Below are 56,392 nucleotides of genomic sequence, written 5' to 3' on the forward strand. Positions count from 1 at the left end.
TTGGCTCAAGAGCCTCGGCAAACATGACCGCAAACGTGCGGGCATGGTCCGGCGCGTCGTCCAGTCCCGCACGACCAGCGACTGAATCGCTTGGCAGCCCTGCCTATGCGCCCTAGATTACCCGTCATGTCCAATGCACCCCGCCTCATCGACCCGTTTGCCCGTGCGATTACCTATCTTCGGGTGTCTGTGACGGATCGTTGCGATTTCCGCTGTGTCTATTGCATGGCGGAGCACATGACCTTCCTGCCGAAAAAGGAATTGCTGACCCTCGAAGAGTTGGACCGCATGTGTTCCACCTTCATCGGACTCGGCGTCGAGAAACTGCGGATCACCGGCGGCGAACCCCTCGTGCGGCGCGGGATCATGACGTTCTTTGACGCCATGTCGCGACACCTCGACAGCGGCGCTCTGAAGGAGCTGACGGTCACCACCAACGGCTCGCAACTCGACCGTTTTGCCTCCGATCTCTATGCCGCCGGCGTGCGCCGGATCAATGTCTCGCTCGACACCCTGGATGCGGCAAAATTCCAACGTGTGACGCGCTGGGGCCGGCTCGAGCAAGTGTTGAGCGGCATTGACGCTGCGCGCAATGCCGGCCTGCGGGTCAAGATCAACACGGTCGCCCTCAAGGGCTTCAACGAGGACGAGTTGTTCGCCCTGACGGAGTGGTGCGCCCGCGAGGATATGGACCTGACCTTCATCGAGGTCATGCCGATGGGCGACCTGGGCAATGAGGACCGCGTCGGGCAATATTGGTCGCTCGACGATCTGCGCGCCGATCTGGCGACCCGCTACACGCTCACCGATCTGGCCGAGCGCACTGGAGGCCCGGCGCGCTATGTGCGGCTCAACGAGACCGGACAGAAGATCGGCTTCATCACGCCGCTGACCCATAATTTCTGCGAAAGCTGCAACCGCGTGCGGATGACCTGCACCGGCGATCTGTTCATGTGTTTAGGGCAGGAAGACAACGCCTCGCTGCGAGACATCATGCGCGCTCATCCCGAGGACGACGCGCCGCTGATCCGCGCCATCGAGGCCGCGATTGCCCGCAAACCCGAAGGCCATGATTTCGACTATTCGCGGCAAAAGCCCGACGGTCAGGTGTCGCGACATATGTCGCACACGGGCGGGTAAGGCGCGCCCTCTCAGGCCGGATTTAAGGGGCTCTGCCCCCTCGCCTGCGGCTCACCCCCGGGATATTTTCAGACAAAAGACACGAAAGGCGCCCCCAACCGGGAGCGCCTGTTTCCTTTGCTGATCCAAATACTCAGATCACGCCGCAGGCAGACGGCTTTCCACCATTTCCGCGTACCACGAGCAACCCGCAGGCAGCGCCTCGTCGTTGAACATGTATTTCGGATGGTGCACCGGCGCGCCCGGACCGTTGCCGACGATGATATAGGCGCCCGGACGTTCCTCGAGCATATAGGCAAAATCCTCACCGCCCATCACCAGCGGATATTCCTCACAGCCGCCCGCCACCTTGGTCGCCGCCTCGATGGCATATTCGGTTTCCCGATCGTGGTTCACCATGACCGGATAACCGAGGTGATAATCGACCACCACATCCGCCCCGTAAGTGGCACCGACACCTGCACAAATCTCTTTCAGACGATCCTCCGCCTGCTTGCGCACTTCACCGTCCAGTGTCCGCACCGTGCCTTTCAGCATAACCTGCGCGGGCAGAACGTTATGCGCCTTGGACGACGACTCGACGGTGCAGACGGAGACCACCACCTGTTTCGTCGGGTCCACATTGCGCGAGGCGATGGTCTGGAGCGCAATCACCAGATGCGCCGCCGTCACCGTGCTGTCCACTGTCTCATGCGGTTTCGCGGCATGCCCGCCCTTGCCCTTCACATAGATCTCGAACTCGTCGGCGGCGGCAAAGAACGGCCCCGGACGGATCGCGAAGGTCCCCGCTGGCAGGTTCGGCCAGTTGTGCATGCCATAAACCTCGTCGATGCCGAACCGCTCCATCAACCCCTCTTCGCACATCACCCGACCACCGCCGCCACCCTCTTCGGCCGGCTGGAAAATCACCACGGCGGTGCCGTCGAAATTCCGGGTTTCACAAAGGTATTTTGCCGCGCCCAAAAGCATCGCCGTGTGCCCGTCATGACCGCAGGCATGCATCACACCCGGGGTTTTCGACGCATATTCGGCCCCGGTCTCCTCGAGGATCGGCAGCGCATCCATATCGGCCCGCAGACCCACGGTTCGGCCTTTGCTGTCCGACTTTCCCTTGATCACGCCGACGACGCCGGTTTGCGCCATGCCTTCGACCACCTCGTCACAGCCGAATTCGCGCAGCAGGTCCGCCACTTTCTTCGAGGTGCGCGGCAGATCGAATTGCAGTTCGGGATTCTCGTGGATGTCTCGTCGCCATGCGGTGATTTCGGGCAGTAATTCGGCGAGGCGGTTCTTGATCGGCATGTCGGTCTCCGGCGGAGTGGGATGAGGGTGGTCGTCATAAGCACCAGATCTCTGGCTCTCGTCACCCGACGCCTTGGACGCAAACGAGGCAAGGTGCGTTTTGGCACACCCCCCTGATCGCGCCCCATATCGCGGGGCTGGCCCCAAGCGTGATCGCGCTTTGCACAGAGGTCAAGCAGATGTGCCTTACAATTTATCCATTGGTAAAAAAACTTGCACATTCGGGCACCTTGCCCCTTGCGCCCTCGAAAAGAGGTGATACCGTTTTGATCGTACCGACTTCGGACAAACCGGGGCGGAAATATAATAACAAATAAAACCAACAGCTTGGGGGTCACCGCATGGCCGATGGGGCCACACCCGTACTCAATGTCCGGGACCTGAAGACCGTTTTCAAAACGCGGTCAGGGTCCGTTCATGCCGTCAATTCCGTTTCCTTTTCGCTCAACCCCGGTGAATTATTGGGCGTTGTCGGCGAATCCGGCTCCGGCAAGTCCGTGACCATGATGTCGCTGATCGGCCTGATCCCCTCGCCCCCCGCTGAGGTCTCAGGGGGAGGCATAGATTTTGGCGGCATCGACCTTTTGCAAGCCTCCGAGACCGAGCTGCGCGCCATTCGCGGCGCGCGCATCGGCTTTGTGTTTCAGGACCCGATGACCTCGCTCAATCCGGTGTTCACGGTCGGCTACCAGATCATGGAACCGCTGCGCAAACATATGAACATGTCCAAGGCGCAGGCCCGGGTTCGGGCCAAGGAGCTTCTGGAACTGGTCGGCATTCCGGACGCCGAGCGCCGCCTGAGCGATTACCCGCACCAGTTTTCCGGTGGCATGCGGCAACGGGTGATGATCGCCATCGCGCTGGCCTGTGACCCGGAAGTGCTGATCGCGGACGAACCGACCACGGCGCTCGACGTGACCATTCAGGCGCAAATTCTTGAGCTGATGCATGAGCTGCGCGCCAAGCTCGGCATGGCGGTGATCTGGATCACCCACGATCTGGGCGTGATCGCCGGGATCGCCGACCGGGTTCTGGTGATGTATGGCGGGCAGATCGTCGAACACGCCCCCGTGCGCGAGCTGTTCAGACATCCGCGCCATCCTTACACTCGTGCGCTCCTGAAAACCGTGCCCTCGGTGCGCGGCGAGCGAGCGGAGCGGCTTGAGGTGATCGAGGGCCAACCGCCGATCCTGCGCGCGGAACCGTCGAGCTGTTCCTTTGCCGCGCGCTGCCCCTTTGCCTTCGAACGCTGTCTTGCGGAAAATCCGCCGCGCTTTGACATCAGCCCCGGCCATGACGCCGCCTGCTTCTACGATTTCGAGAGCGGCGCGCCACGGGCCTCCGTGCAGGCCACCTCCGTCACCGAGGGAGTGATCCATGCTGGATGACACAAAATCGGACAAGATTCTGGTCGAGGTCCGGGATCTGAAAATGCATTTCCCGATCCATGCCGGCGTGTTGAAAAAGCGCGTGGGCGAGGTCAAGGCTGTCGATGGCATCGGCTTCGACATTTACGAGGGCGAGACGCTCGGGCTTGTGGGCGAGAGCGGCTGTGGCAAATCCACCGCCGGGCGCGCGATCCTGCGGCTCTACGACATCACCGAAGGGTCGATCAAAATCGACGGCCATGAGATCGGCGCAACGCCGCAGCCCGAGTTGCGCAAGATGCGCCCGACCATGCAGATGGTGTTTCAGGACCCGCAGGCCTCGCTCAATCCGCGCATGTCGGTGGCGGCGATCATCGGCGAGCCTCTGGACGAACACACCAAACTCGGCAAGGCAGAGAAGCGCGAAAAGGTGCTGTCCCTGATGGATGCCGTGGGGCTGAACCGCGATTTCGCCAACCGCTATCCGCATGAATTCTCCGGCGGTCAGCGCCAGAGGATCGGCATCGCCCGGGCGCTGGCGCTCAATCCGAAATTCATCGTCTGCGACGAACCGATCGCGGCACTCGATGTGTCGATTCAGGCGCAGGTGGTGAACCTGCTGGAGGATTTGCAGGAAGAATTCGGCCTGACCTACCTGTTCATCTCCCACGACCTGTCGATGGTGCGCCATATCGCGGACCGTGTGGCCGTCATGTATCTCGGGCGGATCGTCGAACTGGCCAGCCGCGAGACGCTGTTCGCCGATCCGAAACATCCCTATACGCAGGCGCTTCTGTCCGCCGTGCCCGAGCCCGATCCCTGGCTTGAGGAAAAGGTGGAGCGCATTCTGCTTGAGGGCGACGTTCCTTCGCCGTCGAACCCGCCGAAGGGCTGCAATTTCTGCACCCGCTGCCCGCAGGTCATGGAGATCTGCCGCGAGATCGACCCGCTGGGTCAGGAGATCGCCCCCGGTCATCAGGTGGCCTGCCACCTGTACAAGGACACCGAAGAGAGCGCCGCCTAAGGCGCCGGTTTCGAGGCCAAGAGCATCCAACAAGGAGAGGTTACAATGAAGATCAAGACTGCCCTGAAGGGCACCGTTCTGGGGGCCGTCACCGGGCTCGCCATGGCCCCGGCCGCGTTCGCGGAACGTGGCGCCGACGGCCATGTGAACATCATCTACTGGCAAGCGCCCTCGACCATGAACCCCTATCTGTCGGGCGGCACTAAGGAGCTCGAAGTCGGTTCCCTCGTGCTCGAACCGCTGGCGCGTTACGATGCCGAGGGCAATATGGTGCCCTTCCTCGCCGAAACCGTGCCGACCGTGGAAAACGGTGGTGTCTCCGAGGATCTGATGAATGTCACCTGGAAACTCAAGCCCGGCCTGCTCTGGTCCGATGGCAAGCCTCTGACCTCCGAGGATGTGCGCTTTACCTGGGAATACTGCACCTCCGAGGGCGGTGGCTGTTCCCAGTCCGAGAAATACAATGATGTCGCCGACGTGGAAATCGTCGACGATCTGACCGTGATCGTGCATTTCAGCGTGCCCAAGCCCTTCCCCTACGGGCCCTTCGTCGGCAACCAGGCCCCGATCATCCAGAAGGCGCAATTCGCCGACTGTACCGGTGAAGCCATGGCGTCCTGCACCGATCAGAACTTTGCGCCGATCGGCACCGGCCCCTTCGTGGTGGACGAATTCAAGACCAACGACGTGGTTTCCATGTCCGCCAACCCGAACTACCGCGACCCGAACAAACCGGCCTTCGCGACCGCGACCGTCAAGGGCGGCGGCGATGCGGCGGCGGCGGGTCGTTCCGTGCTCGAGACCGGCGAATTCGATTACGCCTGGAACCTGCAACTCTCCCCCGAAGTGCTGGCCGATATGGAAAGCAAGGGCAAGGGCAAGCTCGTCTCCGCCTTCGGCACCCTCGTCGAGCGCATCATGGTGAACTACACCGATCCCGATCCGGCACTCGGTGACGAGCGCGCCACCGCGGCGCATCCGCACCCGATCCTGTCGGACAAAGCCGTGCGTCAGGCGCTGTCCATGGCGATCGACCGCGAGCTTCTGGTGGAAATCGGCTACGGTGCGGCGGGCAAGGTGACCTGCAACGTGCTGCCGGCCCCCGCGATCTACGCCTCCACCGCCAATGACGCCTGCATGGTGCAGGACATCGAAGGCGCGAAGGCACTGCTCGAAGCCGATGGCTGGATCATGGGCTCCGACGGCATCCGCGAGAAGGACGGCAAGAAACTGTCGCTGCTGTTCCAAAGCTCGACCAACGCCGTGCGTCAGGATTTCCAGGCGATCATCAAGCAATGGTGGAACGAGATCGGCGTCGAAGTCGAACTGCGCAACATCGACAGCTCCGTGTTCTTCGGTGGCGACGCGGGTTCCCCGGACACCTTCCAGAAGTTCTTTGCGGACGTGGAAATGTACGCCAACAACTTCGACGGCACCGACCCGGAAGCCTATATGGCCAACTGGGAATGCAAACAGGCGCCGCGCCCGGAAACCCAATGGCAGGGCAACAACATGCCGCGCTATTGCACCGAGGAATATGACGCCCTCGTGGCCGAAATGGCCAAGACCGGCGATCTGACCAAACGTGCCGAGCTGGCGAAAGCCATGAACGACATGCTGATGCAGGACTATGCGGTCATCCCGCTGGTCTATCGCGGTCGTGTCTCCGCCGCCTCCAATACGTTGGGCGGGGTCGAAATCAACGCATGGGATTCCGAACTCTGGAATGCCGCCGACTGGTATCGCATCAAAGAGTGATCTCTCTTCGGGCGCCCCTCCCCGCGTGGCGGGGCGCCCTTCTTTCCGACACGACAAAGACCTGAACCGAGGCGTCGCCCATGCTCCACTACACGATCCGTCGTTTACTTCTCGCCATCCCGACGCTTCTGTTCATCTCTCTGGTGATCTTCCTGCTCTTGGATCTCGCCCCCGGCGATCCGATGGCCTCCATCCCCCTCACCGTGCCGCCTGAGGTCAAGGAGCGCATGCGCGAGGCGCTGGGGCTTGGCGAACCGGTGCATATCCGCTTCCTGAACTGGCTCTACCAGTTCTTCATCGTCGAGCCGCAGGTCGCCTGGGACCACATCTTCGGCACGGATTTTTCCGAGGGCAAACAGCGCATCATCTCCTTCCAGTCCCGCTCGCCTGTGATGACGGTCGTGGCCGAACGCATGCCGCAGACGCTTTGGGTCGTGGGCCTCTCCTATGTCTTCGCCACGCTCATCGCCGTGCCGATCGGGATCGTCTCCGCCTATCGGCAATATTCCTGGTTCGACCAGCTCGGCACCTTCGTGTCGATGATCGGCTTCTCCATCCCCACCTTCTTCTCCGGTGTGCTTCTGATCGTGATCTTCTCCGTCACGCTGGGCTGGTTCCCCTCGATCTACGACACCACCCACAAGGTCACCGACTGGCCCTCTTTCCTCTTCCAGATCAAACAGATGGCCATGCCGGTCTTCGTCCTGACGCTCTATAATGCCGCGCAGGTCAGCCGCTTCATGCGCGCCTCCATGCTCGACAACCTCAATCAGGATTACGTCCGCACCGCCCGCGCCAAGGGCATGTCAGAGAAAGTCGTCGTCCTGCTGCATGTGCTGCGCAATTCGATGATCCCGGTGGTCACCGTGATCGCGCTCGGCGTGCCGTCCATCTTCGGCGGTGCGATCATCACCGAGCAGGTGTTTCAGGTGAACGGCCTCGGCCAGATGCTGATCACCGCGATCTACGCCTCCGACGCGCCGATGGTCCAGACCCTGACCTTCATCTTCGCCGTGCTCATCGTTCTCTTCAACCTCATCGCGGACATCCTCTACGGCATTCTCGATCCGCGCATCCGCTACGATTAAGGGAGGTTGATCATGACCGACGCAACCGTGACCACCACCGTGAAACCCAAAGCCCCCCGCAATCAGTGGTGGGACGTCTGGGACCAGTTCAAGACCCACAAGGGCGCCATGGCGGGGCTGATCTTCTTCGTCTTCATCGTCGCCGCCGTCTATCTCGGTCCGCTCGTCTGGACCGTCGACCCGACCTATATTGACTTCCGCGCCCGCAATCAGGGGCCCTCTCTGGCGCATCCTTTCGGCGCCGACCAGCTCGGGCGTGACATCCTCTCCCGGATGCTGGCGGGCGGACAGGTGTCGATCTCCGTCGGCCTCACCGCCATGATCCTGTCGCTCGTGCTCGGCACCTTCGTCGGTGTTCTGGCGGGCTACTGGAAGCGGCTCGACGGCCTTTTGATGCGTCTCACCGACCTGTTCCTCGCCCTGCCTCTGCTGCCACTTCTGATGGTGATCATCATGCTGTTCCGCGATCCGCTGCGGGCGCTACTTGGGCTTGAGGCCGGGATTTTCGCGCTGATCGTCTTCGTCATCGGCATCACAAGCTGGATGCAGACAGCCCGGATCGTGCGCGGCGACGTACTGGCGCTCAAGGAACGCGAATACGTTCTGGCCGCCCGCTCCATCGGCACGCCCTCGCGCCGCGTGGTGCTGCGGCACATCCTGCCGAACATCATGTCGCCGATCATGGTTTCGGCCACTTTGGGCATCGCCAACGCGATCATCACGGAGAGCGCGCTGTCCTTTCTGGGTCTCGGCTTCCCTCCGGATTACCCGACATGGGGTCGCCTGCTGTTCGATGCGAAAGACATGATCCAGCAATACCCCGAACGCGTCATCTGGCCGGGTCTGGCGATCTCGCTCACCGTTCTTGCCGTGAATTACATCGGCGACGGGCTACGCGACGCCTTGGACCCGCGCATTCGCGGTCGGTAATCAACACCGATAGGCCACACCGCAAAATAAAAACAACAAACGCGCCGCTCCCCCGGCGCGTTTTCCTTTGTTTGCCCATCCTGCACCTCTCCCCCGACAGAGTTCCATACGCGCGCCTTATCGAAGAACATTATTCTACCAAAAGGCCCGACCGCCACTCATCCAAGGATTGCATGCCGCCTCATTTCCCGCCTATGCGGAACGAAATTCCACTTCTCAGAAAGAAGCGACATGTATGAGTCCCTCGGACTTGACCTCTCCCCGCGTCTGGCCTCGGTGATCCTTGGCCTTGTGATCGGTGTGCTGTTCGGCGCACTGGCCGAGGTCTCGCGCTTCTGTTTCCGCCGCGCCGTCGCCGGTCCGCGCTCTGAGCGTGGCGCCGCCGCAGGCGTCTGGCTTGCCGCCCTCGCGACCGCCGTGATCGGCACCCAAATCGCCGTGGCCAAGGGGCTGATCTCCTTTGCCGATCACCGCTTCCTCGCCCCCGATCTGCCCTGGCTTGCCGTCCTCACCGGCGGTCTGATGTTCGGCGCGGGCATGGTCCTGACTCGCGGCTGTGTCTCCCGCCTTACCGTGCTTTCCGGCTCCGGCAACCTCCGCGCGGCGCTCGTGCTCGTGGTCTTCGCCGTGGTGGCCCATGCGACGCTCAAAGGCGTTCTGGCCCCTCTCCGCACCGCGTTCGGCAGCGTCACGCTATCCCTTGGCAACGCCGCCCTCCCCGGCCCGGCCCTCCTCTGGACGGCCCTGATCGCCGGCACCGCCGCCCTCGTCGCATGGAAATACGCCGCCTCCGGGCGCGATCTGATCCTCGGCGCGCTGATCGGCCTTCTGGTCCCTGCCGCATGGGTCGGCACCGGCTTTGTCCTGTTCGACGAATTTGACCCGATCGCGATGGAAAGCCTGTCCTTCACCTCGCCCGCGGCCGAGACCCTGTTCTGGTCCGTCGCTGCCTCTTCCATTCCCGCAGGGTTTGGCACCGGCCTCATCGGCGGTGTCATTCTGGGGGCTCTCATCTCGTCGCGGTTGTCTGACCGCTTCCGCTGGCAGAGTTTCGAGAGCCCCCGTCAAACCGGGCGTTACATGGCAGGTGCCGCGCTCATGGGCGTGGGCGGTGTGCTCGCGGGCGGTTGCACCGTCGGCGCAGGTCTTGCCGGTGTACCGAGCCTGTCGCTGGCCGCAACGCTGGCCCTCGTGTCCATCGCTCTGGGCGGCACGCTCGCCACCTGGCTCATCCGAGATGATGCTTCTTTATCCGCCGCAGGCCAAGCCAGACCGCGAGGACAACCAGCGGAGTGAGCAGCGCCAGCGCCAACCCCTTGGACAGCCCCAGCGGTTCGAGCACCGGATAGATCAGATAGCCCGCAAGGCTCACCGCATAATAGCTGATCGCCACCACCGACAGCCCTTCCACCGTCTCTTGCAGCCGAAGTTGCAGGTCCGCACGCTTATCCATGCTTTCCAAAAGCTTCTGGTTCTGCGCCTGACGGCTCACATCCACCTTGGTTCTGAGCAGGTTTGCCGCCCGCGCCGTGCGTTCGGCAAGATTCTCAAGCTGCGTCTTCGCCGCCGCAACCGTGCGCATCGCCGGATCGTACCGCCGCATCATGAATTCGCTGAACAATTGACGCGCCTGGAAGCGGCTCTCGCGCAGCACTTCAATCCGCTGTGTCACGATCGCCTCATAGGCGCCGGTCGCGCCAAACCGGAAATTGCTGCGCGTCACGATGCCCTCGATCCGGGTCGACAGCCCGAGAATATCCTCAAGCATCTCCTCGGCGGGCACATCGCCCTTGGAGGTCAGTGTCGCCATCAACTCCGCAAGTTCCTTTTCAATGTCCGCCAGTTCACGCACCACCTTGCGCGCCTGCACAAGGCCCAGCATCGACATCGCCTTGTAGGTCTCGATCTCGCAAAGCCGCTGAAGCACCCGGCCAATCCGGCGCTGCCCGCAATCGGCGCAAGGGAAGATCGCAAAGCGCATATGCCCCGCCTCGTCGATGCGGAAATCCCCCGCAACCACCATCGCCCCGTCAAGGACGCGGGCGACGGCCAGGCTTTCGCGCTCGAACCACGCGTTGACCCGCTCGACAATGGCCTGATCCTCTTCCACCGTTTCGACCCGGATCAACGCCGAGGTGATCCGCTGCCCCGGCGCGGCATCGAGCCAGTCTTCCGGGAAAAGATCGAAGGTGTTCTTGTCAAAGGCCCGCTCCGCCACCCCTTCGGCGAAAATCGTGTAGGTCACGAATTCCGTGTGGCTTTCCCATTTCAGACGATATTTGCCCAGCGGCCCGATGTAATGCGTCGCCCCCGGCGCCGGATGCGCCGCCCCGTAGCGATCCAGAAGCGCCAGCAAATGCGCCCGGTCGAGATCCCGATCCCGCCGCGCCGCATCGCCTGCAGCCCGGATCGCCAGATAGGCGGCACGCGCATTGGTCGTCACTTCGGGGAAAGGACGGGCGTGCAGTTCATTGGCCAGTTCATAGCGGCGCGGGTGATCTTGCAAAGGGGCCATGGCAGTCTCTGAGAAATATTATGTCTCTCGCCTATAGCCTGCCCGCCCCACCCGAGGCAAATTAAAAATTCATTCTTTATCAGTCACTTATATGGATGCGATGGTATACCGCAGCCGATCTCATCCAAGTTCCTCGGCCACGACATTCATCCAGAAGGCCACACCGATGGGAATGAGTTCGTCGTTGAAATCGAATTTCGGCGTATGGACAAAAGCCGCCCCTGGTCCGTCGCCATTGCCGATCGACACGTAAGCGCCGGGAATCTTTTCCAGATAATAGGCGAAATCCTCGCTGGCCCCGATCGCGGAGGCTTTGGTGTCGGTCAGTGCCGCCCCGGCCCCCGCCGTATGGGCACGCCCGGCCACCGCCACCTCGTCCGCGCTGTTCACAAGCGGCGGATAGCCCCGGTCGATCTCCACCTTCGCCGTCACATTATTGGCCATGGCACATCCCTCGGCCAACCGCGTGAGTTCCGTCATCAGCGCCTCACGCACCTCGGGGCGGTAGCTCCGCGCCGTGCCAGCCACAAGCACCTTCGCCGGGATGATATTCGGACTTTGCCGTTCTCCCCCCGCGACATGACCGATGGAGATCACCGCCCAATCCGTCAGATCCACCTTGCGCGAGACAATATTGCCGACAGCAGCCATGAACTGCCCCGCCGCCACGGTCGGGTCCGTCCCTTTGTGCGGCGAAGCGCCATGGCCCCCAGTGCCCTCGAACGTCACCTCCCAATCGTCGCAGGCCGACGTGTAGGGCCCGACCCGCGTGGTCATCCGCCCCAGCGGGTCCATCGGCCCGTTGTGGACCCCGTAGATCGCATCGGTCGGGAAAAGCTCGAACAAGCCGTCCTTGATCATCTCATTGGCCCCACCGCCGCCCTCTTCGGCAGGCTGAAACACGAAGCGCACCGTGCCCGCGAAATCCGGGTCGGCGGCGAGTTTTTCCGCAGCGGCCAAAAGCATCGTCGTGTGCCCGTCATGGCCACAGGCATGCATCTTGCCAGGCACCGTCGAGCTATAGGGCACGCCCGTATCCTCGGTGATATGGAGCGCGTCCATATCGGCCCTGAGCGCAATCGCCTTTTGCCCCGGACGCTTGCCCTTGAGCGTCCCCACGACGCCGGTCTTGCCAAGCCCCCGATGCACCTCGATCCCCAGCCCTTCGAGAAACTCCGCCACAATCGCGGAAGTCCGCACCTCTTCGAATGACGTCTCCGGATGGGCGTGAATATCGCGCCGGATCGCGGTCATCTTCTCGATGAACGCGGTATCTGCGGCAATCTCTTCGGGGGTCGTATGTTTCATGCTGGGGGCTCCTTTGGCCCGAGCATGGCAACTTGCGGCGCGGATGAAAAGCCCCGCCGCAAGCCCTTTTAGTCTCAGGCGGCAAACACCTCCTGCGCCGCGTTCAGCCCGTTGATCGCGGCGGGCATCCCGGCATAAAGCGCCATTTGCCAGATCACTTCCGCGATCTCCACCTCGCTCGCCCCCGCCGCCATGGCGTGTTCGATGTTGATCTTGAGCTGCGGCGCGGTGCCGCCGCCCAAGGCGGTCAGGGCGGCCACCGTGCACAACTGGCGGGTCTTCAAATCCACCCCTTCGCGGGCATATTGCCGCCCGTAAGCCCATTCGATCAGCGTTTCCGCCATGTCGGGCACGATCCCGTCGTAGCGCTCCGACAGGATGGTCTCCAGATCGGGGTTCAGTGTCTTGATGACCCCACGGCCCTTTTGCAATGCGTCAGACATCGGTGTTTTCCTCTGCTTCAAGCTGTTCGTAAATCGCGACCTTGCGATCCATGAGGGCAAGCGTGTCCTGCATCAGCGCCAGCTTTGTGCGGATCACCTCGCGATGCGCCGCCAACATCTCGCGCCGCGTCGTATAGGTCTCCGCGCCCTGCCGTCTGAGTTCGGCGTAACGTACCCGCTCCGCCTGCGGCATGCCGGTGGCGTTCAGTTGGCCGAGAAAGGCGATCCAACCGATCACCTCCTCCGGGTAATCGCGCCGCCCCGCCCCGTCGCGCGGCGGCGGGTCGATCAGACCGATCTTCTCATAGAACCTGAGCGTATCAATGCTCAGCCCGGTGGCCTTCGAGACCGCAGAAATCTTCATCTTGCCCTCATGCATTCAAGGTCAAAACAGAGCCTAGGGGCTGGAGCATACTCCAGCTCAAGCGCTTTCCCCTACGCATTGCCGCAACCGCGCTGTGCGTTTCCTTTGTGCCCCAAATACTCAAAAGAAAAAGGGCGACCCTTGGGCCGCCCTCTCTGTCTTCTGTCTGTCCCGATCAGTCGATCTTCGGAAGCAACTCGCCGATGGAGTGTTTCGCATCGCCGTAATACATCCGCGTGTTGTCCTTGTAGAACAGCGGGTTCTCGATGCCCGAGTAGCCGGTGCCCTGACCGCGTTTCGACACGAAAACCTGTTTCGCCTTCCACACTTCGAGAACCGGCATGCCCGCGATGGGGGAGTTCGGATCTTCCTGTGCCGCCGGGTTCACGATGTCGTTCGAGCCGATCACGATCACCACGTCGGTGTCCGGGAAGTCCTCGTTGATCTCGTCCATCTCAAGCACGATGTCGTAGGGCACTTTCGCCTCGGCCAGAAGCACGTTCATGTGCCCCGGAAGACGACCCGCCACCGGGTGAATGGCGAAGCGGACGTTCTTGCCCTGCGCCCGCAGCTTGCGGGTCAGTTCGGCCACGTTCTGCTGCGCCTGCGCCACCGCCATGCCGTAGCCCGGCACGATGATGATGCTGTCGGCCTCGTTCAGAGCCGCCGCCACGCCGTCGACGTCGATCGCGACCTGTTCGCCCTCGACCTCCATCGCCGGACCCGTGGTGCCGCCGAAGCCGCCCAGAATGACCGAGATGAAGCTGCGGTTCATCGCCTTACACATGATGTAAGACAGGATCGCACCCGAAGACCCGACCAGCGCGCCGACCACGATCAGAAGATCGTTGCCCAGCGAGAAACCGATCGCCGCCGCGGCCCAGCCCGAGTAGGAGTTGAGCATGGACACCACGACCGGCATATCCGCGCCGCCGATGCCCATGATCAGGTGGTAGCCGATGAAGAAGGCCAGAAGCGTCATCAGAACCAGCGTCCAGCCGCCCGCACCGTTCATGTAGAGAAGCAGCAGGATGACGGAGAGGATCGCAGCACCTGCGTTCAGCGCATGACCTCCCGGCAGTTTGGTGGCTTTCGAGGTCAGCTTGCCCGCAAGCTTGCCAAAGGCCACCACGGAGCCGGTGAAGGTCACCGCCCCGATGAACACGCCAAGGAACAGCTCGACCTTGAGGATGTTCAGCTCCACCGGCGTCTTATGCGCCACAACTGCGGCAAAGCCTTCGAGCAGATGCTTTTGATCGGCGGTCATCGCGGCGATGCGCGCGGCTTCGATATGGGTGTTGAACCCCACGAAGACGGCGGCCAGACCCACAAGGGAGTGCATCGCGGCCACAAGCTGCGGCATCTCGGTCATCTCGACCTTTTTCGCCACGTACCAGCCGATCACGCCCCCCGCCGCGATCAGGATCGCGGAGAGCACCCAAAGGCCGGCACCCGGCCCGATCAGGGTCGCGAACACGGCCAGAGCCATGCCGACAATGCCGTACCAGACGGCGCGTTTCGCACTTTCCTGTCCCGAGAGACCGCCAAGCGCGAGAATGAAGAGAACGGCAGCGACCACATAGGCCGCAGTGGTAAATCCGTAGTCCATAATCTCTCTCCCTTACGATTTCTGGAACATGGCGAGCATGCGCCGCGTGACAAGGAAGCCGCCGAAGATGTTGATCCCGGCCATAAAGACCGAAAGCGCGGCGAGAAGGATCACAAGCCAGGAGCCGGAGCCGATCTGCATCAGCGCCCCCAGAATGATGATCGAGGAGATCGCGTTGGTCACCGCCATCAAGGGCGTGTGCAGCGAATGCGACACGTTCCAGATCACCTGGAAGCCGATGAAGACCGAGAGCACGAAGACGATGAAGTGCTGCATGAAGGAAGCAGGTGCCACAAGACCCACGCCCAGAAGCAGGATCGCCCCCACGGCGATCAACGTCACCTGATTGCGGGTCTGTTTCTTGAACGCGGCCACTTCTGCGGCACGTTTTTCCTCCGGCGTCAGTTCCTTGACCTTTTCCTTCGGTTTCGCGGCAATCGCAGCCACTTTCGGCGGCGGCGGCGGGAAGGTGATCGCGTGATCATAGGTCACGGTCGCGCCGCGGATCACGTCGTCTTCCATGTTGTGCACGAGCTTGCCGTCTTTCTCCGGCGTCAGGTCGGTCATCATGTGACGGATGTTCGTCGCGTAAAGCGTCGAGGCCTGAGTCGCCATACGGGACGGAAAATCGGTGTAACCGATGATCACCACGCCATTGTCGGTGACGACGCGCTCGTCCTTCATCGTGCCCTCGACGTTGCCGCCACGCTCGGCGGCGAGATCGACGATCACGGAGCCGGGCTTCATCGCCTCGACCATGTCCTTGGTCCACAGGACCGGCGCCGGACGGTTCGGGATCAGCGCAGTGGTGATCACGATGTCCATCTCGGGGGCCAGTTCACGGAACTTGGCGAGCTGGGCGTTGCGGAATTCCTCGGACTGCACGGAGGCGTAACCACCAGTGGCGGAGCCGTCCTGCTGTTCTTCCTCGAAATCGAGATAGACGAATTCGGCGCCCATGGATTCGACCTGTTCGGCCACTTCCGGCCGGACGTCGAACGCATAGGTGATCGCGCCCAGCGAGGTGGAGGTGCCGATGGCGGCGAGACCGGCCACACCGGCGCCAACGATCAGCACTTTCGCGGGCGGCACCTTACCGGCGGCGGTCACCTGACCGGTGAAAAACCGGCCAAAGTTGTTGCCCGCCTCGATCACGGCGCGATAGCCCGCGATGTTCGCCATCGACGACAGCGCGTCCATCTTCTGCGCGCGCGAAATCCGCGGCACCATTTCCATGGCGATGACGTTCGCACCCGTCTCTTTCGCCTTTTCCATGCCCTCGGCATTGCCGCCCGGGTTGAAGAACGAAATGAGCGTCTGGCCTTCGCGCAGATAGCCCATCTCGGTCTCGTCCGGCTGACGCACCTTGGCGACGATGTCACAGGCATCCCAGAGCGCTTTCGCCCCCTCGATCACCTCGACACCGGCCTCTGCATAGACCTTGTCGGAGAACCCGGCGGCGGCACCCGCCCCGGCTTCGATTGCGCAGTCATAGCCAAGCTTTTGCAGTTGCTTGGCACTCTCAGGCGTCAACGCGACACGCGCCTCGCCCTCGAACACTTCCTTAGGAACACCGAATTTCACGTGTTGATCCTCTTTTTCCCCAGTCTTCAATCGCTGGCACCTTCCTTACCCAATCGCGGCAATGCAGCGCAACATTATTGCGCAAACATTGCCGAAACTGTGACGGGAGGTCACAGCCAACGCCGTGTCTTTTTCGCCCAGGTTTGAAACTCTTCCGAAAATTTCGTCCCGAGCCATGCTTCTTCCTCGGCTATGAACCGGCTCTGGATCACCGCCATGAAAACGGGAACCAAAACCACCCCTGCCGGGCTGCCGAACAGTAAAGCAAAGCCAGCAAGTGTAAAGGCATCGCCGAGGTAAATCGGGTTTCTTGTCAGGCGAAAGACCCCGTCGGTGACAATATCGGACGGGATGCGGTGCGGCACCACGGTGGTGTGATGCCGCCACATCGCGAAGGCCGCCAACGCCATGAGGCCCAGCCCGAGGGCGATCAGAACCCCGCCCAGAGCCTTCAGCCAGAGCGGCAGCGCAATTGTCAGGCCGACCTGCGCCAAAGCCCATGTCAGCCCGATGAAGCCCAGCAACCAGATCGGCGGATAATCGAGATATTTCATCGCAAACGCATCGCCTTTTTCGCACAGCCGTGAAAAGACCTACTGAACCGAAACCGTTCAGGCGAGGAAAATGTCGTGAAACTGCGCGCCACAAAGCTACGTCCCGTGCAAAGAAAAGATGCCGATGCCTGCTATGCGCTGTTTCATCGCACCATCCATGGCGGCACAGGCGCGTTCTACGCTGCGGAGCAACGCGCCGCCTGGGCCCCGCCCCGTGAGCATGCCCCAGAAAGCTGGCCCGACCGCCTGACCGAAGGCTATGCGATCTGCGCCACCCGATGGGGTCGGATCGTCGGCTTTTTCACCATGGGGCACGATGGGCATATCGACTTCGCCTATGTCGCGCTCGAAGAAATGGGCAAGGGCACCGCGCTCAAACTCTATGAGGCCTGCGAAGCGGAGGCCCGGCGTCTTGGGCTCACGCAGATGGACACCGAGGCGTCGCATCTGGCGCGCCGTTTTTTTGAAAAACGCGGCTGGCGCGTGGTGGCGCGCCAGACCGTGATCCGCCATACCGCGACGCACCAGTCGGTCGGGATCGAAAACTTCCGGATGGAAAAACGGCTGTAAACCCGCCGCGCCTTAGGCCTCTTCCGCCACCTTCTTGCGCCGCGCCTCGGCAAAGGCATGCACCGCCTTGCCGAACGCTTCAAACAGCGGGCGTGACACCGGATCTTCACCGGCGCGATATTCCGGGTGCCATTGCACCGCCAAAGTGAACCCCGGCGCATCTTTCACATAGATCGCCTCCGGCGTGCCATCCGGTGCATAGCCGTCGATCACGATGCGCGCGCCGGGTTTCTTGATCCCCTGACCATGGAGTGTGTTGGTCATCACCTCGTCCGCGCCCAAAAGCGCCTCGAACACCCCGCCTTTCGAAAACTTCACCGGGTGGCGCAGAGCGAATTTCTCCTCCAAAGTCCCCTCCGGCGGCATCCGGTGGTTCATCCGCCCGGGCAATTCGCGAATCTCCGGGTAAAGCGTGCCACCCATGGCGACATTGACCTCCTGAAACCCGCGGCAGATGCCGAAGATCGGTTGGCCTTTCTCGACGCAGGCCCGGATCAGCGGCAGGGTCACCGCATCGCGGCAGCGGTCGAACGCCCCATGCGCCGCGGTTTCCTCTTCGCCATATTCCTCCGGGTGCACATTCGGGCGCCCGCCGGTGAAGACGAACCCGTCACAGGCCGCCATCAGCTCCTCGACGGAGACAAACCCCGGATGCGGCGGGATCAGAAGCGGCATGCAGCCCGCCACATCGGACACCGCCTCGGCATTCATCCGCCCGCCGGTGAAGGCCGGGTAGCTGCCGTCCAGCAGGTTCGAATTGCCGATGATACCAACGATGGGTCTGGTCATAACGCCTCTGCATCCTTTTTTTCTTACTCTAAGGAGAATCGAAGCAGGAGAAAAGCCGCGCACATGTGTTCCCCTGCACAGGGGCGCTGCGCAATCATTTCGCCACCGCAACGATCACCCGCGCCGGGATTTCGCCCAAATTCTCATAGAAATGATCATGATCCGCCTCGAAACACATAGCGTCTTCGGGTCCGAGCGTGTGGCGTCGACCGTGAACGGTCAATCCGAGCCGACCTTCGAGCACAAACAAAAGCTCCATTCCCGGATGACGATGCGGCGCACTGGCCGGGCCGCCGGGCGGAAATTCCGCCGTGTAGGCCGAGAGCGGCGCATTGCGCACCGGGTAATCGAGGCTTTCGAACAGATGCGACAGCTTCTCGCCGATCTCGACCCGCATCGCGATCCTATCGCTTTTCGGAACCACCGCACAGACCGGCGCCTGAGCGGGATCGGCAAAGAAGTGATCCAGCCCGACACCGAACACAAGCGCAATGCGCATGAGCGTCGGCAGGGTCGGCACCGCCTGCCCGCGCTCCAGCCGGGACAACATCCCGGCGGACAGGCCGGTATGCGCGCCGAGCTGGGTCAATCCGAGCCCCTTTTCCCGGCGCAACCGGTTGATCTTTTCCCCGATTCGATACTGTTCGAGGTTTTCCGTCAGTGTGTCGGACAGCATGCGCGCCCCCCAAAGTCGTGTTTGTTTGACCTGCGGTGTCGACCTTAGCAGATAATTTTTACCACAGGTATAAAGTTTATATCATCACGCAAATGTGCATGTTGTGAAAAACATTTTGCACCAAAATAAAATCATCGAAAAACACAGCCCCGCTACCGTACCCGGTGCGGGACGACTTTAGGAGGAAAACATGCCGACCCCGAAACGCACCTTTGCCGCCACCCTGACCGCCCTGTCGCTGGGCCTGTCTCTGGGCTTCTCCGCCCCGGCCTTCGCCGATGACATCGTCGACACCGCCGTCGCCGCAGGCGATTTCACCACCCTGGCAACCGCGCTCACCGAAGCGGGCCTTGTCGAGACGCTCAAAGGCGATGGCCCGTTCACCGTCTTCGCCCCGACCGATGCCGCCTTCGCCGCCCTGCCCGAGGGCACACTCGAAACGCTGCTCATGCCCGAGAACAAGGACAAGCTTGTGCAGATCCTGACCTATCACGTCGTGCCCGGCAAAGTCATGAGCGGTGACGTGGTCAAGCTCGACAGCGCCACGACGGTCGAGGGCGGCGATGTCATGATCAAGACCATGGAGGGCAAGGTGATGATCAACGACGCCACCGTGATCGCGGCGGATGTGGCCGCCGACAATGGCGTCATTCACGTGATCGACAAGGTGATCCTGCCGTCGGACATGTGACCCTACGGCCCGCCTTGCCGTCTCACGCAACACCTGTTTCATAGGAGAAACCACCATGACTGCACTGAATATCCTGACCCGCGTGCTGCTGATCGTCGGCGGCCTCAACTGGGGTCTCGTCGGCCTGTTCGGCTTCGACCTCGTCGCGGCCATTTTCGGCGAGATGTCCGCGCTCTCGCGCATCGTCTACGCCCTTGTGGGGCTGAGCGCGCTCTATCAGATCACCACGCTTGTCAAACCGGCCCCGGCCCACGCGCACTGATCCAAGAGTTGGAAAGGGCGGCTCCCCGCGCCGCCCTTTCCATTTTCTCAGAATTCAAGACAAAGCTTGTCAGGCCTTCGCTTTCAGTTCCAGACGCCGCGCATGAAGCACCGGTTCCGTGTAGCCCGAGGGCTGCACCCGGCCCTTGAATACCAGATCGCAAGCCGCCTTGAACGCGATTGTATCAAACGACGGCGCCATCGGCACATAGAGCGGATCGTCCGCGTTCTGACGGTCCACGACGGCGGCCATTTTCTGCATCGCAGCCATGACTTGCGCCTCGGAGACAACGCCGTGGTGCAGCCAGTTGGCGAGGCCTTGCGAGGAAATCCGGCAGGTGGCGCGGTCTTCCATCAGGCCGATGTCATGAATGTCCGGCACTTTCGAACAGCCGACGCCCTGGTCGATCCAGCGCACCACATAGCCGAGAATGCCTTGGGCATTGTTTTCGATCTCGGCGGTGATTTCCTCCTCGGACCAATTGACGCCTTTGGCGACCGGAATGGTCAAAAGATCCTCAAGCGTGCCGCGCGCACCGCCTTTGGCAATCGCGTCCTGCACCGCAAAGACATCGACCTTATGATAATGCGTCGCGTGCAGTGTCGCCGCCGTCGGGCTGGGCACCCAGGCCGTCGTCGCCCCCGCTTTCGGATGCGCGATCTTGGCCTCCAGCATCGCCTGCATCAGGTCCGGCATGGCCCACATGCCCTTGCCAATCTGCGCGCGGCCTTTGAGGCCACAGGCCAGCCCAATATCGACGTTGCGCTCTTCATAGCTCTTGATCCACGGCTGATCTTTCATCTCGCCTTTGCGGATCATCGGACCGGCTTCCATCGAGGTGTGAATCTCGTCGCCGGTGCGATCGAGGAACCCGGTGTTGATGAACGCCACGCGTTGTTTCGCCGCCCGGATGCATTCCTTGAGGTTCGCCGAGGTGCGGCGCTCTTCATCCATGATGCCGAGCTTGACGGTGTTGGGCGCGAGGCCGAGAATGTCTTCGACGCGAGTGAAGATCTCATCCGCAAAAGCGACCTCTTCCGGCCCGTGCATTTTCGGCTTCACTACATAGACAGAGCCCTCGCGCGAATTGCGCGGGCCGGTGGTTTTTTGCAGGTCGTGCATGGCGATCATCGCGGTCACCAGCGCGTCCATGATCCCCTCGCCGATCTCATGCCCCTCCGGGTCGACAATCGCCGGGTTGGTCATCAGATGCCCGACATTGCGCACCAACATCATGGCACGGCCTTGCAGGATGATCTCCGTCCCGTCCGGCGCGGTGAACACCCGATCCCCATGCAAAGCGCGGGTAAAGGTCTTGCCGCCCTTCGCAACCTCTTCGGTCAGATCGCCCTTCATCAGCCCAAGCCAGTTGCGATACGCCCCAACCTTTTCCTCGGCATCGACGGCGGCAACCGAATCCTCGCAATCCATGATGGCGGAGACGGCGGCCTCCACGAGAATATCGGAAATCCCCGCCTTGTCCTGCGCCCCCACGGGCGTCGAAGGATCAATCACGATGTCGATATAAAGCCCGTTCTTTTGCAACAGGACATGGCCCGCGCTCGATCCCGCAAACTGCGCCGGATCGGCCAGACCCGTCTCGCCCATCACGCCCTCCACAAGCAACAGATCGCCCTTGACGGTCAGCCCCGTCACGTCCGCCCAAGAGCCCCCCGCCAGCGGCACCACCGCGTCGAGATGCGCCTTGGCCCAGGCAATCACCCGCGCCCCACGGCTCGCGTCATAGCCCTTACCAGACGGCACATCGCCCAGCGCATCCGTGCCGTAAAGCGCATCGTACAAAGACCCCCAACGGGCGTTCGCCGCGTTCAAAGCGTAACGCGCATTGGTGATCGGCACCACAAGCTGCGGCCCCGGTTTGGTCGCGAATTCCGGGTCGATCTTCGTGGTCTCGATCTCGAAATCCGGCCCCTCGGGCACCAGATAGCCGATCTCTTTCAGGAATGCCGTATAGGCCGCCGCGTCATGGTCCTGCCCCTTGCGGGCCAGATGCCAATCGTCGATCTGTGCCTGAATCTCTTCGCGTTTCGCCAAGAGCGCGCGGTTTTTCGGCCCCAGATCGCGCACCATCCCCGCCAGACCGTCCCAGAACGCCTCCGCCGTCACGCCCGTACCCGGCAGAGCCTCGGTCTCGATGAATTGGGCAAGCTCCTGAGTGACCTTGAGGCCAGCTTTATCGACGCGCGTCATATGGGAATCACCTGAATTTGTAGGATTTCATTGCGCAGACTACCCGGCTGCCCCCGGGACACAAGCCAAAGGCCGCCGTCTTGCCGCATGGACACGCGGCGCTCTGGCCGCAAATTCCCCTGTCCGGCGTTGCAGCCCCGCCCCGTGCGGCCTACCTTCTGCGGATCACAGTCAGAAAGAGTCGCCCGATGAAAGACGCCGCCCCCCAAACGATTCACCTCAAAGATTACACCCCCTTCGGCTATCGGATCGACAGTGTGGAGTTGACCTTCAAGCTTCATCCGACCGCGACGCGCGTGATTTCGAAAATCGCCTTTGCGCCCAACCCGGCGGCCTCCGACACGCGCTTCTTTCTGCATGGCGAAGAGCTTGAGCTGATCTCCGCCGCGATTGACGGCGCGCCCGTCATCCCACGCAAGGTCGAGGGGGGCATCGAGGCGGACGTGCCCGACGCGCCCTTTGTCTGGGAGGCCGAGGTGGAGATTTCCCCCGAAACCAACACCGCGCTCGAAGGGCTTTACATGTCGAACGGCATGTATTCGACCCAATGCGAGGCCGAAGGGTTTCGCAAGATCACCTTCTACCCCGACCGCCCCGATGTGATGGCGGTCTTCACGGTGCGGATCGAGGGCGACCAGCCCGTGCTCTTGTCGAACGGCAACCCGGTGGAGCGCGGCGACGGGGTCGCTGTCTGGCACGATCCATGGCCGAAACCCTCCTATCTCTTCGCCCTCGTGGCGGGCGAGCTGATCAACCATCCCGACAGTTTCACCACAAAATCCGGTAAAGAGGTCGAGCTGAACATCTGGGTGCGTCCGGGCGACGAGGACAAATGCGCCTTCGGCATGGAGGCCCTCAAAAAGTCGATGAAATGGGACGAAGACACCTACGGGCGCGAATACGATTTGGACATTTTCAACATCGTGGCCGTCGATGACTTCAACATGGGCGCGATGGAGAACAAGGGGCTGAACATTTTCAACTCCTCCTGTGTTCTGGCCTCGCAAGCGACCTCGACCGATGCCAATTTCGAGCGGATCGAAGGCATCATCGCGCATGAGTATTTCCACAACTGGACCGGCAACCGCATCACCTGTCGCGACTGGTTCCAGCTTTGCCTGAAAGAAGGTCTGACGGTCTACCGCGACCAGATGTTCTCCGGCGATATGCGCAGCCACGCCGTGAAACGCATTGAAGAGGTTATGATTTTGCGCGCCCGCCAGTTCCGTGAGGACAACGGCCCGCTGGCCCATCCGGTGCGCCCCGAAAGCTTTGTCGAGATCAACAATTTCTACACCGCCACCGTCTATGAGAAGGGTGCGGAGATCATCGGCATGCTGCGTCGCCTTATTGGTGACGAGGCCTATCGCAAGGGCTGCGATCTCTATTTCGACCGCCACGACGGCGAGGCCGTGACCATCGAGGATTGGCTGGCGTCCTTCGAAGAGGTGACGGGTCGTGATCTTGCACAATTCAAACAATGGTATTCGCAAGCGGGCACACCGCGCCTGAAAATGAGCGAGACGTGGGAGGACGGCGCACTGACGCTGAATTTCACGCAAACCACGCCGCCGACGCCCGGTCAGAAGGAAAAGAACCCGCAGGTGATCCCGATCGCCGTCGGCCTCATCGGCCCCAATGGCGACGAGGTGGTGCCGACGACCGTGCTCGAAATGACCGAGGCCGAGCAGAGTTTCACCTTCGAGGGCCTGGGGGCGCGTCCCGTGGCCTCCGTGCTGCGCGATTTCTCCGCGCCGGTGATCCTTGAGCGGGAGATCGACGACGCCACCCGCGCCTTCCTTCTCGCGCATGACACCGACCCGTTCCAGACATGGGAAATGGGCCGGATGCTCGCCAAGGACACGCTGATTGCAATGATTGTCCGCGATGCGGCCCCCGCCCCGGCCTATCTCGACGCGATCCGGGCGGTCGTCACAGACGAGACGCAGGACCCCGCGTTCCGCGCTCTGGTCTTTGGCCTGCCGTCTCAGGACGATCTGGCGCAGACCCTGTTCGACGCTGGCATCACCCCCGATCCGCAGAAAATCTACGACGCGCGTGAAAGCCTGCGCCACACCGTTGCCCGACACTTGTCCGACGCTTTGCCGACGCTGTTCCGACCGACGGAACCCGGCACATTCACGCCGGATGCCGAGGGGTCCGGTCGCCGCTCTCTGAGCCTTGCCGCCCTGTCCTATCTGGCGCTTCTGGACGGTGGCGCCGCCGCGACATCGCTCTTTGCGCAGGCCGACAACATGACCGAACAGGCCGGAGCCCTTCAGGCGCTCCTCTCCGCCGGGCTGGGCACGAGTGAGCTGCAAGCCTTTGAAGCGCAATGGAAAGACGACCGCCTCGTGATGGACAAATGGTTCACCATGCAGGTCGCCTCCGCCGCCCCCGACAAGGCCGCCGAGGTGGCCGAGGCGCTGAGTCACCATCCGGCCTTCACCAACAAGAACCCGAACCGCTTCCGTGCGGTCTTCGGGGCGCTGTCCGCGAACCACGCCGGGTTCCACCACGCCAGTGGCGCAGCCTATAAATTGCTTGCGGATCAACTGATTAGCCTCGATTCTCTGAACCCGCAAATCACCGCCCGGATGAGTGGCGCTTTCGAGACCTGGAAGCGCTACGACGCCGACCGGCAAGGCATGATCCGTACCGAACTGGAGCGCATTCTGGCCACTCCGAACCTGTCGCGCGACACCACCGAGATGGTCAGCCGGATTCTTTCCGCCTGACCGTCGGCACCCCGCTTCGTTTGCGCAAACAGTCTGTGTTTGCGCAAACATTTTCATTCATAACAAAAAGTTGACCCGCTTTTGGAGCCCCTCCCGAGCGCTAAGGATAGATTGTCACATTCAAATTACGCAATGCTGTGACATGATCTCTGCCATCGTGCGGATTGTACGTTTTTTTATTTTGTGACCAGACAGGGACCCCTATCCAATGCGTAAACTTCTCATCTCCACCGTGATCGCGGCCACAGCCGCAACCGGCGCCGTCGCGCAGGCCCCCTCTGACGTGGCAAAGGCCCGTCGCGCCTTCTACACGCTTGTCGGCTATGAAATGGCCACGCTGGGCGGCATGGCTCAGGGCAAGATCGATTACGACGCCGAAACCGCCAGCCAGTCCGCCAAGGACATCCTGACGCTCACCGGCTATCACACCGCCGATCTCTACGTGCCGGGCACCTCGAACGAGGACCTGCCGGGCGAAACCCGCGCCAAGGCCGCGATCTGGTCCGACATGGCCGGCGTTCAGGAAAAAGGCATGGCCTTCTATCAGGCCGTGGTCGAACTCAATGACGTGGCCGGCACCGGTCTCGACGCGCTGCGCCCGGCGGTGGGCAAACTTGGCGGCACCTGCAAGGCCTGCCACGACGACTATCGCGCGGCCGATTTCTGATCGGGGCGCGGCGGGATATGACGGAACAGCTTGAAAAAACCTATGTCTGGGACCCGGTGGTGCGTGTACTGCACTGGGCATTGGTGATCGCGTTTTTCACCGCCTTCGGGCTTGGAAAATTCGGCCCCGACCAGATGACACTGCATTTCTACGCGGGCTACGCCGTGGCCGCGATCGTGGTGCTGCGTGTGCTCTGGGGCTTTTTCGGCTTTTACACCGCACGTTTCGCTACATTCGTCAAAGGTCCGGGCAAGGTCATCGCCTATGCCCGGACACTCCCCTCCGCGACGCCCTCGCGCAGTTACGGGCACAACCCGGTCGGAGCGCTGTTCGTCGTCGGCGTGCTGATCGTGCTGGCCATGCAGGTCCTCACCGGCATGCTGTCGGACCCGGAGGATTACATCAACGTCGGTCCTCTCGCGCAATACGTGCCGATCAAGACCGCACGCAAAGCGCTGTCCTATCACGAGCCGCTGTCCTTCCTGCTGCTGCTCATGGTTCTGGGCCATATCGCTGCGATCTTCTGGTACAAGAAGCGCAAAAGTGAGAACCTCGTGACGCCGATGATCACCGGCTATGCCGAACTTCCACCGGAGAAAATCCAGCATCGGACATGATCTGCAAGGCACCTTCGGGTGCCTTTTTCATGCGTCAAACTCATGCATCAAAGCGGTCCGGGCCGGCGTTCGTCGGAAAGCACCACATTGGCCTCAACATTCCCCACCCCCGGCAGGGTCATGATCCGGCGCCGGAGCACGCGTTCGAAATCCGGCAGGTCCTGCGCCACGACCTTGAGGCGGTAATCGAAAACTCCCAAGACGTGCTGCACCGTCTGCACCTCCGGGATCGCGCGCACGCCGCGTTCGAAATCTTCGAGGCTCACCCGTCCCTTCGTCGCCAGTTTCACCCCCAGAAACACGGTGACGCCAAAGCCCAGCGCCTCGAGATCGAGGTCCACCCGGCGCGGCCCGAACACACCGCCCTCTCGCAACCGCCTGATCCGCCGCCAGGTCGCGGGCTGGCTGAGACCCAACTCGCGCCCCAGAGCGCCCGCCGATTGCGTCGCATCCTCACAGAGTGCCCGGATCAGCTTGCGGTCGATGTCGTCGAGCTCGATCATAGCGGCACCGACTGGCTGTCCTTGATCGTCGCCACCTGCATCAGCGCCTCGATGTCGGTCATATGCGGCAGGGTCAGGATCTTGTCGCGGTAAATCCGTTGGTAATCCGCCATGGTGCGTGCGATCACCAGAAGCCGCGCATCGACCCGACCGAGGAAAGTACCAATGTTGATCACCTCCGGCACCTCACGCGCCGCCTGAATGAATTCGTCAAAGGCACGCGGTTCGGTCTTGTCCAGGGTGATCCGAAGGCTCACCTCCACCGCATAGCCCAAGGCACGCCAGTCGACCTCCTCGCGGATCGCCTTGACGACGCCCGCCTCGCGCATCCGGTCGAGGCGGCGGGCAAAGGTGGCAGGCGTCACGCCCGCGCGCTCGGCCAGATCGGAGGCCTGTGCCTCCGGTTCGGCCTGAATCTGGCGCAGAATTCTGCGGTCGGCATCGTCAACTTGCATGATATTTTCATTATGTCGATTTATTGAGAATGATTTTATTACATAAATTGCAAATTAGATCAAACTTTGTTGTCAAAAACGTCTTTTCATGCGCAATAAAGCCTCAGCCACGCAAGTGACTTGGACAAGACAGAAAAAGGAACGCCCCATGCGCGTCTATTATGATCGCGATTGCGATGTGAACATCATCAAGGACAAGAAAGTCGCCATTCTGGGCTACGGCTCGCAAGGCCACGCCCACGCGCTGAACCTGCGCGATTCCGGTGCGAAAAACCTTGTCGTCGCACTGCGTGAAGGCTCCCCCTCCGCGAAGAAAGCCGAAGCCGAAGGCCTGACCGTGATGGGCATCGCCGAAGCCGCCGCCTGGTGTGACGTGATCATGTTCACCATGCCCGACGAACTTCAGGCCGAGACCTACAAGAAATACGTCCACGACAACCTGAAAGAAGGCTCCGCGATTGCCTTCGCTCACGGTCTGAACGTGCATTTCGGCCTGATCGAGCCGAAACCGGGCGTCGACGTGATCATGATGGCGCCGAAAGGCCCGGGTCACACCGTGCGCGGCGAATACACCAAAGGCGGCGGCGTGCCCTGCCTCGTGGCCGTGAACAACGACGCCACCGGCAAAGCGCTTGAGATCGGTCTGTCCTATTGCTCCGCCATCGGCGGCGGCCGCTCCGGCATCATCGAAACCAACTTCCGCGAAGAATGCGAAACCGACCTCTTCGGCGAACAGGCCGTGCTCTGCGGCGGTCTCGTCGAGCTGATCCGCTGCGGGTTCGAAACGCTGGTCGAAGCCGGTTACGCGCCGGAAATGGCCTATTTCGAATGTCTGCACGAAGTGAAGCTGATCGTGGACCTGATCTACGAAGGCGGCATCGCGAACATGGATTACTCCATCTCCAACACCGCCGAATACGGCCAATATGTCACCGGCCCGCGCATCCTGCCCTACGAGCAGACCAAGAAGGCGATGAAAGAGGTTCTCTCCGACATCCAGAAAGGCAAATTCGTGCGTGATTTCATGCTTGAAAACGCCGTCGGCCAGCCGACGATCAAAGCCTCGCGTCGCGCCAATGACGAACACCTCATCGAGGAAACCGGTGCGAAACTGCGCGGCATGATGCCGTGGATCACCGCCGGCAAGATGGTGGACAAGTCGCGCAACTAAGCGCTACGTCATCCGAGACGAAAGGCCCCGGCGCATGCGTCGGGGTCTTTTGCATTTGAAAAGGCTCAGAATGTCTCCGCTCCCCAATATCACCCCGGCCAGTTGGATCATGGTCTGCATCCTCGGCTTTGTCTGGGGCTCCACCTTCATGGTGATCGAGATTGCCCTCACCGGCATCTCCCCCTTCTGGCTGGCCACGTTCCGCCTCGCCATCGCGGCCATCATCATGGCGGCGTTCTGGGGCGTGGACGGGTTCAAAATGGGCACGGACCCGGAGAACCCGCCACACCCGGTTGCGCTGATCTGGGCCGGGGCGATTTCCTCCGGCGTACCGTTTCTGCTTCTGAACTGGGGACAGCAATATGTCACCTCCGGTTTCGCAGGCACCTCCATGGCCGCCGTGCCGCTGGTGGTCCTTCCCATGGCGCATTTCATGGTGGCCGGAGAACGGCTGACAATCCGCTCCGTGATCGGCGTCGCGCTCGGCTTTCTCGGCGTCTTCCTTCTGGTCGGTCAGGATGCGCTGAACAGTTCCGGTGCCGATCTCGAATTCTGGGGGCGCATGGCCTGTCTCATGGTGGCGCTTTGCTATGCGCTCAACTCGATCACCATTCGTCGCCTGCCGCCGATCAATTCCACCGCGCTGACCACGATCATGATGGCCAGTGGTGCGTTGATCACCCTGCCCTTCTCTCTCATGGCCGAAGGCCTGCCCGGTCTGCCGCCGCTCAAGGCCTTTGTCGCGCTCGTTTTCCTCGGCGTGGTCTCCACCGCCGCGATGAACCAGTTGCGCGTGCTGGTCATCCGCTCCGCCGGGCCGACCTTCATGACGCTGGTGAATTATCAGGTGCCCGTATGGTCCGTCGTCCTGGGGTCGAAACTTCTGGGCGAACCGCTGCCGCCCTCTCTGATCATCGCCTTGACGCTGATCCTCGGAGGCGTGGCGATCTCGCAATGGCCGGTGGTGAAACGTCTTTTTGCGCGGCGTTGACTTGCGGCGCGCAGGCAATCATGACCAGATGAGCCAAAGGAGATTGCGATGACCACACCCGAACACGACGACTACACCCCCGCCGATCTCACCCCTGCCAATGAGAGCGAAATCGAGGCCGAACGCGCGCGCATGTTCACGCTCGGCTTCTGGAAAAGCCTTCTGGCGGGTCGTGAGGGTCTGGGCGACACGTTCTGGGCGGGCAATTATCTGGCCGCGCTGTTTTTCGTGCCAGTCTATGTGCTTTTGATCGCGATCCCGCCGCTTTACGGGCTGATCCCTGTGGTCTTTGCTCTGTTCGGCATCTACCTGCTGTTCGTCGCCCGCGCAGTCTGGCTCGCCAAGCCCAAAGGTGACGCGGGCAAGGGGTGGAAGATCGCAGGCGTGATCTGGACCCTGATGAACGCCGCCATGTCGCTCGCCTACACCCCCTTCACCGGCGGCTCCTGACCTCGTAAAAGCCTTAACAGGGCCTTAATTCGGGTCCGGTCTTCGTACAAAAGGCCAAGACACACATCAAATCCACGAGACCGATGCAGATCAAACCGCTCCTTGCCGCCTTGTTCCTGATGACCAGCCCCGCCGTCGCAGGCGATCTGGCTCCCGATTACGCTGTCCTCCCTCTTGCCTCGCATCATTACGGCGACTGGGGCGAGGAGGACGGTGACGATTTCAATGAATTCAACCCCGGCCTGATGTTCACTTGGGCCGAGCGTGCCTATGGGCTGAACTACACCTTCGGCGCCTACCGCGACAGCCGCTCGGACACCTCTCTGCATCTGTCCGCCGCGAAAATGTGGGACATCGGCCCGCAGGCGCAGGCCGGGATCGTCGGGGCCTATATCCACTCCTTCGGCGACGGCTACACGGGCTTCGCACCCTCCTTGCAGGTGAGCTACAAATCCGTCTTCCTCAATGCCGCGACCGGCTATGACGATGGGATCTACGGCGTGATTTCAACCGGGATCATCATCCCGCTCGGTCGCTAAGCCAGCACGAACCCTGTCACAACATGAAAAAGGCGGCCCCATAAGCCGCCTTTCTTGTCCAATTCGAACATTGGCGCTTATTGTGTTGCTGCTTCGACTGCGGCCACGACACTGTCCACTGCTGCGTTCAGAACCGCCTCATCGACACTTTCCGCCATCACCCGGATCAGCGGCTCGGTTCCGGATTTGCGAATGAGCAACCGACCGTTTCCGCTGAGTTTGGCCTCTGCATCGGCAATCGCCGCCTTGACCTGCGTTTCTTCCAGGGGCAGTTGCCCGGTCGCATAGCGCACGTTCTTCAAAAGCTGCGGCACCGGTTCGAAGACCTGCGCCAATTCAGAGGCCTTGCGACCGCTCTCCACCATGGCGGCAAGGAACTGAAGCCCCGCCAGCAAGCCATCCCCCGTGGTCGCGTAATCAGTCATCACGATATGGCCGGATTGCTCTCCCCCAAGGTTGAACCCACCCGCACGCATCCGTTCGACCACATAGCGGTCGCCGACGGCAGTGCGTTCAAGCCGCAAGCCCTCGGCCTCCAGAAACCGCTCAAGCCCGAGATTCGACATCACCGTCGCGACCAGCGCCCCGCCCGCAAGCCGCCCCTGATCGGCCCAGGTTTTCGCCATCAGCCCCATGAGCTGATCGCCATCGGCCACCTGCCCGCGCTCGTCCAGGATCATCACCCGGTCCGCATCGCCATCGAGACAGATGCCAACATCCGCCCCATGGGCCACCACCGCCTCGGCAGCGGTCTGCACATAGGTCGAGCCGCAGTGGTCGTTGATATTCTTGCCATTCGGCGCAGTGCCGACGGGGATCACCTCCGCCCCCAGTTCCCAAAGCACCTCCGGCGCGGTGCGATAGGCCGCGCCATGGGCACAGTCGATCACCACTTTCAGCCCCTGAAGGCTCATACCGCGCGGCAGGGTCGATTTCACCCGCTCGTTATAGCGGAACCGCCCGTCGTCGATGCGTTTGGCCCGCCCGATATTGTCGGCCTGCGCCGGTTCGACGCCCTCTTCCATCAGCCGCTCGATCTCGCTTTCTGCCTCGTCCGAAAGCTTGAACCCGTCGGGGCCGAAAAACTTGATGCCATTGTCCTCGGCCGGGTTGTGCGAGGCGGAAATCATCACACCGACATCCGCGCGCATCGAGGTGGTCAGCATCCCGACCGCAGGCGTCGGCACCGGCCCGAGCAGGAACACGTTCATGCCCGTCGAGGTGAACCCCGCCGTCATCGCGGTTTCGAACATATAGCCCGACAGACGCGTGTCCTTGCCGATCACCACCCGGTGCTCACGCCCGCTGCCCCGGCGGAAATACCGCCCGGCGGCGGCCCCGAGTTTCAGCGCCATTTCGGCGGTCATCGGATGGCTGTTGGCGCGCCCGCGCACCCCATCCGTGCCAAAGAATTTACGCGTCATGGCGCTCCCCTGTCCCTGTCGCCGCCTGCCAAAGCGCAAGCGCCTGTTTCGTCTCTTTGAAATCATGCACCCGGTGGATCTGCACACCCTGCCCGAGGGCCGCAAGCGTCACCGCAATCGTGCCGGGCGCGCGCTCCTGGGCCACGGGAGCCTTGCCGATCTTGCCGATGAACCCCTTGCGCGACACGCCCAGAAGGATGCCGCACCCAAGACCGTGAAACAGCGAGATTCGCTCCAGAAGCGCCAGATTATGCGCCACCGTCTTGCCAAACCCTATGCCCGGATCGACGAGAACCTGCGCGCGCGCAATGCCCGCCGCCTCGGCCAAACGGATGCGGTCTTCAAGGAAATCGTAGACGTCGAGCAGCACGTTGTCGTACTGCGGATCGTCCTGCATCACCTCTGGATCGCCCTGCGCATGCATGAGACAGACCGGCACGCCGGCCTCCGCGCTGACCCGCGCCAGATCGGGGTCATGCGTAAAAGCGTAGACATCGTTCACGAGACTCGCGCCCGCCCTGAGCGCCGCTTCCGCCACAGGCGCCTTGCGCGTGTCGATGGAGATCGGCACCGGACTGATCTGCCGAATTGCAGAAATCACCGGCGCAGTGCGGCTGATTTCTTCGTCAACCGGGATGTAATCCGCGCCGGGCCGCGTGCTTTCGCCGCCGATGTCGATGATCTCGACCCCTGCCGCAATCATCTCCTGCACCTGTGCCAAAGCCGCTTCGGGACGATTGAACTTGCCGCCGTCGGAGAAACTGTCGGGGGTGACGTTGAGAATACTCATCACGGACGGGGCAGTCAGATCGAGCCCGGCCAGCACAGTGCGCGGCGCCGTCAGCCGTGCCCGGGCCTCGTCTGAAAGTTCGGACACCGGCAAAATCTCCGACGGCGCGTCCCGGCGCAGCCGTTCGACATGGCTGAACCAGCACCAGCCCCCCGCCAGCGTCAACGCCCCCTCGGGCCGGGCCGGATCGCAGCTCGGGATCGGTCGGTCGTAAAACGCCTGTGCCATCTCAGGACAGCTCCACCGCCGCATCGGGGTCGCGGAGCTGCGCCCCCTCGATGTCCACCGACCCGAGGCTCAGCACCTCGGTCGCGGACAATTCCTCAGCCAGCCAGGCGACCATTTCCGCGATGCCGCCCTTCGGCCCATGTACCGCATCAAGCACCAGTTTCGAGGGCGCCCAGACGGAAATCTGATCGTGTTTCATCGCCCAGTCGAGCTCCGTGCGGGTGGCCCGCACCACGCAGCGGGCATCGCGCCCGGCCAGAACCCAGGCATTCTGCTCCATCGCCAAAAGGTCGATCCGGCGTTGCGCCGCCTTATGTGCCGCTGTCGGCCAGTCGCCCGACGGCAGCCCCACGGTCAGGATCACCGGACGCGGATCGGCTTCGAGCGCGTCGATCCATGCGGAAAGCCGTGCACTTGCCAGAGCCTCCGGCCCGAGATGCACGATCAGCGGATGCGGCACCGGGGCATCCATCGCCACGGCACGGCCGATCTGATCGACGCTGCGCACGATCTCGACGCCAAGCGCACCGGGGCCACGATCCAGTTTTTCGACCCGCACGAACACCCGGAAGGCCCGCGGCTCCGTCAGAATACGCTCGGCGATCCGCTCGGCGAGGGTTTCCAGGAGGTTGAGACGCTCGGCCTCAAGCTCGGTATGGATCGCCTCGGTCAGCCGGTCATAGGACAGGATGCGATCCACGTCGTCGTCGATCGGCCCGGTGACCGGCGTCAGCTCGACCACGATGTTGAAGGACACCCGCTGGCGCACGCCGCGCTCGGCCTGAAATGCGCCGATTTCCACATCCACCACATGATCGCGCAGAGAGATACGGTCCAAAGGGACGGCATCGGAGGTGGCCAGGGCGCGGGCTTCGGGGTGCTCGAAAGCCTGTCGAATTTCGGACATTGACGGTCCCTTTTGCAAGTTCGGCCCTTGCTACCGTTTTGACGGCGGCGGGCCAAGACCGAATTGCCTTCGGCAGATGCCCCGACGTCCAACGGCAAAACCCCGCCGTTTTACGGGCGGGGTCTGAAACAATTCCGTGATTTTGCACGTTGAACGTTACGCTCGCGGCATCCGATAGAACATGTGGACACCGATTTGCGCGGTCTTCGCGAAGCTGCGCGCCCAACGCGGGCTTACCGCGCGCGTATGGTAATGGGTCGCGCCCTGCGTCAGCGCGCGCGGCGCGCCGTCGAGCATGAGCCGGGCCACCTTGCCGACCTGCTCATAGGCGGCTTTCTCGCGGATCACGTCGGAATAGCCGTCACAGGTATAGGTGAACTGGCATTGGTATTTCTTGCCCGTGCCCTGATGCACCACGCCGCAGACCGTGTTCGGGAAGGCAGGGGAGGACACGCGGTTGAGGATAACTTCGGCCACGGCGAACTGGCCCTTAACGCTTTCGCCGCGCGCTTCGAAATACAGCGCCTCGGAGAGGCATTGCCATTCAGTGTCGCCGGTGGCGACCGGACGACTGTCGAGGAAAGCCTTGCTATAGTCGACCGCAGGGATGGAGGATTTCGGCTTGAAGCTTTGCAGGAGCCGCTGGATCGCGTCCGTGCCTGCCGTTTCGAGACCGTCGCGCTCCTGATCGAGAAGCGCGTTCAGTTCCATGCCGAGCACAGGGTTCGGATCGTTCGAGTGGCTCACCGTCACTTCGGCCTGCGCCGCGCCGGTCAGCGCGCAAAAACCGAGCGAGGCCAGAAGCGCGAACGCCTTGAGCCGAGCTGAGAATGTCATAAGGGCTATCCCTCCATTGCGCCCCGAAAGCGGGGCCTCACGGGTGGTTTCGAGGGGCGGACATAGGGGGAAAACGCCCAGAGGTCCACCCCAGGGCGTCCCGAGCGGTTTCCAGAGCGTCAAGCCAAAGGCGGAAACCGGCCTTCACCTCGCCAGAAATAGGCGGGGCTTCGCCTTTATTTTCAGCACTTTGTCAAAAGACTGTGATTATTTTGCATCTGCGGCGACAAGCTGCGCCGCAGCAAGGCGGGCGACGGGCACCCGGAAAGGCGAACAGGACACGTAATCGAACCCCGCCGCCCGGCAAAAGGCGATTGATTCGGGGTTGCCGCCATGTTCGCCACAGACCGCCACGGTCAGCTCCGGACGCACCTTGCGCCCCCGTTCAGCGCCGATTTTCAACAGCTCGCCGACACCTTCGAAATCGAGCGTGTGGAACGGATCCTCCGGGAACACGCCCTGTTGCACATAGGCGTTCATGAAGCGCCCGGCATCGTCGCGTGACAGGCCGTAGGCCATCTGCGTCAGGTCGTTGGTGCCGAAAGACAGGAAAGCCGCGTTCTGAGCAATGTCACCGGCCCGCAGAGCCGCACGCGGGGTCTCGACCATGACGCCGAGCCGATAGGTGAACTCCGCCCCGGTCTCGTTGCGCACGGCAGCGGCCACCCCGTCGATCTGGGTCTTGACCAGTTCGACCTCGCGTTTCGCGGAGACCAGCGGGATCATGATCTCCGGCACCACGGGCGCGCCGTGTTTCGACGCCTCGATGGTGGCCTCGAAAATCGCGCGGGCCTGCATCTCGTAAATCTCGGGGAAGGTGATGCCAAGCCGAACGCCCCGCATCCCCAGCATCGGATTGAATTCCGACAGCCATTCGATCCGGCGGGTCACGTCGGAGAGCGGCAAGTCGAGCGCCTCGGCCAGTTCCTTGGCCCCTTCGCGGTCCGAAGGCAGGAATTCGTGCAACGGCGGATCGAACAGGCGAATGCAGACCGGCAAGCCTTCCATGATACAAAAAAGCTCAATGAAGTCAGACCTTTGCATCGGCAAAAGCCGCGCGATCGCCTCCGCCCGATCCTCATGTTTCGCGGCAAAGATCATCTCCCGCATCACGGTCAGACGGTCGCCTTCGAAAAACATGTGCTCGGTCCGACAGAGCCCGATGCCCTGGGCCTTGAAATTGCGCGCCACCGCAGCGTCCGACGGCGTGTCGGCATTGGCGCGGACCCCGATGTCGCGGATCGCATCGGCCCAGTCCATCAGCGTCACATACCAGTGGTCCTTCACCGGCGGCAAAAGCCGCACCGCCCCCAGCAACGCCTCGCCTGCGGACCCGTCGAGCGTGATCACATCGCCCTCTTCAAGCTTGCGCCCGTCTTCGAGCGTCAGCGTGCGTTCGCGGGAATTGATCCGGATTGAGGCGCCAACCACACAGGGCATGCCAATGCCACGCGCGATCACCGCCGCATGCGAGGTCACCCCACCGCGCTCGGTCAGGATTCCGACCGAGGAATGCATGCCGCGAATGTCTTCCGGCGTGGTTTCACGCCGCACCATGATACAGGGCTCCCCGCGCGCTTCATAGGTCTGCGCATCGGTGGAGTTGAACACGATCCGCCCGACCGCCCCGCCCGGTGAGGCGGCGATCCCTTTGGCCAGCACATCACGGCTGTCCGTGGGATCGACCTGCTGGTGCAACAATTCGGTCAGCGACCGCGCCGGCACACGCAGGATCGCCTCTTCACGCGGAATGATCCCGTCCTCGGCCAGTTGCACGGCGATCCGCAGCGCCGCGCGCGATGAGCGCGGCACACGCACGGCGTCGAGCACGAAAAGCTTGCCCTCGGAAATGGTGAACTCGACCTGCATCTCCTCGCGCAGACGCACCCGGCAGAGCCGTGTCATCTCCACGAGCTTGGCGAACAGGTCCGGCTGCGCCTCCTCGAGAGACTCGCCCCGCTCGTCCTTCGAGAGATAGAGCACGCCGCAGGCCCCCTTGCCGAGCGCGGCGCGTCCCTGGGCCTGACGCAGGTAGCGCCCCTTGATCACCGGTGCGCCGGTCTGCTCGTCGACAAGTTGCACCACGCCCGCACCGCTCTCCCCCGGTCCAAGGCCCAGCGCCATACTTTGCACGATCAGCCCGAGCCCGGCATCGGCGGGCGCGCCTTTCGCCTGACGCAGAAGCCGCGCGGTCGTGCCCTCCCAGGCCCGCGCCATGGAGCGCAGCACCTGGCCGAGCTGATGAGCCGGGTCTTGTGGAAACGGATCGCCGGTCTCGTCCTCATGCGCCTCGAGCGCGGATTTCAGCGCCTCATGCACCGGCACGGAGGCGTCGAATTCGAAGAGTTCCGGGTCGAGACGTTCGACATGCACGGCAAAGGCCTGCACGAACCGCAAATACAGCGCATCCGCCGCTTCCGCCCCATGGCTTTCGGTGAGCTCCGCGTGACGGGCGTCATTCATCCCGATATTGAGGATCGCGCCCGGTCCGCCCCAATCCGGGTCCTCAGACGAAGGCCGCACGGACAACAGGGGTGCATCACCGAAGACACGCAAAAGCGCCTTTTTGTCAAAGGCTTGCCCCTCCGCAAGGCGATGTACCGCATCGAAGGACAGGGCGACGGTTTCCGGCACGGGGAGATCGAGACGAATGAGCCGTTGCAGGCATTTCGCCCGCCCGCCATGGGTATTGACCGCGATCGGAGCGACGCGGCGAATGCGGGTGAACCCGAGGATGTCGCTCTCTTGCTGCACTGCGGCACCTCCCTTTGCGGGAACGCTACGCCTCCAGCGCCCGTGAGCGCAACCAATAAGCGTAAGGCATCAGAAATTGGCGAAAAACCGTTGCCGGAAAACGATCCCGGCAACGGGTTTCAATCAGTTTTCGATCCGCGTCAGATCGGCGACCGACAGGCAAATCTCGCGGATCCGGCCCAAAAGATTAAGCCGGTTCCGCCGCACGATGTCACTGTCGGTGTTGATCTGCACCGCCTCGAAGAACGCATCAACGGAGGGGCGCATATCGGCCATGGCGGACATGGCGGCGGTGAAATCTTCTGCCTTCATCGCCGGTTTGATCTCCTCGGACGCAGTATCCAAAGCGGCGAACAGCGCTTTTTCTTCGTCCGTTTCGGCAAATTTCACATCCGGGCCGAAGGAATATTCGACACCGTCTTTTTCCTCGGCCTGTGTCAGGATGTTGTTGGCGCGTTTGAAGCCCTGGATCAGGTTGGTGCCATCCTCGGTGTCGAGCATCGCCTGCAACGCACGGGCGCGCTTGACCAGAAGCGTGATGTCGTCATTGCCCGGCATCGCCAGACAGGCGTCGATCACGTCGTGGCGAATACCCTCGTCTTTCAGGAAGACCTTGAGACGGTCGTGGAAGAAGGAGAGAAGGTCGTCGGAGGTGTCCGGCACGGTGCCCGCAACGGCCTTGACCGCGTCTTTCTGACCTTCGGAAAGCTTGTCGGAAATTGCATCGAAAGCGGCCCCGAAGACGCCATGCTCAGCAATCTCGTCGAGGATTTCCTTCAGCGTGTCGATGATCCCGTCATTCTCATCGGTCGCCGCGATCTTCTGCGCCAGAAGCTGGGCGTCGATGAAGCGATCGAGGCTCATGCGCACATCATTGGTGATCAACAACCGGATCACCCCAAGCGCCGCACGACGCAGCGCAAACGGGTCTTTCGAACCGGTGGGTTTCTCGTCAATGGCCCAGAAGCCCGTGAGCGTGTCGAGCTTGTCGGCCAATGCGACAGAAACCGAAACCGGATCGGTCGGCACATCGTCGGATGGGCCCAGCGGCGAATAGTGATCGCGGCACGCATCCGCCACGGCATCGGACAGACCGGCGATCTTGGCGTAATAGCGCCCCATGATCCCTTGCAGTTCCGGGAACTCATAGACCATTTCGGAGGACAGGTCGGCCTTAGCGACTTTCGCGGCCGTTGCTGCCTCGGCAGACTCGGCCCCGACGATGGGTGCGACGTCAGACGCCAGAGCGGCGATGCGGGCGATGCGTTCACCTTGCGAGCCGAGTTTGTTGTGGAAGGTCACATGGGCCAAGGGCGCGGACATGGCTTCCATACCCTCGCGCTCGACGGTGCGCACATCGTTTTCCCAGAAGAATTTCGCATCCGACAGACGCGCGGAGAGCACCTTTTGGTTCCCTGCCAGAATGGTCGCGCCATTGTCGGCGGTCTCGCGGTTGGCGACGGTGACGAATTTCTCGATCCGTCCGGTTTTCGGGTTCTTCACGGAGAAGAATTTCTGGTGCTCGCGCATACTCGTCTGCAAAACCTCCGGCGGCAAGCCGAGGAAATCTTCACCAATCTCGCCCATCAGCACAACAGGCCATTCGACCAGGCCGGCCACCTCAGAAAGAAGCCCTTTGTCTTCAACGACCTCCAGCCCCTGCGCAAAGGCCTGGTTGGTGGCATCGTGCCAGATGTGATCGGCGCGCTCTTGCGGATCGAGCACGACAAAATTCTGTTTCAGCTTGGCAGCGTAATCGTCGAAAGACGTCACCTTGAAGCTGCCTGCAGACATGAAACGATGGCCCCAGACGGTGTTGCCGGAGGTGATGCCGTCGATTTCGAGGGGCACAACCTCGGCGCCATCTTCGCGGGTCATCAGGCAGACAATCGAATGCAGCGGACGCACCCATTTGAGGCTGCCCGCGCCCCAGCGCATGGATTTTGGCCAAGGGAAATTGCGCACGGTGGCCTCAAGCACCTCGGCCACGATCTCGGCGGCCGGACGCCCCGGCTTGGTGATCTTGGCGAAATAGACCTGACCTTTTTTCTCGTCGCGAATTTCAAGATCGTCTTTCGTCACCCCGGCCCCGCGCAGGAAGCCTTCCAACGCTTTTTCGGGCGCGTCCACACGCGGACCTTTGCGCTCTTCGACCGTGGTGGGCGAGGCGTCCAGAAGCCCCTCGACGGACAGCGCCAGACGACGCGGCGTCGCAAACGCGCCAGCGGAGGCATAGGTCAGACCGGCCTCGACAAGACCGTTCGTCACCAGAGATTTCAGGTCCTCGGAGGCACGTTTCTGCATCCGGGCCGGGATTTCTTCGGAGAAAAGCTCGATCAGCAAGTCAGCCATGGGTCAGTTTCCTTCAGGGGCGGGCGGACAGCCCGCAGGCGCGGGTTTGCCGTCGAATACGGCCTCCCCGCAACGGTTAGCTTGGGTCCAGGCATAGCCGTGACCGTCCGGATAGACGGCAATCACACGGTCGAAGCCATAGGTGATATTCTCTTCGCCCATAAAGGCGACGGCACGCCCCGCCTCAAGATCGGCCCCGATGCGTTTCGCGTCGAAACACGAAAACCACGAGGGCGCGATCAGCGGCGACGGGCGGTCGTAGGGCCGGAAGGTCTCGGTCATCATAGCCACGGAAAGCGGCGTGGTGAAACAGGCCCGGAACTTGAGCGGCGAGGTGTCAGCGTCGATCCCTTCGAAATCCTCGGCCAGAATGTCCTCGGCCAGGCCTTCAAAGCTGGTCGCACGGATCGCAGCGGCAGGCGCCGAAGCATCCAGCCGGTCGTAATATGCATAGACCTGCGTGTAATACAGGCCCGCTCCGAACACGAGTGCGAGCACGACGATGAACCCTGCGATCAGCTTGCCATTCATGCGCTCTCGACCTCGGGCGCGGTGTCCGGCGTCCAGCCGCCCGCCGTGGTCTGCACGAAGGCGTCGGCACAGGCCTTGGCCAGGGCCCGCACGCGCCCGATATAGGCCTGCCGTTCGGTCACCGAAATCACGCCGCGCGCGTCCAGCAGGTTGAAGATATGCGACGCCTTGATGCATTGATCATAGGCCGGATGCGCCATGACGATGCGCTTGCCGGTCTTCGGATCAATCTGCGCTTGATCCAGAATGGCGTGGCATTCCTTCTCGGCATTGACGAAATCCGACAGCAGTTTCTCGGTGTTGGCCACGTCGAAATTGTGCCGGGAATATTCTTCCTCGGTCTGTTTGAACACATCGCCATAGGTCAGCGGGATCGGCGATTGCGGATCGTTGAACGGCATGTTCATGACGTGATCGACGCCCAGAACATACATGGCGAGGCGTTCGAGCCCGTAGGTCAGCTCGCCGGATACCGGCTTGCAATCGTGCCCGCCGACCTGTTGGAAATAGGTGAACTGCGACACTTCCATGCCATCGCACCACACTTCCCAGCCAAGCCCCCAGGCGCCCAGCGTCGGGCTTTCCCAGTCGTCTTCCACGAAACGGATGTCATGCAGATCGGTGTCGATGCCGATGGCCTTCAGGGACCCGAGATAGAGATCCTGCAAATCCGGCGGCGACGGTTTGATCAGCACCTGGTACTGATAGTAATGCTGCAAGCGGTTCGGGTTCTCGCCATAGCGCCCGTCGGTCGGGCGGCGCGACGGCTGTACATAGGCCGCCGCCCAGGCGTTCGAGCCCAGAGAGCGCAGCGTCGTCGCCGGGTGGAACGTCCCCGCACCGACCTCCATGTCATAGGGTTGCAGGATCGCGCAACCTCGCGAGGCCCAGTAGCTCTGGAGCCTCAGGATGATCTCCTGAAACGACCGCGGTTTCTCGACATTTTCGGAGGGGGACAGGGACATGGGGTCTTTCGCCAATTCTGCTGTTCAAACGCGGGCTCATCCCTAGCGAGGCCCGGCGGGGGCGTCAATGACAAGGCGGGCCGCGACGCCCCCGAGCGCCAATTTCCCGGCAGTTTTACATCACAAGCCCGCCATTTGCCCCCTTGCCGCCCCACAGCATGTTGACCTTCACGTCAAACCTGTTTTCTTAAGCCGCAATATAAGGGCCGAAGGGCCCGCAAGACATGTAAAGGGTTTTCATGAAAAGGTCTCTCGCCGTTGCCCCGCTGGGGCTCGCCGCCACGCTATTGCTGTCCACGGCTCTTCATGCCGAACAATGGATTCAGATCGAAGCGCAACCTTCCCTCACCGAGGCCACCGAGGCCGCGCGCGGCTATGCCGGTCGCCTGCCGAATGTCGTGGGCTTCGAGCTTCCGGGTCGTTGGAACGCCATCGCGCTTGGTCCCTATGCGACCGAGGCCGAGGCCGAAGCGGCCCGTCTGACGCTGCGCGCTCAGGGGCTGATCCCCGGCGACAGCTACCTGACCGACGGTGGCCAGTATCGCCAGCCGTTCTGGCCGGTGGGCGCGACGCTTTCCACCCTGCCCCCAGCAACGACACCGGAAGTCTCAGCCCCCGGAGCGACCGAGACCGCCATGCCCGCCGAAGAGATGCCCACGGAAGCATTGCCCATGGCCCTCCCCGACGAGACCCCGGCCCAGGCCCGAGCCTCCGAACGCGCGCTCAGCCGCGAAGACCGCGAGGCGCTTCAGACCGCGCTGAAATTCGCGGGCGTTTACAATTCCGGCATCGACGGCGCTTTTGGCCCCGGCACGCGCCGCGCCATGTCCGACTGGCAGGCGATGAAGGGCTATGACATTACCGGCGTGCTGACCACGCAGCAACGTGCCGAGGCCCTCGGGGCCTATCAGGCCGTGATCGACAGCCTCGGCATGGCGCCGGTGGCCGACGAGGTGGCGGGGGTGACGATTTCCTTGCCTCTGGGGCTTGTGGAATTCGACGCCTACGCACCGCCCTTTGCGAAATACAAATCCAAGGACGGCTCCGGCGTTCAGGTCATGCTGATTTCGCAAACCGGCGACGAGGCCACTTTGGGCGGGCTTTACGAAATCATGCAAACGCTTGAAATCGTGCCCATGGACGGACCGCGCACGCGTGACAACCACTCTTTCAGCCTCACCGGCACCAATGCAGAGATCACGTCGCACACCGAGGCGCGTCTGGTGAACGGCGCGGTCAAGGGCTGGACCCTGATCTGGCCGACGCCGAAGACCACCGATGATCAAACCCGGCACCAGATGGCGCTGGACGCGATGAAATCCAGCTTCGCCACGCTCGACGGCGTTCTGCCCGACGCTTACGGCGAAGGGGCCGCGCAGGACATCGACCTTCTGGCCGGGCTCGACATTCGCCGCCCCGAAAAGGCAGGCTCCGGCTTTTACGTCGATGACAAGGGCGCGGTTCTCACCTCCGCCGAACTTGTCGCCTCCTGCGCCAAGATCACCATTGACGACGGCTATGAGGCCACCGTCACCGCGACCGAGGACGGCATGGCGCTTTTGACCCCGGTCGAAACCCTTGCCCCCCTGAGCGTCGCCAAGTTCGACAGCCAGTTGCCGCGTCTGCAATCCGAGGTCTCGGTGTCGGGCTATGCCTATGCCGGTCGCCTCGATGCGCCGACGCTCAATTATGGCCTCATGGCCGAACACAAAGGCCTGTCGGGCGAAGAGGACCTTCTGCGTCTGGCGATGACCACGCTTCCGGGCGAGGCCGGTGGGCCGCTTCTGAACTCCTCCGGGGCTGTGATCGGAATGCTCGCGGCCAAAGACGCCATCCCCGAGGCCCAGGCCCGCAGTCTGCCCGAGGATGTGGCCTTTGCCTATGACATGGAAAAGATCGCGGGCTTCCTGTCGGGTCATGGCGTCACCGTCTCGGCCTCCGACAGCGCCACCTCCGACACCGATCTGGTGCGCATCGGACGGGACCTCACGGTTCTGGTAAGCTGCTGGAACTGAGCCCCGGCAAAACGGTCCACTGAAACGATCCACGAAACCCCGCCTCCTCCGGCGGGGTTTCATTTTTCTGAGGCCACCGCACGCCGCAACAGGTTGAGCGCCGCCTGATCCGCCTTGCCCTTGGTCAGCCAGGCGAGCGCAAAGATCCAGATCCCCACGGCCTCGCCCCAGAACACCAGATTATGCGCCGCGACAAACGCCTCCGCCCCGCCCCAGCGCGCCATGGCAAAAGCTCCGGCGATCCCTGCCAGAGCCACGAGAATGCCATAGCCGCAGGCCTTGTAGATATAGGGACGCACGCGGCTTTCGGTCTTGGGGAATTGCACGAGGCAGAAGACGACGAGGCAGAGGAAAAACACCAGCGCCGAGATGTTATGCACCCAGGAGGACCCGCCAACACCGATCAGCTTTTGTGTCACCGTTTCCTCCGGCGGCATACACTGCGCCATGCCCTCCGGCGGGATGCAATCGGCCAGCGATGGGAAGAAGGCCACGAGCAGCGCGGACATCCCCGCGACCGAGGCCAGCACCTGATCGGAGAAGGTCTCGTCCGAGCGGCGCGGATAGCCTTTGTAGGCGATCAGGAACACGCCAATGGCGGCGAGCGATCCGGTGAACACCTCGCGCAGAGGCGAGAAGAAGAAATTCGACACGCTATCACGCAAAGCATGTTCGAGCCCCATGCCTCCGACGATCAGCACGGCCGGCAGAAACAAGGCGATCACGCCCAGCGCCTGCCGCACCCGGTAGAAGCTCATCACATGCGGATCACTGTCGTCACCCATGGCCATCCCTTTCAACGCGCGGTTGAACGGATTATGCCCGCCAGAACCGGATCGTGAAAAGAGCGAAAACCGACATGACTTCGAGCCGTCCGATCAGCATGGCGACGGCCAGGATCCATTTCGCCGGATCGTTCACCGTCTCGAAATTCCCCGAGGGTCCGATGATGTCGCCAAGCCCGGGGCCCACACAAGCCAGTGCGGTCGCAGCGCCTGAAACGGCGGTGATGAAATCCAGCCCGGTGGCGGCCAGCAGCACCGAGGTGATGCCCAGCGTGACGATGAAAAACGAAAAGAACGCCATGACGGAGGACAGCACGTCCTCGGTCACCGGGTGGCCCTGATAGCGCGGGGTAAAGACGCCGTTGGGGCTGTGGATCTTGCGGATTTGCGCCCGCATCGAGGCCCAGAGGAGCTGATAGCGGAAGACCTTGACCGAACAGGCGGTCGAACCCGCGCAGCCCCCGATCAGGCCGATGAAGAAGAACGCCACCGCCGGGAAAGCCCCCCAGAGCTGATAATCCGTCGAGGCATAGCCCGTGCCGGAAATGATCGAGGTGACGTTGAACAGACCTTCGCGGAAGGAATGCTCGAAATGGTCCTGATTCACCACCAGACGGTAGACGGCGAACGCGATGGTCAGACCGAAAATGATGATCAGGTAAGCATGAATCTGCGTGTCGCGCCAAAAGGGTTTGGCCGTGCCCGCGATCAACTGAACATACCGCACAAAGGGCAGAGAAGCGAGGATCATGAAGAAGGAAGACACATATTCGGCCGGTCCCTGAAAGGCCCCGAAAGAGGCGTCCCGGGTGGAGAACCCGCCGGTCGAAAGCGTCGTCAGCGCATGGTTGAGCGCATCGAAAATGTTCATCCCCACAAGCACATAGCCAAGGAAACAGGCCACCGTCAGGGCAATGTAGATGACCGAGATCCGCGCCGCGATCTCCCCCGCGCGCGGCAGGACCTTGCCGTCGGTGTCGAAGGCTTCGGAGCGGAACACCTGCATGCCGCCGACCTTGAGTTCCGGCAGGAACACCATGGCGACGACGATGATGCCGACGCCGCCGAACCATTGCAGCATCGAGCGCCACAACAGGATGCCCGCTGGCAGGTCGTCGAGGCCGGAGAACACCGTGGAACCGGTGGTGGTCATGCCCGACATCGCCTCGAAAAACGCATCTGTCAGGTTCGCCTCGGTCGCGCCGAGCATGAAGGGAATACCACCGAACAGCGGCAGGATGAGCCAGATCAGCGTGGTCAAAAGGAACATCTGCTGGATCGACAGGCCCTGTTGCTGACCGTTCTGGGTGGCAAGCGCCAGGGCCGCGCCGACCACGAAGGTGATGACGCCCGCACGAAAGAACACATGCCATTCGCCCGACCCTGTCGAGAGGTCCACCGCCATGGGAATCGCCATCGTCAGGCCGAGAAGGCCGACGAGCGTTCCGATCACATATCCCACTGGCCTCAAATCCGTCATGGCGCCAAGGCTTGGCCGGGCTTGGCCGGCAAGTCAAGCGCACCCGTCACGTAAAGAGGTCGCAGGTCTGTGTTTGCGCCTCAGCCGATGTGGAACAGGGTCGAAAACAGCTTCGGGTCGAGACTTTGCGCGGCGAAAGTCTCGCCCTCCGTCAGCACCGACACCGCATCGTGGGAATGAAGGCTTTCCTGATGCGAGGCGATCACCCGGAAGTCTCCGATGCGCCGGTCGTTTTCGAGCACTTCGGAGAATAGCCGCGCGGCATCCTCGACAAAGATCGGATTGGCGGCGTTCAACTCGGCAAAGGCCTGTTCATCCTCGCGCTTGACCATGACCTGGGTCTCGGTCGGGATCGCGCGGCGACACAGGTCGATCAGATCCTCGAACCAGAGCGTGTCCTGCCGGTTCTTCACCTCGACCGAAATCCGCGCCACGGAGCGCTGCGAATGCGGTGTGGCCAGTTGGTGCCGCGTGCGGCGGGCATGTTCGGAAAGTTCAAGCGAACAGGGGCAAGTGGAGCTGTAGACATAGTCCAGATGCATGATTTCTTTCATTTTCCCGCCCTGCTCCACCAGTTCGAGAGCAATGTCGTAATACTGGTAGCCCGCAAGACCCGAGCGCAAAGAGCGGCGTTTCACCGGGAAGGAAAACCGCATCTGGATACGCGCATCGAAGCTTTCGAGATCGCTTTGATAATCCCTGAGCGCCGCCTCGATCACATCGAAAGAAAAGCTCCGCTCCGCGTGTTTGTAGAACGAGCGCATGATCCGGGACATGTTGATGCCCTTTTTCTCCGCCTCCAGGGACACGGTGCCGGTGACGGAAGTTTCGAGCGTCAAATCTCCGTCGTCGCGGGTCTTGAACCGGATCGGCAGGCGGAAATTCGAGATGCCGACATGCTGGATCTGCCGTTTCGCCCCTTTGATCAGGCTTTCCGGCCCGTTCTGCAAATCCGGCAGGCCTTCCTTATAGGCCTCCGAGACCTCGAAATCTTCTGGGTAGGCGCGGCGCAGCGCCGGGTAATTGGCGAAATCGTCAGCCTCGGGCAGAAGCCGTGCAATGGCCGGGTCGAGCTCTGCCACTTCGGTCGGCGATGCGCCCTTGGCCCAGTCGCGCAGGATCGCAAGAGCGGCCTCGGCGGCCGCCCTGTCGTTCTTTTCGAGATCGCTCGTCTGCATGTTCATCCGCAAACCCCTTCCATTTGGCCCTCATATAGGAGGTTCTCAAGGATTTACCAATACGAAGGAAACTTGCGCCAGGATCAAACCCGACCTCAAACCGCTTCGAGCGCGTTCAGGATATCCGCGATGATGTCATCCGTGTCCTCGAGCCCCATCGACAGCCGCACCAGCCCGTCCGTGAGGCCGAGCTCCGGCCGTTTTTCCACCGGCACGTTCTTGTGCGTGGTGGTGCAGGGGTGGGTTGCAATGGATTTCGCATCGGCGAAGTTGTTCGAGAGCGTAAACACCTCGAGCGCATTGAGAAATCTGAACGCCGCGTCCTTGCCGCCCTTGAGATCGACGGTGATCACGGTCCCGGCGGCCTCTGATTGCGAAATCGCGAGATCGTATTGCGGATGGGACTTATAGGCCGGATAGCGCACGGAAGCGAGCGCGGGATGGCCGTCGAGCGCCTCACAGAGCTTCATCGCCGTCGCGGCCTGTTGCCGCACGCGCAGGTCGAGCGTGTCGAGGGACTTGAGCTGAATCCAGGCGTTGAAGGGCGAAATCGCTCCGCCGGTGTGTTTGATATACATCTCCACCGGGCCGCGGATCAGTTCCTTGTCACCGGCGATGATGCCGCCCAGACAGCGCCCCTGCCCGTCCACATGTTTCGTGGTCGAATAGATGATCAGATCCGCTCCGCTCTCCTTGGCGTAGGAGAAAATCGGCGTGCACATGGCGTTGTCCACCACGACCAGCGCCCCCACCGCATGGGCCAGTTCAGACACCGCCTTGAGGTCGATGACCTCAAGCGTCGGGTTCGAAATGCTCTCGCAGAACACCGCTTTGGTGTCGGGCCGGATCGCCGCCTTCCATTCGTCGAGGTTCTTGCCATCGACCAACGTGGTCTCCACCCCGAATTTCGGCAGCACTTCGGTGACGATGTAGAGGCAAGAACCAAACAGCGCCTTCGAGGACACCAAATGATCGCCCGCCTTCAGGACCGACATCAGTGCGCCCGCGACGGCGGCCATGCCCGAAGCGGTGGCAAAGGCGTCCTCGCAGCCCTCGATCGAGGCCATCCGGTCCTCGAACATCCGCGTCGTCGGATTGCCGTAACGGGCGTAGATGAATTCGTCCTCGCCCTGATCGACAAAACGCGCTTCCGCCGCCTCCGCCGTGTCGTAGACAAAGCCCTGCGTCAGGAACAACGCCTCGGAAACCTCGCCATATTGCGACCGACGGACGCCATCGTGGATGAGTTTGGTCCGGGTTTTCCAGGTGTCTTTGAACTGGTTCGATTTCGACTGGTCTGCCTTGGTCATGTGATCCCTTTCGCCATTCCTAATCCCCATTCGATCAAGGGCTGGGGCACGGCGGGTTCTGACCAACCCGGTGTCTCGTCCTGACCTCTTTAGCGGAGTTTTTAACGTGGCCCGCAATCCGGAGAACAAATCGCCACATGGGGCGTGGGGTACAAATCCTGCGACATTCTGTCAACTGCGCCCGCCCCCGTTAACAAAGATTCACCGCCCTGTCGCAGCATCGTGACACTCCCGGCGCATCTTCGCGCGCGAGCAGAGCCATCAAAGGCGGGTCCCATGCCCCTTGTGAAGATCAATGCCGACGGTCCCTTCTTGCCGCCCGACACCCGTGAGCGGTTGCGTCAGGCCCTCGACGCCACGCCTGCGGGCGCGCCTGTGGTGATCTGTATCCATGGTTACAAGTTCTCTCCCCATGTGCCGGCGCATGATCCGCACGACCATATCCTCGCCCTCGACCCCGAGCTCACCTCCCGCAAGGTGCTGAGCTGGCCGCGCGCGCTTGGCTTTGGCACCGGGACGGCACAGGAAGGCCTGTGCATCGCGCTCGGCTGGGAGGCGCGCGGCACGATCTGGCAGGCCTATGACATGGCGCGTCAGACCGGGGAGGCGCTGGCCCGTCTGATCTGGAAGATGGACCGCCCCGTGCAACTCATCGGCCATTCGCTCGGCGCGCGGGTGATCCTTTCCGCCCTGCCCCGGCTGCCCGCCGTGGCAGTACGGCGCGCGATCCTGCTGGCCGGGGCAGAATTCCGTTCCGCCGCGTACCATGCTCTGGACAGCGAGGCCGGGCGCACGGTGGAAATCCTCAATGTCACCTCACGGGAAAACCGGCTCTACGACCTGATGTTCGAGATGGCCCTGCGGCCCGATCACGGAGCGTCACGTGCGCTCGGGGCCGGGCTTGGCGCGCTGCGGCGCAACTGGTGCGATCTGGCCATCGACAATGTCCGGGCACGCGCCGTGCTCGACCGGCTCGGCTATCCGATTCCCGCTCCCGACCGGCGCGTGTGCCATTGGTCTCCCTATCTGCGCGCGGGGCTATTCGACCTCTACCGTGTGGCCCTGCGCACGCCCGAGTGTCTCCCGCTCGCGCTGTTGCAGGACGAATTGCAGTCGCTCACACTCCAGGCCCCGCCCCGATCACGATGGCGTGCGCAAGAATCTGTCGCTTCGCCCTTGTCCTTTTCGCGCAAAGCGTCATCCTGACGCGCATCCAACAACCGGATGACTGCACGGGCCTGACAGATGATCGAAACCCCCATCACGCTTTACTACTGGCCGACGCCGAACGGCTGGAAAATCTCCATCGCACTCGAGGAGATGGACCTGCCTTACGAGGTGAAACTCGTGAACATCGGCAAGGGCGAACAATTCGACCCCGCGTTTCTCAAGATCGCGCCGAACAACCGTATGCCCGCAATTGTCGACCCGGAAGGCCCCGACGGGCGGCCGATCTCGATTTTCGAGAGCGGCGCGATCCTGCAATATCTCGCGCGCAAGCATGACAAGTTCTATGGCGGCGGCGAACGCGACCGCACCGTGGTCGATCAATGGCTGATGTGGCAGATGGGCGGGCTTGGCCCGATGGCCGGCCAGGCACACCACTTCCTGAGCTATGCGCCCAATATGGAGCCTCCGAACGATCTGCCCTATGCCAAGACCCGCTATCGCAGCGAGGTCGCCCGGCTTTACGGCGTGCTCGACCGGCGGCTGGCCGAAGAGGAATTCGTGGCGGGCGACTTCTATTCCATTGCCGATATGGCGATCTGGCCCTGGGCCTCTCTGTGGGAGAAACAGGAACAGACGCTCGATGACAAACCGCATCTGAAACGCTGGATCGCGCGCATCGCCTCGCGTCCCGCCGTGCAGCGCGGGCGCGCTCTGGCCGCGGAAAAACGCACGGACGCGGCGCAGGACAAGGATGCGCAGAAGGTGCTGTTCGGCCAAGGGGGACAAAAGTGATTCTCACCCGGCGGGAGATGGTTCTGGGGGGCGGCGCGCTCGTGTTGAGCGGCTGTTCTCCCCCGAAGATGACCATCCCGCCGGATCTCGCAGAGATTCCCGTCGCGCGGCAGCGGGAGCTTTTGGTGGTGACTAACCGGCAGGTCTCCGCCACGCAAGGTATCGAGTTCGACAGCCAGAGGTCGGACAAGATGTTCTATTGCGACTACGGGATTTCCGTCCCGGAGGACCGCAAGCCGGGAGAGTTTTCATTTCCGAGAACCCGGCTCGACCCGAAACGCGAGTTCTTCGTCACCGAGAGCACGCATTTCGATGCGGAGCGCGCGTTTCTCGACCGCCTCGACACCCGGCTCGCCAGCCTGCCCCGGGGAGAGCGCAATGTCGTGCTTTTCGTGCATGGCTACAACGTCTCCTATCCCGGCGCGGTGTTTCGCGCGGCACAGATCGCCACGGATTTCAACCTGACCCAACCGATGGTCCTGTTCTCATGGCCCTCCGCCGGGCGGCTGTCGCGCTATGCCTACGACCGCGATTCAGTGCTCTACGCCCGCACGGCGCTGGCCGAGACCCTGCGCCTGCTGAGCCAGAGCCGCGCCGAGAATGTCATGTTGCTCGCGCATTCCATGGGCGGACTTCTCGCGATGGAGGCGGTGAAGCGGCTGGCGCTCGAAAATGACCGGCGCACACTGTCGCGGCTCAATGGCGTGGTTCTGGTGCAGCCCGACATCGACGTCGATCTTTTCCGCCGTCAGGTGATGGATCTGCGCCCCCATGATGTGGATCTGGCGGTCTTTGCCTCGCGCCGGGACCGCGCACTCAAGCTTTCGGCGGTGCTGACCGGTGGGCATCCTCGGGTCGGCGAGGCAGAGAATATCGAAGAGCTGCGACGGCTTGGCGTGGTGGTGATCGACACCTCCCATGCACCGAAAGGCGATCCGCTCGGCCATATGGCCCTGATGCGCTCGCCCGCACTTCTGGCGATGATCGCCTCCGGAGAACTGGTGGAACGCATCGTCTCGGGCGCGCCCGGGCAGGACATCCTGATCGACGGGCTGAGCCTCACCGGCAAGGCAGCGCTGGCGGTGGCGTACCTGCCCTATACGCTGACCGGAAGCTGAGAGCTATTCCGCCGCATCCTTGTCGGCGGCTTTCTCTTCGGTCGAATGCCGTGCCATAAGCCCTGACTGGCTCATGAAAAACGCAAGCATGGCGATGGGCAGGCCGAAGGTCTTGAACTTGACCCAAGCGTCCGTGGTCATCGTGCGCCAGATCGCCTCGTTAGCGACGGCCAGCCCAAAGAAGAACAGCATCATGCGGAATTCGAGCTTGCGCCACCCCTCGGCATCCAAGGGCATGACCTCGCCCAGAACCAGCGAGAGATAGCTTTTCGAGCGCAACAGGCCGAGGCCCAGAATGGCGCCGAACATGATGTAGATCATCGTCGGCTTCATCTTGAAGAAGCGCTCGTCATTGAGCCAGATCGTCAGCCCGCCGAACACCACGACCAGCACCAGCGTCATGATCTGCATCGCCGACAGCTTGCCGGTGAGTTTCCACAGCGCAAGGGTCGACAGTGCCAGAAGCGGGATGAATACGGCCGTCATGACAACGAAACCGGAATAGTCCGCCCCTCCGATCAGGAACGTATGATCCCTGAGTGCGATATAGCCCGCAAAAAACGCAAGGATCGGCCCCATTTCCAGAGCCGGCTTGATCCAGGGTTTCATCTGCTTCTCAGGAGTCTCGGACATGCGTTTACCTCTCAGCCACCCATCTCAACTATGACCGCGCCGAGCGCAATCAAGGCCATGAGGGACAATCTTCTCGGCCCCACCTTTTCGCCCAGCACAATCCAGCCGATGAGCGCGGCAAAGACGGTGGAGGTTTCCCGCAGCACGGCAGCTTCGCCCACGTTGTCGAGCCGGGTCGCCAACATGATACAGCCGAAGGAGAAATAGGCCACAATGCCGCCGAAGAAGCCCTTGACCGCCAGAGGGCCGAGCGCCGGTTTGTATTCCATATTCTTGTAGCGCAGAAAGGCCACCACCGGCATCACCAGCCCGTCGAGGAAGAAGAACCACGCGAGGAAGGTGAACGGATCAGCGGTGGACCGGATGCCGTAAGCGTCATAGGTGGTGTAAAGCGCCACGAAAGCGCCGGTCAGAACCGCGAGCATCAGGGCGGGCACCATGGTATCGCGCCCGACCGTGATGGTGCGCAGGTTGTAGAGCGCCAGCCCGAAGATGCCGGAGATCAGCACCAAGACGCCGAGCCACTGCACCAGCGTGAAATGTTCGCCGAACACGAAGCCCGCACCGATCACCGCAAAGAGCGGCCCGGAGCCGCGCACCACGGGGTAAACGACCGTATAGGCGCCCTTAGTGTAGGTGTAGCCCTGCGCGATCTTGTAGCCCATATGGATCAGGAACATGCCCGCAAAGATGATCCACATATGCGGTTCCGGCCATGGCACGACGAACAGCGCGAAGGGCGCCGCCATGATGCAATAGAAGAAATCCATCGCGCCGCGTGACAGCCAGGGATCGTGCCGTCCCTTTTGCAACGCACCGAACAGCGCATGCAGGAACGCCGCCATCAGCGCCAGAATCAGCGCCGCGTGATGGCCCGTTTCGGTGCCTTCGAGGGACAGGATGAAATCGCTCATGCCTTCCTGCTATCCCTCGCCCCCTGACAAGTCCAGAGCGTGAAACTGCACAGCAACCTGCGCATCGCTCAGGAGGACCGGTCGCGCAGGTGTCGCTCCAGTCGCCGGAGCGCCAGAGACAACGAGATGGTCATCATCAAATAGAGAAGTGCGACCACATTATAGGTTTCGAAATAGCGGAAATTGCCCGCAGAGGTCACCTTGCCCAATTGCGTGATGTCGGTCACGCCCAGAACGGACACGAGTGAACTGTCCTTGATCATCGCGATGAAATCATTGCCCAATGGTGGAAGCACCGTGCGCAGCGCCTGCGGGAAAATGATCAGGCGAAAGCGCAGCCAGCCGTTGAGACCGAGCGCCTCGGCGGCCTCGATCTGGCCCTTGTCGACGGACAAAAGCCCGGCGCGAAACACCTCGGCGATGAAGGCGGAATAGCCGATGGTCAGCGCAATGATCGCCCGCCACATCAGGGAAAAATCCCGCGTGCGGAGCGGATCGAAGCCCAAAGGCACGGTGATGGAATTCACCGCCGTGACCACCATCGGCGCAATGACGAAGGCCACGTAGAGCAGAAGCACGAGGATCGGCACGCCGCGCACCACCTCGGTGTAAAACCGCGCGATCTGGCGCAGAACGATAAAACGCGACAGCGAGGCGGTGGCGAGCAACAGTCCCAAAACGATGGCCAGAGCAAAGGCCACAAGCGTGACGAAGACCGTCACCCAGATGCCTTTCGACAATGTTGTCAGGACTTTGGCGTATAGATCATCGGCGATCACCCGGTAAAACAGGTAACCGCCCAAGAGGATCAGCGCCACAAGCCAATAGGGAAAGTCTTTCGACCCGTCCGCCGGTTTGCGCAATCGGGTCTTCGCAGGTCGCAAGCCTTATTCACCCATCTTGTAGTCGAGGAACCATTTGGTATTGAGCGCGTCGATCGTGCCGTCTTCCTGCATCGCGGCAATCGCGGCGTTGATCGGGGCGACCAGATCGGAGCCTTTCGGGAAGATGAAGCCGAAATCCTCGGTGCCCAGTTTCTCGCCAACGATCTTGAGCGCCCCGTCCGAGGTCGCGACATAGCCATTGCCCGCCGTGCCATCGGTCAGCACCAGATCGACATCACCCGCACGGAGCGCCTGCACACAGGCACCGAAGGTCTCGAACAGCTTCACCCGCGGGTTCGCCTCGTTGCCGTCGAGCACATCATAGACGCCCACGTAAAACGGCGTGGTGCCGGGTTGGGCGGCAAACAACAGGTCCGGATCGGCGGCAAAAGAGGCGGCATCGGTGAACCGCGTCTCATCGCCCCGCACCAGCATGACCATCTCGGAACGCATGTAGGCATCTGAGAAATCGACCATTTCGGCGCGATCCTCGCGGATGGTGATGCCGGTCATACCCATGTCGTACTGGCCTTCGGAGACCGCCGGGATCATCGCGTCCCAGGAAATGTTCTCATAGTCCAGAGTCGCGTTCAGCCGCTTGGCAATCTCCGCCATCGCATCGTATTCCCAGCCCACGGCCGCGCCCGAGCCGTCGATGAATTGCAAGGGCGGATAGGCGTTTTCCGTCACAACGACGATCTCGCGTCCGCCCAGATCGGGCAGGTCGGCGGCAAAAGCGGCGGTCAGAGGTGCGGTGAATGAGACAGCGGCAAGCGCCAGAGCGGAAAGGATTTTCATGAACGACTCCCTGAGATGTTTCCCCGGAGCTTAACCTCTCCGCCCGCTTTGGCAACGGATCGCCCCGCCCCGGTGCACGGCCCCGCTCGGGCTGCCCGAAATTCAGGCGGCGCGCGGGCCGTCGCCGCGCATCAGCCCCGGCATATCGGAATAGGGGTTGGGCACCAGCATGCCGTCGGTCGCTTCGATAAACGCATAGGCCGGATCGAGATAGCCCGCGTTGATCAGCGCCTCTTCAAGCGTGCGCACCACGAAATCGGTGCGATATTCCGGCAAAACGCCCATGCCCCAGATCCGCGCCGGGCGATCTTCGCGCTCCGGATCTACGACAAGCATCGCCGTGCCGACAAGGCGCGGCCCATCGACCACAACCATCTCGGAATAGAGTTCGCGATCCTCGGGCCAGTCCTCGCCGGTTTCCTCCGGGCAGACCGGATAATCGAAGAACAATTCCTGCATGGCCTCGCGCCGGGCCACGGGATCGCCGCCCGACACCCAACTGTTCGGGCCGATTGCGTGCAGAATTTCGAGCATCAAACCTCCAGACCCATCAGGGCCGCGGCAAATTCCTCGGGATCGAAGGGCGCAAGATCGTCGATCTGTTCGCCCACCCCGATCGCATGGATCGGCAGACCGAATTTATCGGCCAGGCTCACCAGAACGCCGCCCCGCGCGGTCCCGTCGAGTTTCGTCATCACGAGGCCGGAGACATCCGCGAGTTTCTGGAAGGTCTCGACCTGCGAAAGTGCGTTCTGCCCTGTCGTGGCGTCGAGCACAAGCAGAGTGTTGTGTGGCGCGGTTTCGTCCTTCTTGCGGATGACCCGGACGATTTTCGCCAGCTCCTCCATAAGATCCTGCCGGTTCTGCAACCGCCCCGCCGTGTCGATCATCAAAAGATCCGCGCCGCTTTCCTGCGCCTTGGTCATCGCATCGAAGGCAAGGCTCGCCGGATCGGATCCCTCGGGCGCGGTCAAAACCGGCACACCGGCGCGCTCGCCCCAGACCTGCAATTGTTCGACGGCGGCGGCGCGGAAGGTATCGCCCGCCGCGATCACAACCGACTTGCCCGCCGCCTTGAACTGCGAGGCGAGCTTGCCGATGGTCGTCGTCTTGCCGGAGCCATTGACCCCCACGACAAGCACCACCTGCGGCGTTTTCCGGTAAAGCGGCATCGGTTTCGCCACAGGCTCCATGATCCGCGCCACTTCGCGCGCCATCAGCCGCTTGATCTCCTCGACCGACAGCTTCTTGCCATAACGACCTTCCGCCATGGCGGCGGTCACGCGCATGGAGGTCTCGACCCCCATGTCAGCGGTGATCAACAGCTCTTCGAGCTGTTCCAGCATGTCGTCATCGAGTACCCGGCGGGTGACGGTCTTTTGCTCTTTCCGGCCCAGGAGCCGCCCGAGGAAACCCGGTTTGACCGTCTCAGCCGGGGCTTCGATCACATCCTCGACGGGAATTTCGGTCGGAATTTCAAACGGCACCTCAGTCGGCTGCTCCGCAGGCATTTCGACCGGCGCAGGCCTCACATCCGGCTCCGGCGCGACCGGCAGTTCCTGCGGCACATCGACAGGCTGGTCCTCCGGAAGCGGCTGAGGCACGATTTCCGGATCGGGGTGCGGCTCAGGAACAACCTCCGGCTCAGGCTCAGGAACCGGTGCGGGTTCGGCCTTCGGCGTTCCGGACGTTTCCTCGACAAAGGCCTCCTCGATACCGCTTTCCGCGCCGCCATCCTCGACAATGGCTTCCAACCCCTCGTCGATCTTCGACGAGGATTTCATCAGACGGGATTTGAGTTTCGAAAAAAGCGACATGGGGCCTCCGTTCCTGTCGTCACTTAATGAGTCTCTCCCCAAGAAGAAAGCCCCCAGCGCACGCTCAAAGGACAAAGGCGCCAAGGATCAGCGCCTGTGCCGCAACATAGAGCAGCCAGAGCACATATCCTGCCCATGTGCTCAGCGCCCGCATCTTCCCCAGCCGGAACATCTGAATCGCGAGGATCAGGTCGGAGGCGACGAAAGCCACCGCGCCGAGACTGGCGAAACGCAGTTCTGCGGGCAGGTTCACCGCCGCCACCGCCATGGCGCAGATCAACAGCACATAGATGCGCACCGGGGCCTTGAGCGCGCCGGTGTGTGGCGTGAGCCAGACCTCCGTCGAAAGTGCCAGCGCGACAAAGGGCAACACGGTCCAGAGCGCAAGATTTTC

The 56,392-nt window shown here is 62.1% G+C and carries 54 protein-coding genes and 1 riboswitch (2 of these 55 running past the window's edge); of the genes, 22 read left to right on the forward strand and 32 right to left on the reverse strand.

Features of this window, described 5'->3' with window-relative positions; all coding sequences use genetic code 11:
- Together CEW89_RS07585 and moaA are read left to right on the forward strand one after the other, a co-directional pair.
- Positions 1 to 85, forward strand: the end of a protein-coding gene (locus CEW89_RS07585) for a DNA alkylation repair protein (RefSeq protein WP_066704140.1). The gene continues 566 nt to the left of window position 1, outside the view; the window shows 85 of its 651 coding nt (coding positions 567–651); its start codon lies beyond the left edge, outside the window; the stop codon is at positions 83 to 85.
- 41 nt (positions 86 to 126) lie between these two features.
- Positions 127 to 1,140, forward strand: a complete 1,014-nt coding sequence (gene moaA, locus CEW89_RS07590; protein WP_096805472.1) for a GTP 3',8-cyclase MoaA — start codon at positions 127 to 129, stop codon at positions 1,138 to 1,140.
- Between the two features lie 138 nt (positions 1,141 to 1,278).
- Here the strand turns inward: moaA and CEW89_RS07595 are convergent, their stop codons facing one another.
- On the reverse strand, positions 1,279 to 2,442 hold the full coding sequence (locus CEW89_RS07595) for a M20 aminoacylase family protein (protein WP_096805473.1): 1,164 nt from the start codon (positions 2,440 to 2,442) through the stop codon (positions 1,279 to 1,281).
- A gap of 341 nt (positions 2,443 to 2,783) precedes the next feature.
- Between CEW89_RS07595 and CEW89_RS07600 the strand changes: the two genes are divergently transcribed.
- From CEW89_RS07600 to CEW89_RS07625, 6 genes are all read left to right on the forward strand, one after another.
- The gene (locus CEW89_RS07600) at positions 2,784 to 3,830 is read left to right on the forward strand and encodes an ABC transporter ATP-binding protein (protein WP_096805474.1); all 1,047 of its coding nucleotides are present in this window, start codon (positions 2,784 to 2,786) and stop codon (positions 3,828 to 3,830) included.
- Entirely contained in the window at positions 3,820 to 4,833 is a 1,014-nt protein-coding gene (locus CEW89_RS07605; RefSeq protein WP_066704159.1) for an ABC transporter ATP-binding protein, read from the forward strand. The genes CEW89_RS07600 and CEW89_RS07605 overlap by 11 nt, the downstream gene beginning before the upstream one ends.
- 45 nt (positions 4,834 to 4,878) lie before the next feature.
- Positions 4,879 to 6,591, forward strand: coding sequence for a peptide ABC transporter substrate-binding protein (locus tag CEW89_RS07610; protein WP_066704161.1), 1,713 nt, complete (start codon positions 4,879 to 4,881; stop codon positions 6,589 to 6,591).
- Positions 6,592 to 6,671: 80 nt separating this feature from the next.
- Positions 6,672 to 7,679: an ABC transporter permease gene (locus CEW89_RS07615; protein WP_096805475.1), complete on the forward strand. Its 1,008-nt coding sequence runs from the start codon at positions 6,672 to 6,674 to the stop codon at positions 7,677 to 7,679.
- Between the two features lie 12 nt (positions 7,680 to 7,691).
- Positions 7,692 to 8,609, forward strand: coding sequence for an ABC transporter permease (locus tag CEW89_RS07620; protein ID WP_066704167.1), 918 nt, complete (start codon positions 7,692 to 7,694; stop codon positions 8,607 to 8,609).
- 231 nt (positions 8,610 to 8,840) lie between these two features.
- A complete protein-coding gene (locus tag CEW89_RS07625; RefSeq protein WP_096805476.1) occupies positions 8,841 to 9,905 on the forward strand; it encodes a YeeE/YedE family protein in 1,065 nt (354 codons plus the stop codon).
- Here the strand turns inward: CEW89_RS07625 and CEW89_RS07630 are convergent.
- The 7 genes from CEW89_RS07630 to CEW89_RS07660 form a co-directional block, all read right to left on the reverse strand.
- Entirely contained in the window at positions 9,838 to 11,124 is a 1,287-nt protein-coding gene (locus CEW89_RS07630) for a DUF3422 family protein (protein ID WP_096805477.1), read from the reverse strand. The two genes, CEW89_RS07625 and CEW89_RS07630, sit on opposite strands and share 68 nt — an antisense overlap.
- Before the next feature lie 120 nt (positions 11,125 to 11,244).
- Positions 11,245 to 12,432: an amidohydrolase gene (locus CEW89_RS07635; RefSeq protein WP_096805478.1), complete on the reverse strand. Its 1,188-nt coding sequence runs from the start codon at positions 12,430 to 12,432 to the stop codon at positions 11,245 to 11,247.
- A gap of 74 nt (positions 12,433 to 12,506) precedes the next feature.
- The gene (locus CEW89_RS07640) at positions 12,507 to 12,875 is read right to left on the reverse strand and encodes a carboxymuconolactone decarboxylase family protein (RefSeq protein ID WP_096805479.1); all 369 of its coding nucleotides are present in this window, start codon (positions 12,873 to 12,875) and stop codon (positions 12,507 to 12,509) included.
- Positions 12,868 to 13,239 carry a MerR family transcriptional regulator gene (locus tag CEW89_RS07645; protein WP_096805480.1) on the reverse strand — a complete coding sequence of 124 codons (372 nt, stop codon included), beginning with the start codon at positions 13,237 to 13,239 and terminating at the stop codon, positions 12,868 to 12,870. Before CEW89_RS07645 ends, CEW89_RS07640 begins: the two co-directional genes overlap by 8 nt.
- Positions 13,240 to 13,414: 175 nt before the next feature.
- Entirely contained in the window at positions 13,415 to 14,848 is a 1,434-nt protein-coding gene (locus CEW89_RS07650; RefSeq protein ID WP_066704182.1) for an NAD(P)(+) transhydrogenase (Re/Si-specific) subunit beta, read from the reverse strand.
- Positions 14,849 to 14,860: 12 nt separating this feature from the next.
- Positions 14,861 to 16,432 carry a Re/Si-specific NAD(P)(+) transhydrogenase subunit alpha gene (locus tag CEW89_RS07655; RefSeq protein WP_096805481.1) on the reverse strand — a complete coding sequence of 524 codons (1,572 nt, stop codon included), beginning with the start codon at positions 16,430 to 16,432 and terminating at the stop codon, positions 14,861 to 14,863.
- A gap of 110 nt (positions 16,433 to 16,542) precedes the next feature.
- Positions 16,543 to 16,986, reverse strand: coding sequence for a methyltransferase family protein (locus tag CEW89_RS07660; protein ID WP_096805482.1), 444 nt, complete (start codon positions 16,984 to 16,986; stop codon positions 16,543 to 16,545).
- Between the two features lie 75 nt (positions 16,987 to 17,061).
- Here CEW89_RS07660 and CEW89_RS07665 point away from each other — a divergent pair, with 75 nt between their 5' ends.
- Positions 17,062 to 17,556, forward strand: a complete 495-nt coding sequence (locus CEW89_RS07665; RefSeq protein WP_157779782.1) for a GNAT family N-acetyltransferase — start codon at positions 17,062 to 17,064, stop codon at positions 17,554 to 17,556.
- A 12-nt stretch (positions 17,557 to 17,568) separates the two neighbouring features.
- Here the strand turns inward: CEW89_RS07665 and CEW89_RS07670 are convergent, their stop codons facing one another.
- Together CEW89_RS07670 and CEW89_RS07675 are read right to left on the reverse strand one after the other, a co-directional pair.
- On the reverse strand, positions 17,569 to 18,345 hold the full coding sequence (locus CEW89_RS07670) for a gamma-glutamyl-gamma-aminobutyrate hydrolase family protein (protein ID WP_066704187.1): 777 nt from the start codon (positions 18,343 to 18,345) through the stop codon (positions 17,569 to 17,571).
- A gap of 94 nt (positions 18,346 to 18,439) precedes the next feature.
- A complete protein-coding gene (locus CEW89_RS07675) occupies positions 18,440 to 19,021 on the reverse strand; it encodes a helix-turn-helix domain-containing protein (RefSeq protein WP_066704189.1) in 582 nt (193 codons plus the stop codon).
- A 190-nt stretch (positions 19,022 to 19,211) separates the two neighbouring features.
- Here CEW89_RS07675 and CEW89_RS07680 point away from each other — a divergent pair, with 190 nt between their 5' ends.
- Both CEW89_RS07680 and CEW89_RS07685 read left to right on the forward strand, forming a co-directional pair.
- Entirely contained in the window at positions 19,212 to 19,712 is a 501-nt protein-coding gene (locus tag CEW89_RS07680; RefSeq protein ID WP_096805483.1) for a fasciclin domain-containing protein, read from the forward strand.
- Positions 19,713 to 19,767: 55 nt separating this feature from the next.
- Positions 19,768 to 19,974 carry a DUF378 domain-containing protein gene (locus tag CEW89_RS07685; protein WP_096805484.1) on the forward strand — a complete coding sequence of 69 codons (207 nt, stop codon included), beginning with the start codon at positions 19,768 to 19,770 and terminating at the stop codon, positions 19,972 to 19,974.
- Between the two features lie 69 nt (positions 19,975 to 20,043).
- Here the strand turns inward: CEW89_RS07685 and CEW89_RS07690 are convergent, their stop codons facing one another.
- Positions 20,044 to 22,185 (reverse strand): malate synthase G, encoded by a 2,142-nt coding sequence (locus CEW89_RS07690; protein ID WP_096805485.1) that lies wholly within the window; start codon positions 22,183 to 22,185, stop codon positions 20,044 to 20,046.
- 188 nt (positions 22,186 to 22,373) lie between these two features.
- On the opposite strand from CEW89_RS07690, the gene pepN reads away from it, so the two are divergent.
- From pepN to CEW89_RS07705, 3 genes are all read left to right on the forward strand, one after another.
- A complete protein-coding gene (gene pepN, locus CEW89_RS07695; protein WP_096805486.1) occupies positions 22,374 to 24,923 on the forward strand; it encodes an aminopeptidase N in 2,550 nt (849 codons plus the stop codon).
- Between the two features lie 208 nt (positions 24,924 to 25,131).
- Positions 25,132 to 25,590, forward strand: a complete 459-nt coding sequence (locus CEW89_RS07700; RefSeq protein WP_096805487.1) for a c-type cytochrome — start codon at positions 25,132 to 25,134, stop codon at positions 25,588 to 25,590.
- 17 nt (positions 25,591 to 25,607) lie between these two features.
- Positions 25,608 to 26,207: a cytochrome b/b6 domain-containing protein gene (locus tag CEW89_RS07705; RefSeq protein ID WP_096805488.1), complete on the forward strand. Its 600-nt coding sequence runs from the start codon at positions 25,608 to 25,610 to the stop codon at positions 26,205 to 26,207.
- Positions 26,208 to 26,254: 47 nt separating this feature from the next.
- Here the strand turns inward: CEW89_RS07705 and CEW89_RS07710 are convergent, their stop codons facing one another.
- Complete coding sequence (locus CEW89_RS07710) at positions 26,255 to 26,710, reverse strand: Lrp/AsnC family transcriptional regulator (protein ID WP_066704205.1); 456 nt, start codon at positions 26,708 to 26,710, stop codon at positions 26,255 to 26,257.
- Entirely contained in the window at positions 26,707 to 27,165 is a 459-nt protein-coding gene (locus CEW89_RS07715; RefSeq protein WP_066704207.1) for an Lrp/AsnC family transcriptional regulator, read from the reverse strand. Before CEW89_RS07715 ends, CEW89_RS07710 begins: the two co-directional genes overlap by 4 nt.
- A 148-nt stretch (positions 27,166 to 27,313) precedes the next feature.
- Here CEW89_RS07715 and ilvC point away from each other — a divergent pair, with 148 nt between their 5' ends.
- From ilvC to CEW89_RS07735, 4 genes are all read left to right on the forward strand, one after another.
- On the forward strand, positions 27,314 to 28,336 hold the full coding sequence (gene ilvC / locus CEW89_RS07720) for a ketol-acid reductoisomerase (RefSeq protein ID WP_096805489.1): 1,023 nt from the start codon (positions 27,314 to 27,316) through the stop codon (positions 28,334 to 28,336).
- A 70-nt stretch (positions 28,337 to 28,406) separates the two neighbouring features.
- Positions 28,407 to 29,327, forward strand: a complete 921-nt coding sequence (locus tag CEW89_RS07725; RefSeq protein WP_096805490.1) for a DMT family transporter — start codon at positions 28,407 to 28,409, stop codon at positions 29,325 to 29,327.
- Between the two features lie 48 nt (positions 29,328 to 29,375).
- Positions 29,376 to 29,777, forward strand: a complete 402-nt coding sequence (locus CEW89_RS07730; protein ID WP_096805491.1) for a hypothetical protein — start codon at positions 29,376 to 29,378, stop codon at positions 29,775 to 29,777.
- A gap of 83 nt (positions 29,778 to 29,860) precedes the next feature.
- Positions 29,861 to 30,316, forward strand: coding sequence for a hypothetical protein (locus tag CEW89_RS07735; protein WP_066704223.1), 456 nt, complete (start codon positions 29,861 to 29,863; stop codon positions 30,314 to 30,316).
- Positions 30,317 to 30,393: 77 nt separating this feature from the next.
- Here the strand turns inward: CEW89_RS07735 and glmM are convergent, their stop codons facing one another.
- The 8 genes from glmM to CEW89_RS07775 form a co-directional block, all read right to left on the reverse strand.
- The gene (gene glmM / locus CEW89_RS07740; RefSeq protein WP_066704226.1) at positions 30,394 to 31,740 is read right to left on the reverse strand and encodes a phosphoglucosamine mutase; all 1,347 of its coding nucleotides are present in this window, start codon (positions 31,738 to 31,740) and stop codon (positions 30,394 to 30,396) included.
- Entirely contained in the window at positions 31,730 to 32,758 is a 1,029-nt protein-coding gene (gene folP, locus CEW89_RS07745) for a dihydropteroate synthase (RefSeq protein ID WP_096805492.1), read from the reverse strand. Before folP ends, glmM begins: the two co-directional genes overlap by 11 nt.
- A gap of 1 nt (position 32,759) precedes the next feature.
- The gene (locus CEW89_RS07750) at positions 32,760 to 33,665 is read right to left on the reverse strand and encodes a dihydroneopterin aldolase (RefSeq protein WP_096805493.1); all 906 of its coding nucleotides are present in this window, start codon (positions 33,663 to 33,665) and stop codon (positions 32,760 to 32,762) included.
- Positions 33,666 to 33,821: 156 nt separating this feature from the next.
- Positions 33,822 to 34,502, reverse strand: a complete 681-nt coding sequence (locus CEW89_RS07755) for a cell wall hydrolase (RefSeq protein ID WP_066704233.1) — start codon at positions 34,500 to 34,502, stop codon at positions 33,822 to 33,824.
- A 207-nt stretch (positions 34,503 to 34,709) separates the two neighbouring features.
- Positions 34,710 to 37,256, reverse strand: a complete 2,547-nt coding sequence (locus CEW89_RS07760) for a putative PEP-binding protein (protein ID WP_198403516.1) — start codon at positions 37,254 to 37,256, stop codon at positions 34,710 to 34,712.
- A gap of 123 nt (positions 37,257 to 37,379) precedes the next feature.
- The gene (gene glyS / locus CEW89_RS07765; protein ID WP_096805494.1) at positions 37,380 to 39,608 is read right to left on the reverse strand and encodes a glycine--tRNA ligase subunit beta; all 2,229 of its coding nucleotides are present in this window, start codon (positions 39,606 to 39,608) and stop codon (positions 37,380 to 37,382) included.
- 3 nt (positions 39,609 to 39,611) lie between these two features.
- Entirely contained in the window at positions 39,612 to 40,139 is a 528-nt protein-coding gene (locus tag CEW89_RS07770; protein ID WP_096805495.1) for a DUF6446 family protein, read from the reverse strand.
- The gene (locus CEW89_RS07775; RefSeq protein ID WP_096805496.1) at positions 40,136 to 41,104 is read right to left on the reverse strand and encodes a glycine--tRNA ligase subunit alpha; all 969 of its coding nucleotides are present in this window, start codon (positions 41,102 to 41,104) and stop codon (positions 40,136 to 40,138) included. The genes CEW89_RS07770 and CEW89_RS07775 overlap by 4 nt, the downstream gene beginning before the upstream one ends.
- Before the next feature lie 239 nt (positions 41,105 to 41,343).
- On the opposite strand from CEW89_RS07775, the gene CEW89_RS07780 reads away from it, so the two are divergent.
- Complete coding sequence (locus CEW89_RS07780; RefSeq protein WP_244906173.1) at positions 41,344 to 43,119, forward strand: serine protease; 1,776 nt, start codon at positions 41,344 to 41,346, stop codon at positions 43,117 to 43,119.
- A 59-nt stretch (positions 43,120 to 43,178) separates the two neighbouring features.
- Here the strand turns inward: CEW89_RS07780 and CEW89_RS07785 are convergent, their stop codons facing one another.
- The 4 genes from CEW89_RS07785 to metZ form a co-directional block, all read right to left on the reverse strand.
- Positions 43,179 to 43,904 (reverse strand): DUF998 domain-containing protein, encoded by a 726-nt coding sequence (locus tag CEW89_RS07785; RefSeq protein WP_096805497.1) that lies wholly within the window; start codon positions 43,902 to 43,904, stop codon positions 43,179 to 43,181.
- A gap of 31 nt (positions 43,905 to 43,935) precedes the next feature.
- The gene (locus tag CEW89_RS07790; protein ID WP_066704258.1) at positions 43,936 to 45,384 is read right to left on the reverse strand and encodes a TrkH family potassium uptake protein; all 1,449 of its coding nucleotides are present in this window, start codon (positions 45,382 to 45,384) and stop codon (positions 43,936 to 43,938) included.
- Positions 45,385 to 45,464: 80 nt separating this feature from the next.
- The gene (gene folE2 / locus CEW89_RS07795) at positions 45,465 to 46,568 is read right to left on the reverse strand and encodes a GTP cyclohydrolase FolE2 (protein ID WP_066704262.1); all 1,104 of its coding nucleotides are present in this window, start codon (positions 46,566 to 46,568) and stop codon (positions 45,465 to 45,467) included.
- An 89-nt stretch (positions 46,569 to 46,657) separates the two neighbouring features.
- Positions 46,658 to 47,872: an O-succinylhomoserine sulfhydrylase gene (metZ, locus tag CEW89_RS07800; RefSeq protein ID WP_066704265.1), complete on the reverse strand. Its 1,215-nt coding sequence runs from the start codon at positions 47,870 to 47,872 to the stop codon at positions 46,658 to 46,660.
- A gap of 68 nt (positions 47,873 to 47,940) precedes the next feature.
- A riboswitch (SAM riboswitch) is annotated at positions 47,941 to 48,019 on the reverse strand.
- Positions 48,020 to 48,148: 129 nt separating this feature from the next.
- Here metZ and CEW89_RS07805 point away from each other — a divergent pair.
- The 3 genes from CEW89_RS07805 to CEW89_RS07815 are packed head-to-tail and all read left to right on the forward strand — an operon-like array spanning position 48,149 to position 50,952.
- Positions 48,149 to 49,078 carry a DUF726 domain-containing protein gene (locus CEW89_RS07805; protein ID WP_096805498.1) on the forward strand — a complete coding sequence of 310 codons (930 nt, stop codon included), beginning with the start codon at positions 48,149 to 48,151 and terminating at the stop codon, positions 49,076 to 49,078.
- Positions 49,079 to 49,117: 39 nt separating this feature from the next.
- On the forward strand, positions 49,118 to 49,834 hold the full coding sequence (locus CEW89_RS07810; RefSeq protein WP_066704271.1) for a glutathione S-transferase family protein: 717 nt from the start codon (positions 49,118 to 49,120) through the stop codon (positions 49,832 to 49,834).
- Positions 49,831 to 50,952, forward strand: coding sequence for an alpha/beta hydrolase (locus CEW89_RS07815; protein WP_096805499.1), 1,122 nt, complete (start codon positions 49,831 to 49,833; stop codon positions 50,950 to 50,952). The genes CEW89_RS07810 and CEW89_RS07815 overlap by 4 nt, the downstream gene beginning before the upstream one ends.
- 3 nt (positions 50,953 to 50,955) lie before the next feature.
- Here the strand turns inward: CEW89_RS07815 and CEW89_RS07820 are convergent, their stop codons facing one another.
- The 7 genes from CEW89_RS07820 to CEW89_RS07850 form a co-directional block, all read right to left on the reverse strand.
- The gene (locus CEW89_RS07820; RefSeq protein WP_066704277.1) at positions 50,956 to 51,585 is read right to left on the reverse strand and encodes an inner membrane-spanning protein YciB; all 630 of its coding nucleotides are present in this window, start codon (positions 51,583 to 51,585) and stop codon (positions 50,956 to 50,958) included.
- 11 nt (positions 51,586 to 51,596) lie between these two features.
- Positions 51,597 to 52,499, reverse strand: a complete 903-nt coding sequence (locus tag CEW89_RS07825; RefSeq protein ID WP_066704280.1) for a DMT family transporter — start codon at positions 52,497 to 52,499, stop codon at positions 51,597 to 51,599.
- Between the two features lie 68 nt (positions 52,500 to 52,567).
- On the reverse strand, positions 52,568 to 53,362 hold the full coding sequence (locus tag CEW89_RS07830) for an amino acid ABC transporter permease (protein WP_081423791.1): 795 nt from the start codon (positions 53,360 to 53,362) through the stop codon (positions 52,568 to 52,570).
- 24 nt (positions 53,363 to 53,386) lie between these two features.
- The gene (locus CEW89_RS07835; protein ID WP_096805500.1) at positions 53,387 to 54,181 is read right to left on the reverse strand and encodes a transporter substrate-binding domain-containing protein; all 795 of its coding nucleotides are present in this window, start codon (positions 54,179 to 54,181) and stop codon (positions 53,387 to 53,389) included.
- Between the two features lie 102 nt (positions 54,182 to 54,283).
- Positions 54,284 to 54,715 (reverse strand): GNAT family N-acetyltransferase, encoded by a 432-nt coding sequence (locus CEW89_RS07840; RefSeq protein ID WP_066704290.1) that lies wholly within the window; start codon positions 54,713 to 54,715, stop codon positions 54,284 to 54,286.
- Positions 54,715 to 55,998 carry a signal recognition particle-docking protein FtsY gene (gene ftsY, locus CEW89_RS07845; RefSeq protein WP_096805501.1) on the reverse strand — a complete coding sequence of 428 codons (1,284 nt, stop codon included), beginning with the start codon at positions 55,996 to 55,998 and terminating at the stop codon, positions 54,715 to 54,717. Before ftsY ends, CEW89_RS07840 begins: the two co-directional genes overlap by 1 nt.
- A gap of 64 nt (positions 55,999 to 56,062) precedes the next feature.
- On the reverse strand, positions 56,063 to 56,392 hold the 3' portion of the coding sequence (locus tag CEW89_RS07850) for a lysoplasmalogenase (protein WP_066704296.1). The gene runs 288 nt beyond the window's last position; only the last 330 of its 618 coding nucleotides appear in the window; the start codon falls outside the window, past its right edge; it ends in the stop codon at positions 56,063 to 56,065.

Origin of the sequence: Celeribacter ethanolicus, from assembly GCF_002407265.1 — a bacterium.
Lineage (GTDB): Bacteria > Pseudomonadota > Alphaproteobacteria > Rhodobacterales > Rhodobacteraceae > Celeribacter > Celeribacter ethanolicus.

Bases quoted from the DNA above. Each gene is read 5' to 3' on its own strand.
- moaA (WP_096805472.1), top strand. From the start codon at position 127: ATGTCCAATGCACCCCGCCTCATCGACCCGTTTGCCCGTGCGATTACC.
- CEW89_RS07595 (WP_096805473.1), bottom strand. From the start codon at position 2,442: ATGCCGATCAAGAACCGCCTCGCCGAATTACTGCCCGAAATCACCGCA.
- CEW89_RS07600 (WP_096805474.1), top strand. From the start codon at position 2,784: ATGGCCGATGGGGCCACACCCGTACTCAATGTCCGGGACCTGAAGACC.
- CEW89_RS07605 (WP_066704159.1), top strand. From the start codon at position 3,820: ATGCTGGATGACACAAAATCGGACAAGATTCTGGTCGAGGTCCGGGAT.
- CEW89_RS07610 (WP_066704161.1), top strand. From the start codon at position 4,879: ATGAAGATCAAGACTGCCCTGAAGGGCACCGTTCTGGGGGCCGTCACC.
- CEW89_RS07615 (WP_096805475.1), top strand. From the start codon at position 6,672: ATGCTCCACTACACGATCCGTCGTTTACTTCTCGCCATCCCGACGCTT.
- CEW89_RS07620 (WP_066704167.1), top strand. From the start codon at position 7,692: ATGACCGACGCAACCGTGACCACCACCGTGAAACCCAAAGCCCCCCGC.
- CEW89_RS07625 (WP_096805476.1), top strand. From the start codon at position 8,841: ATGTATGAGTCCCTCGGACTTGACCTCTCCCCGCGTCTGGCCTCGGTG.
- CEW89_RS07630 (WP_096805477.1), bottom strand. From the start codon at position 11,124: ATGGCCCCTTTGCAAGATCACCCGCGCCGCTATGAACTGGCCAATGAA.
- CEW89_RS07635 (WP_096805478.1), bottom strand. From the start codon at position 12,432: ATGAAACATACGACCCCCGAAGAGATTGCCGCAGATACCGCGTTCATC.
- CEW89_RS07640 (WP_096805479.1), bottom strand. From the start codon at position 12,875: ATGTCTGACGCATTGCAAAAGGGCCGTGGGGTCATCAAGACACTGAAC.
- CEW89_RS07645 (WP_096805480.1), bottom strand. From the start codon at position 13,239: ATGAAGATTTCTGCGGTCTCGAAGGCCACCGGGCTGAGCATTGATACG.
- CEW89_RS07650 (WP_066704182.1), bottom strand. From the start codon at position 14,848: ATGGACTACGGATTTACCACTGCGGCCTATGTGGTCGCTGCCGTTCTC.
- CEW89_RS07660 (WP_096805482.1), bottom strand. From the start codon at position 16,986: ATGAAATATCTCGATTATCCGCCGATCTGGTTGCTGGGCTTCATCGGG.
- CEW89_RS07670 (WP_066704187.1), bottom strand. From the start codon at position 18,345: ATGACCAGACCCATCGTTGGTATCATCGGCAATTCGAACCTGCTGGAC.
- CEW89_RS07675 (WP_066704189.1), bottom strand. From the start codon at position 19,021: ATGCTGTCCGACACACTGACGGAAAACCTCGAACAGTATCGAATCGGG.
- CEW89_RS07680 (WP_096805483.1), top strand. From the start codon at position 19,212: ATGCCGACCCCGAAACGCACCTTTGCCGCCACCCTGACCGCCCTGTCG.
- CEW89_RS07685 (WP_096805484.1), top strand. From the start codon at position 19,768: ATGACTGCACTGAATATCCTGACCCGCGTGCTGCTGATCGTCGGCGGC.
- CEW89_RS07690 (WP_096805485.1), bottom strand. From the start codon at position 22,185: ATGACGCGCGTCGATAAAGCTGGCCTCAAGGTCACTCAGGAGCTTGCC.
- pepN (WP_096805486.1), top strand. From the start codon at position 22,374: ATGAAAGACGCCGCCCCCCAAACGATTCACCTCAAAGATTACACCCCC.
- CEW89_RS07700 (WP_096805487.1), top strand. From the start codon at position 25,132: ATGCGTAAACTTCTCATCTCCACCGTGATCGCGGCCACAGCCGCAACC.
- CEW89_RS07705 (WP_096805488.1), top strand. From the start codon at position 25,608: ATGACGGAACAGCTTGAAAAAACCTATGTCTGGGACCCGGTGGTGCGT.
- CEW89_RS07710 (WP_066704205.1), bottom strand. From the start codon at position 26,710: ATGATCGAGCTCGACGACATCGACCGCAAGCTGATCCGGGCACTCTGT.
- CEW89_RS07715 (WP_066704207.1), bottom strand. From the start codon at position 27,165: ATGCAAGTTGACGATGCCGACCGCAGAATTCTGCGCCAGATTCAGGCC.
- ilvC (WP_096805489.1), top strand. From the start codon at position 27,314: ATGCGCGTCTATTATGATCGCGATTGCGATGTGAACATCATCAAGGAC.
- CEW89_RS07725 (WP_096805490.1), top strand. From the start codon at position 28,407: ATGTCTCCGCTCCCCAATATCACCCCGGCCAGTTGGATCATGGTCTGC.
- CEW89_RS07730 (WP_096805491.1), top strand. From the start codon at position 29,376: ATGACCACACCCGAACACGACGACTACACCCCCGCCGATCTCACCCCT.
- CEW89_RS07735 (WP_066704223.1), top strand. From the start codon at position 29,861: ATGCAGATCAAACCGCTCCTTGCCGCCTTGTTCCTGATGACCAGCCCC.
- glmM (WP_066704226.1), bottom strand. From the start codon at position 31,740: ATGACGCGTAAATTCTTTGGCACGGATGGGGTGCGCGGGCGCGCCAAC.
- folP (WP_096805492.1), bottom strand. From the start codon at position 32,758: ATGGCACAGGCGTTTTACGACCGACCGATCCCGAGCTGCGATCCGGCC.
- CEW89_RS07750 (WP_096805493.1), bottom strand. From the start codon at position 33,665: ATGTCCGAAATTCGACAGGCTTTCGAGCACCCCGAAGCCCGCGCCCTG.
- CEW89_RS07755 (WP_066704233.1), bottom strand. From the start codon at position 34,502: ATGACATTCTCAGCTCGGCTCAAGGCGTTCGCGCTTCTGGCCTCGCTC.
- glyS (WP_096805494.1), bottom strand. From the start codon at position 39,608: ATGGCTGACTTGCTGATCGAGCTTTTCTCCGAAGAAATCCCGGCCCGG.
- CEW89_RS07770 (WP_096805495.1), bottom strand. From the start codon at position 40,139: ATGAATGGCAAGCTGATCGCAGGGTTCATCGTCGTGCTCGCACTCGTG.
- CEW89_RS07775 (WP_096805496.1), bottom strand. From the start codon at position 41,104: ATGTCCCTGTCCCCCTCCGAAAATGTCGAGAAACCGCGGTCGTTTCAG.
- CEW89_RS07780 (WP_244906173.1), top strand. From the start codon at position 41,344: ATGAAAAGGTCTCTCGCCGTTGCCCCGCTGGGGCTCGCCGCCACGCTA.
- CEW89_RS07785 (WP_096805497.1), bottom strand. From the start codon at position 43,904: ATGGGTGACGACAGTGATCCGCATGTGATGAGCTTCTACCGGGTGCGG.
- CEW89_RS07790 (WP_066704258.1), bottom strand. From the start codon at position 45,384: ATGACGGATTTGAGGCCAGTGGGATATGTGATCGGAACGCTCGTCGGC.
- folE2 (WP_066704262.1), bottom strand. From the start codon at position 46,568: ATGAACATGCAGACGAGCGATCTCGAAAAGAACGACAGGGCGGCCGCC.
- metZ (WP_066704265.1), bottom strand. From the start codon at position 47,872: ATGACCAAGGCAGACCAGTCGAAATCGAACCAGTTCAAAGACACCTGG.
- CEW89_RS07805 (WP_096805498.1), top strand. From the start codon at position 48,149: ATGCCCCTTGTGAAGATCAATGCCGACGGTCCCTTCTTGCCGCCCGAC.
- CEW89_RS07810 (WP_066704271.1), top strand. From the start codon at position 49,118: ATGATCGAAACCCCCATCACGCTTTACTACTGGCCGACGCCGAACGGC.
- CEW89_RS07820 (WP_066704277.1), bottom strand. From the start codon at position 51,585: ATGTCCGAGACTCCTGAGAAGCAGATGAAACCCTGGATCAAGCCGGCT.
- CEW89_RS07825 (WP_066704280.1), bottom strand. From the start codon at position 52,499: ATGAGCGATTTCATCCTGTCCCTCGAAGGCACCGAAACGGGCCATCAC.
- CEW89_RS07835 (WP_096805500.1), bottom strand. From the start codon at position 54,181: ATGAAAATCCTTTCCGCTCTGGCGCTTGCCGCTGTCTCATTCACCGCA.
- CEW89_RS07840 (WP_066704290.1), bottom strand. From the start codon at position 54,715: ATGCTCGAAATTCTGCACGCAATCGGCCCGAACAGTTGGGTGTCGGGC.
- ftsY (WP_096805501.1), bottom strand. From the start codon at position 55,998: ATGTCGCTTTTTTCGAAACTCAAATCCCGTCTGATGAAATCCTCGTCG.